Genomic DNA, 56,905 nt, shown 5'->3' with positions numbered 1-56,905 from the left:
GTCTTGCTGCTCATGTCTGTTCCCCGTTTCGAGTGATCCGTGGTCGGATGGTCATATGGCTGCATCGCCATGCGGGCGGGTGGTCGTGTGGCCGGGTTGGGCTGGGGCCGGGTTGGGCTGAGGACGCGCTGCGGTGTGACCGTCGGTACCGGGTGGCGGCCCTCCCGACCCCCGTCGGCGGGAGGGCCGCCCTCGGCCCACCGTCAGTGGAGCCTGTTCACGGCCCTGACGGTCGTCCTCTCGAAGGCCGTCACCGGAGCGCCGTCGAAGCCGCCGAGCTGCGCCCAGTTCACGACCGTGACGGTCCGGCCGTCCCGGCCGACCGCCAGCAGGCGGACGTCGTTCGCGCCCCACGAGGTCTCGGTGTGGACGCCGTAGACATGGGCGCCCTCCTCGACGGGCAGCTCGCCGTAGTCCTCGCCGGTGGCCTCCGTGTCCGGGTCCTGCCGCTCGATGCGGGCCGGGCAGGACGCGAAGTCCCTGTTCAGCCGCGAGGTCAGCTGCTGCGCCGAACGGACGTCGGGCAGGACCACGGTGATCTGCCGGGCGTTCGTGTCCAGGTCGGTCCGGAAGTCGCGGTGCCAGGCGGGCTCTTGGCCGGGCAGCGCCCGCAGACAGGTGTCCTGGGCCGTCCCCTCCGGTACGCCTGCGGTGACCTTGCCGGCGGTCCAGGACGAGGTGGGGTGCGCCGGCAGGTCCGCGGCGTCGAGGAAGCCGGGCGCCCGCGGAGCGGCGGTGGCCGGTGTGGAGAGCGCCACGGTGAGAGCCGTGACGGCGACCGCGAGGACCGCGCCTGCTGGTGTGCACTTGGGCATGGGTGTCCCCCCGTGGGTGAATGCGGTGAACGCATGGAACCGGTTGTGGTCGCGGATGCGGTCCGCGGTGCTTGCGTGTCGGGTGCCGCCCGACGCCGGCCGGCCCGCGCCGGCCGGCCGGTACGAAGCGGCCGTTGCGCCCGGCCGGGTGGGGCCCGGCCGGTGCGACACCACGAGCATCGGCGGTCACCGGCGGCCGGCGCAACGGCCGGCGGCCTCTTGCCGGGGGTGGAACCATCCCAGCTCATCTGACGTGCAGGTATACGAGTGCCTGGGACACGGGGACGCGAGCGGACGACGGGGGAACGGTGTCGACTCGAGACGATGTCGAGGAGTTCGCGGCGCTGCTGCGTCAGTTGAAGGACCGCACGGACCGGAGCTACGGCTCCCTGGCCCGCCGCCTCAACATGAACACCTCCACGCTGCACCGGTACTGCGCGGGCGAGGCGGTGCCGCAGGACTTCGCGCCGGTGGAACGGCTCGCGGCCTTCTGCCGGGCGACACCGCAGGAACGGCTCGAACTGCACCGGCTCTGGCTGTCCGCAGTGGCGGTCCGGCAGCGGGGGCGTACGGCGGGTTCGGCGGAGGCGGCGGCACGGACGGAGGCGAAGTCGGCGGCGGAGGCGAAGTCGGCGGCGGAGGCGGCGATTCCGGCGCCGGACGCGGACAGGGACGGGGCACGCACCGAGGAGAACGGCTCAGCGGACGGAACACCCGCCCGGCGAGGCAGCTCCGCCGACCGGCCCGAGGGCGACGGTCACGCCCGGAGGGCGCCCGCCCCGACCGCCGCTCCCCGCCCCTGGTACCGCCGCCGGCGGGTCCTGGCGTCGGCGGGCGTCGCCTGCGCGCTGCTCGCCACGCTGGGCATCGCCTCCGCCCTCTCGGACGGCCGTTCGTCGCAGGCGGGCGCCGCCCGCTCCACGGGCCCGGGGACGACCGACCCGTACGCACCTCACCGTGCGGCGAAGCCGTCCGCCGCCGACTCCGCCTCCCCTCCGCCGGGCTCCGCCCCAGCCGGCTCCCGGCGGAAGACGCCCGCCCTTCCCTCCACTCTTCCCTCCACCCGCGGCGCCCCCGCCCCGTCCGGGAAGAGCCCGGTCGCCGGCCCGCCCCTCACATGGAGCGCCGACTCCCAGGTGTGGGCCATGGGCTGCGGTCACGACTACGTCATCGACAAGCCGCCCGCGCAGGTGCCTCCGCCACCGTTGCAGCAGGACGCCGGGGTCTGGTCGGCGGCGCAGGGCGCGGTGCACGGGCGGCAGACGATGGTCCGGATCTCGGTGCAGGGGCGGTCGTCGACGGCCGTGGTCCTGGAGGCGCTCCGCGTCCGCGTCGTCAGCCGCGGCGAGCCGGTGGCCGGGAACGCGTACGCCATGGACCAGGGGTGCGGCGGCGAGCTGACGCCCCGTCGCTTCACCGTGGACCTCGATGTCGACCGCCCCATCGCCCGCCCCGAAGACGGCGCCGACAGCCGACGCACCCTCCCGGCCGTGCACTTCCCGTACCGCGTCTCCGCCCAGGATCCGGAGGTGCTGCTGGTCGACGCGTCGACACAGGCCTACGACGCCCGCTGGTACCTGGAACTCGACTGGTCCTGCCAGGGCCGTACCGGGACGATCCGTATCGACGACCACGGCCGCCCCTTCCGCACCACCGGCATCGAGGGGACGCCGCGCTACTGGTACGGCACCGACGACTCGGGCGAACGCGCCTGGGTCCCCTACGGCGGATAGGGCTCGGCACGGCGGACAGGGCTCGGCGCCTCGCCGGCGGCGTGGCCCGGCCGGCCGGCGCGCGCGCACTCGTCAGTCGTGGTTGCCGTCGCGGGCCTGGCGGGCCGCTTCCGCACGCTGCTTCCTGAAGTAGTCGGCCTTCCGCTGTGCCGCACGCCGGCGTCGTGCCTCCTCGTCCTGCTGCCGCCTGGCCGCGTCCTGTCTGCTCCCGGCCGCCGCCGCGGCCGACGGGCTCCTCAGCGCGCCGCTTCTCGTCAGCAGCGCCACTCCCGCGGCCACGGCCGCGCTCGCCAGACCGGCCAGTGTCAACAGCTTCGCGCCCTTCACCCTTGCCCACCCCGCAGTTCGGGACATCGTCCGCTCCTCGCTGTCCGTTCCACGGTAGCCGCGGGGAGGGCCCGCGCAGGAGGATCTCGGTGCGCTCGTCCGCCGTGCCCGCGCTGCGTCAGTCGCTGAGGGCGGATCCCGCCCAGGTGCAGTGGACGGTCGCCGGTCACTCGCCGGCCCTCGGTCTCGTGCTGGTGCCGGGCGGCAGCCTCGGTGACGCCCACGGGCGTCGAGGTCCCTTCGTCGCCGGCTGTCGGCCTTCGTGCTCTTCGGCGCCGTCGCCGCCACCGCCGCACGCCCGGATCTGGTGATCGCCGCACGGCTGGTCCGGGGCCGGGGCGGGGCTGGTCAACGCCCGGGTCATCGGCGCTCTCCAGGACGTCTTCCACGGTCGGGACCGGGCACGGGCGCTGGGGCTGTACGCCGCCACGGGCAGTGCCGCCGCGGCGCCCGGCCCCTCGCTCGGTGGGGCCCCGGGCGCGCGGCCCCCGGTCCCGAACCGGGCCGGCGGCTGGGCAAGCCCCTGACGCCCGCGGACGGAAGCCGTGCGCCATTACGCCGTAATAACGCGGTAGGCCAGCGGCGTTGGGGGGGCGACCGTCCCAACAGGGCGCGCACGGGGCACCGTCGCGGCGCGCCCCGGGCCGTCAGCGCGCGTACCCGCAGCGCTGCCGGGCGCGCCCTCGGCGCCGTTCATGCGGGTGACACCAGGCGTTGCGGCCCGTAACACCGGGCGAGGAGAATCCCCGTCATGGCGCGGCACACCCGGGCCCGGCGGAAGGCCCTCGGGAGCTGGGCTGCGCCGCACCCCGGCCCGCACGTCCCGAACGCCGAGGCCGGACTCGGCCACGGGACGGCCTGTGCCGAAAGTGACGCCGTGCCGCCGCCGAGGCCTGCTTCACGCTGCCGGAGCGGATCAGGCGCGGCACGCACTCGAGAAGGGTCTCGACGCGGGCTGGGAGTACCACCGTCAGGTGCGCCCTTCCCCCGGCCTTCCGGACGAGAAGAAGTCCTACCGGCCCGCCCGCCCGCACATCGCGGGTCTGTGGCCGGACGGGGACGAACTCGCCGGGTTCCGCGCCACTTTGCCGGCGCACGCCGCGCAGCCTCCCGTCGGGGCGCCGGCCCCGGCACGGCGGTCGCGGCCGACGCGCCGCGCCGGAAGCCGTGCCGGAACACAGACCGGGAACGAACGCCCTGAGTTCGCGTCAGTCCTTCACCGCTCCCCCGAGGCCGGAGACGAGTCGCCGTTGTACGAGCACGAAGAAGACCAGCACCGGGACCGTCATCACGGTGGACGCGGCCATCACCCCGCCCCAGTCGGGATCGTCCGGCTTGTAGAAGACCAGCAGCGCCATCGGCAGCGTGGACTGGGAGGTGTCGCTGATGATGAACGACTTCGCGAACAGGAAGTCGTTCCAGGCCGAGATGAAGGAGAACACGCTGGTCGCCACGAGTCCCGGGAAGACCAGGGGGAACAGGATCCGCCACAGGAAACGGGACCGGCTCGCCCCGTCGAGGGCGGCGGCCTCCTCCAGGGCCTCCGGTACGGCCTTGACGAAGCCCCGCAGCATCCAGATCGCGAACGGCAGTGAGAAGGCGATGTGCGGCAGGATCAGCGAACCGAGGGTGTTCAGCTGGCCGAAGTCCCGCATCAGGAAGAACAGCGGGATGGTGAGCGCCTCCACGGGCACCATCTGGGCCACCAGGAACATGATCAGCAAGGTGGTGCGGAACCGGAAGCGGAACCGGGTGACGGCGGTCGCCGCCAGGAACGCGATCAGCCCGGAGACGATCACCACGGCGCCCGCGACGACGAGGCTGTTGAGGAAGTAGCGCCCGAACTCCTGCTGCCCGAAGACCCGTCGGAACGAGTCCAGCGAGGGGGAGGTCGTCCAGGGCCGCGGCTCGGCCGACTCGATCTCCCCGGCGGGTCTGAAGGCGCTCAGCACCATCCAGTACAGCGGGAAGGCGACCACGGCCGCGACCAGCAGCGCCGACGCCTCGGCCGCGAGCCGCCCCGGCCGGCGCACCCGGAGGCGTGCGGGGCTCACAGCTCCTCCCCTCGGCGGCGCAGCAGCCGCAGGTAGACGAGTGTCACGGCGAGCAGGATCAGCAGCATCACGACGCCGATCGCGGAGCCGAGGCCGTACTGCGAGGACGCGAACGCCTTCTGGTAGGCGTAGACGTTGAGGACGAGGTTCTGCCCCGCGATACCGCCGCCGTTGGTCATGACGTAGATCTGGGTGAAGACCTTGAAGTCCCAGATGACCGACTGGACGGTGACGACGACCAGGATGGGCCGCAGCATCGGGGCGAGCACCGAGCGCCAGGTCCGCCACTGGGAGGCGCCGTCCAGCGCGGCGGCCTCCAGCACCTGACCGGGTACGGCGCGGATGCCGGCGTAGACGGTGACCATGACGAACGGGAAGGAGCACCAGACCACTTCGAGCAGGACGAGGAGGAAGGCGCTGTAGCGTCCGTACGTCCAGGAGTGGTCGCCGAGTCCGAGGACCCGGTTGACGGGCCCGAAGTCGGCGTCGAACAGCAGCAGCCAGACCGTGGAGCCGGTGACCGCGGGGGTGGCCCAGGCGCCGAGGGCGGCGAGCATCAGCGCGAGGCGGGGCACGGCGCGCACCCGGGTGAGCAGGACGGCGAGGGCGCAGCCGACGGCGAGCGTACCGAGCACGCAGGCGGTGGCGAACACGACGGTGGCCAGCAGGACGTGCCAGAACTGGTCGTCCCCGAACAGTTCGGCGTAGTTGCCGAGGCCCTGGAAGGTGGTCGGCCGGCCACCGCTGACCTGGGCCTGGGTGTACTTCAGGAGGGAGATCAGGCCGAGTTGGCAGACGGGGTAGACGAGCAGGGCGCCGAGGACGACGAGAGCGGGGGCGAGATACAGCCAGGGGGCGGCGGTGCGCCCGGAGGCGAGGGGGGACGAGCGCGGCCGGCCGCGGACGGCTCGCGGCCGCTCGCGCACCGCGCCGCGCGGGGTCGTGGGCGTCGCGGTCATCCGACGGCGCCGAACGCGTCGTTCATCTTCTTCGCCGCGTCGCGGGCGGCCGCCGTGACGTCCTTCTTGCCGCTGACGATCTCCTGGAACATGGTCGGCAGCACCTGCGCGGAGTCGATCTGGGCCCACGCGGGGGTGGCCGGCACGAACCGGGTGCCGGCCGCGAGGGTGTCGACGAAGGGCTTCTCGAACGGCTCCTTCGCGGCGGTCTCGGCGCGCACGTCGGTGAAGGTCGGCAGGAAGCCCATCGCGTCGAACATCTCGCCCTGGCTCTTCTTCGAGGTGAGCCGTTTCATCAGGTCGACGGCGAGGGTGCGGTGCGCGGTGCTCCTGAGGACGCCGATGTTGTTGCCGCCGGCGAAGGCCGGTGCGACCGAGCCGGGTGTGACGCCGGGCAGCGGCACGACCGCGTACTTGCCCCTGACCTGGCCGGCCTCCACCGCCTGGTGGCTGAAGTCGCCTCCGATGGCCATGGCGGCCTTGCCGGCGGCGAAGGCGGTGACGGTGTCGTTTCCGGTCATCCCGGCGCACTTCGCGGCGGGGCAGTTGTCGTCGCCGAACAGGGACGTGTACGCCTCGATGCCCTTGCGGGCGGCGGGGGTGTCGATCGCGGCGGTGTAGGAGCCGCCCTCGGCGGTGGCGAGTGCGCCGCCGCCGGCCCAGATGAACGGCATGGCGCCGTAGGTGTAGGCGCCGCCGACGGCGAGGCCGTAGAGGCCGGGTTCGGCGGCGCGGATCTTCCGTGCGGCGGCGGCGAGTTCGGTCATGGTCCTCGGCGGTGCGAGGTGCAGTTTCCGGAAGAGGTCGGTGCGGTAGTACAGGGCGCGGACGCCGACGAAGTAGGGGGCGCCGTAGATCTTGCCGGCCACGGTGACCGAGGTGCGGGCGGTGGGGTCGGTGTCCTTGGCCTCGTCCCAGGCGGTGAACTCGGCGGTCACGTCGGCGAGTCCGCCGTCCTCGACATAGCCGGCGGTGTCGGTGTTGCCGTACTCGACGACGTCGGGGGCGCTCTTCGGGTCGTTGAAGGCGGCCTTGATCCGCTGGGCGCGGGTCTCCACGGGGATGTACTCGACGGTGACCCGCACGCCTTCGTGAGCTGCGCGGAAGCCGGCGAGGACCTGGTCGACCACCTGTTCCTTGGGTTTGTTGTCGACCTCCTGAAACAGCCACACACGCAGCGTGCCGGTCCTCTCGTCCTTGCCGGCGGAGGAGTTGTCGGACGTCTGCGGAGCGCAGGCGGTGGCGGTGACGACGGCCGCGGCCAGCATCAGGGCCAGTCGTCGGCCCGGGTGTCTTGCGGAGAGCTTCATGAGCGATCCTCCGGTCAAGGTGTTGCAGCATATGCAATGAAGGTTTTGCCCTGCACAACACCACGGAGGCTAGGTACTCGGCGAACACGCCGACAAGAGGTCTCAACCACTCTGTGACCGTCGCACGCACCCCGTGCAACGCGGTTCGACACAAAGGCGCTTGAAGCACGGCAAACCCGTTGCGGAGCAGCGCGACGGGACGTCGGGGCGCGGGTCGGCGGCCGTCCGTCAGGCCGTGGCCCAGGTTCCGGGCGGGACGACCGCCCCGTGTCGTCACACGTCCCGGGCCGGGCAGGTGCTCCCCCGGATCTCCAGCCGGTGGGGCACCACCACGTCCTGGGGCGGCACCTGGGACGCGGGGCTGTGGATGCGGTCCGCCAGGCACTGCAGGGCGCGTTCGGCGATCTGCTTCTTGTCGGGCACCACCGTGGTCAGCGGCGGGTGGGCGTAGCGGCCGTCCTCGATGCCGTCGAACCCGACGAGGGCCAGGTCCTCGGGGACGCGCAGCCCTCGTTCGCGCGCCACGTGGAGCGCGCCGAGCGCGAGTTCGTCGCTGAAGGCGAAGACGGCGTCGGGCCGCGCGCCGGAGTCGAGCAGCGCGGTCATGGCCTCGGCCCCGTCCCGGCGGTGCAGGGACCGCACCGGCCGCCGCAGCGCCTCCTCCGGCTCCAGTCCGGCGCGCCGCACTGCCCGCAGGTAGCCTTCCAGCCGCTGGTGGGCCGTCCCGTTGTGCAGATGGGGTTGCAGGCCGATCGCCGCGATGCGCCGGCGTCCGGTCCGCAGCAGATGGGTCGTCGCCTCGTCGGCCGCGAGGACGCTGTCGACCGCCACCCGGTCCGCGAGCCCCGGCGCGGGCTGCTCGCCGAGGAGGACCAGCGGCAGGTCGCGGGCGCGGGCGGTCAGCTCCTCCGGGCGCAGCGACCACGGACTGATGACGAGCCCGTCGACCACCCGGCCTCCGGTGCCTTCCAGCAGCCGGCGCTCCGCCTCGCCGTCGCCGTACGTCTGGTCGATGGCCACCGTCCAGGAACGCTGCCGAGCCGCCTCGACGATCAGTCCGGCCAGTTCCCCGAAGTAGGGCGAGTGCAGCTCGGGAATGACGAGGCCGATCAGGCCGGTGCGGCCGGCGCGCAGGTTGCGGGCGGCCAGGTTGGGCCGGTAGCCCAGCTCGTCCAGCGCGGCCTGGACGCGGGCCCGGGTCTCCGCGGCGACCGGCCCGGTGCCGCTGACGACGTTGGAGACGGTGCGGATCGACACCCCGGCCAGGGCCGCGACGTCCTTCAGACGACTGCTCACGGCCGCCATCCTGGCACGGTCGGCGGCAGCGGGACAAAGACCGCGGGAAAGGGGCGGTGACAGGTGTTGCAACGTTGCATGCATCGCTGCGACCATGAGCCGGAGCCATCCCGCCCCACAGCGCAAGGAGGCGCACATGACCCCGCACGCCCATCCCGGCACCGCCACCGACCCGACGACCGTCGACGTGTCGGCCGACGTGGCGGCCCTGTACAGCGACGGCATCACCGCCCGTAAGGGCGCGTTCACCCCCGAATGGGCCGACCTGGTCCGCGAGGACATCGAAAAGGCGTTCGCCGAGGCGCTGGCCCGCCCGGACGGCGCCGTGGGGCGCGGGCCGAACCGCTACTACGTGGAGATCCACCCCGAGCAGCTCCGGGGCTTCGTCGAGCTGGTCGACCACCCCTGGGTACGGTCGCTGTGCGCCGCGGTCCTCGGCCCGGACTACCGCATCGTGGAACTGGGCTTCGACGTCCCGCTGGCCGGCGCCGTCGACCAGCCCTGGCACCGCGACTTCCCGATGCCCGAGGAGACCCGGCGCGAGCGCCGGCTGACCTCGCTCGCCTTCAACGTCACCGGCGTGGACACCGAGGAGGACATGGGACCCTTCGAGATCGCGCCGGGCACCCAGTGGGACGACAGTCCGGAGTTCGGGCACGGCATGTTCCCGCCGAAGTCGCACTACGGCCGGTACGAGGAGCTGGCCGTGCGCAAGTACCCGCGGCGCGGCGACATCTCCTGCCGCACCGCCCTGACCGTCCACCGCGGCACGCGCAACGAGTCCGCGAGGTCCCGGCCCGTCCTGGTCCTCGGCGTCGACGGACCGGAGGCGAACAACGGCGACCGGCACGACACCGCGGTCACCCGGGCCTTCTGGGAGTCGCTGCCGCAGCGCGTGCGCCGGCACCTGGACTGCCCGGTGGTGGACGAGCTGCGGCCCATCACACAGAAACACACCATCGAGGGACTGGTGATGGGCGACGCCTGAGGTCGTCTTCGCCGCGGCGCCCCCGGGTACGGCCCCGGTTCCGGCGGCCGGCGCGGGCAGCACCCGGGGGGCGGGACCGACCGGGGCCGCCGCCGGGTCCCGGCCTGCGCCTAGGATGGCGAGAGTGACGGCAAGAACCACTGACATCGAGACCGACATCGTCAAGGCGGCCGGTGTGCTGCGCGCCGGCGGGCTCGTGGCCCTCCCCACCGAGACCGTCTACGGCCTGGGGGCCAACGCCGAGGACCCCGCGGCCGTCTCGCGCATCTTCCAGGTCAAGGGGCGTCCGCCCTCCCACCCGCTGATCGTCCACCTCGGCGGCGCCGAGCAGCTGGACGACTGGGTCGAGGAGGTGCCGGCCACGGCGCGGCTGCTGGCCGAGCGCTTCTGGCCGGGCCCGCTCACGCTGGTCCTGCGGCGCGGCCGCCGGGTGCCTCTGGAGGCGACCGGCGGTCTGGAGACGGTGGCCGTGCGCGTACCGGACCACCCTGTGGCCCTCGCGCTCCTGGCGGCCTTCGGAGGCGGCGTCACCGCACCCTCCGCCAACCGCTTCGGCGCGGTCAGCCCCACCACCGCGGACGACGTCCGCGCGGAGCTGGGCGACGCCGTCGACTTCGTGCTGGACGGCGGCTCCTGCGAGGTCGGCGTCGAGTCGACCATCGTCGACGTCACAGGCGACACGCCGAGCATCCTGCGGCCCGGCGGGGTGACGCGCGAGGACCTCGAAGCGGCGCTGGGACACCCGCTCGCGGTCCCCTCGACCAGCACCGTCCGGGTGCCGGGCCAGCACCCCTCCCACTACGCGCCGCGCGCGCGGGTCGTCCTCGTCGAACCGGAGAAGGTCGTCCACGAGGCGGAGCGGGCCCGGGAGCCGGGGCATCGGGTGGGCGTCCTCCTTCCGCCCGGCCTGACCGAGGACGCGGTGCCGGCGCACGCCGTGGTGCGGGTCCCGGACTCCCTGGCCGCCTACGCGCGAGGTCTGTACGGGTACCTGCGCGAACTCGACCAGCGGGACTGCGACCTGATCGTCGCCTCGCTGCCGGAGGAGAAGGGGCTGGGACTGGCCATCGCCAACCGACTCCGCCGCGCGGCAGGCCCCCGGCCCACCGCGTGACCCGCACGGCGCGGGGGCGGGGCGGCGAGGCCTGTCGGTCCCGCGCCGCCTGGGACCGCGGTCCCGCGCCGGAACCCGACACGCGGGAGCGCCCGTCGCCCCGGTCGTCGTCGAGCGGTTGATCACGGCGGCGTCCGCTGGCACGCTGCCGGGGTGGATCTGGGACTCGCCGGGAAGACGGCTCTCATCACCGGGGGCAGCAGCGGCATCGGGCTGGCCATCGGCCGGACGCTCCGGGACGAGGGGGCGGTGGTCACCGTCTGCGGACGGGACCCGGGGCGGCTGAGGGAGTCGGGACTGCCCGGCGTCCGGGGGGACGTCACCGACCCGGACGCGCTCACCCGCTCCGTGGACGGCGGGCAGGACCATCCGAGCGCGGGCCGGTTCTTCCCGTAGACGGGGAGGAGGCACGGACGCCGCGGGGCGCCCGTGCCTCACTCACTCGCTCACGCGCTCGCTTCCGCGCACACGCGCCTACTTCACGACTGTGATCCGGTCGGCCGCCGGGGGCGCGATCGGACTGGTCGCCGACGAGTTGGCCGTCAGGTAGTCGTTGAACGCCTTCAGGTCGTCCGCGCCGACCAGCGGGTTCTTCCCCTTGCCCAGCTCGGTGAAGCCGTCGCCGCCGCCCGCGAGGAAGGAGTTCATCGCGACGCGGTAGGTGGCGGCCGGGTCGATCGCCGCCCCGTCCAGCCGGACGGAGTCGGTGACCACGCGGGCCGCGCCCGACTTGGTGAGGTCCAGCCTGTACGTCAGACCCGCGGATATCTGGAGGATCTTCGGCGAAGCCTCGTTCGGGCCGCTGACCTGCTGCTGGAGCGCGGTGATCAACTGCGCTCCGGTGAGGTCCACCAGGTTCACCGTGTTGCTGAAGGGCTGGACCGTGAACGCCTCGCCGTACGTCACGACGCCGTCCCCCTCACCGCCGCTCGCCTTGTGGACCAGGTCGGAGCGGATGCCGCCGGGGTTCATCAGCGCCAGCACGGCCTTGGAGTCCAGGGACTTGGCGTGCGCGAGCTGGGCGTCCGCGATGAGGTCGCCGAGCGGGGACTCGGGAGTGGTAGCGCCGCGCCCGTTGATGTCGCCGGAGATGTAGCCGACGGGCCGGTTGGCCACCGGGGCGGCCAGCGCGTTCCAGCGGGAGATCAGCGCCGTCATGTCGGCGGCCTTCGGCTGGGTGCGGCTGACCACGTGGTTCGCGGACTTCACGCTGGTGCGGACGATGTCGCCGGTCCGGCGGTCGTAGGTCAGCGTGGTGTCGGTGTACAGCTTGCCGTAGGAGGACGCGGAGGTGACCATGCGCGGCCGGCCCGACGGATCGGGGACGGTGCACACGTACGCCTGGTGCGTGTGGCCGGTGACCAGGGCGTCCACCTTGGGCGTGATGTGCTTCGCGATGTCGACGATCGGCCCGGAGATGCCGTCGCCGGCGCCCGGGGAGTCGCAGTCGTAGTCGTACGAGGCGGAGGCGGGCACGCCGCCCTCGTGGATGAGCGCGACGATCGACTTCACGCCCTGCTTGTCGAGGATGTCCGCGTACGTGTTGACGGTCTCGACCTCGTCCCGGAACTTCAGTCCCTTGACGCCCTCGGCGGTGACGATGTCCGGCGTGCCCTCCAGCGTCACGCCGATGAAGCCGATCTTCACGCCGTCGTGCTTCCACACCCAGTACGGCTTGAGGATCGGCTTGCCGGTCTTCTCGTCCGTCACGTTGGCCGCGAGATAGGGGTAGTCGGCGCCCTTGAAGGTGCGGCCGGGCTCGTAACAGCCGTCCTTGGGGTGGCAGCCGCCGTTCTGCATCCGGGCCAGTTCGGTCGCGCCCTCGTCGAACTCGTGGTTGCCGACGCTCGTCACGTCCAGGTCGAGCTTGTTCATCGCCTCGACGGTCGGCTCGTCGTGGAACAGACCCGAGAGCAGGGGGCTCGCACCGATCAGGTCGCCGGCGGCGGCCGTGACGCTGTACGTGTGGCCCTTGCGCGCCGTGCGCAGCGAAGTCGCGAGGTACTCGACGCCGCCCGCGTCGATCTTCTTCGTCGTGCCGTCCGGTGCGGTCTCGGTGACCTGCCCGGAGGAGCCGGCCGGCGGCTCCAGGTTCCCGTGGAAGTCGTTGAACGACAGCAGTTGGACGTCGACCGTGCGACCGCTGTGCCCGCCGTGCCCTCGATGGGCCGCCGACGATCCGCTCGCGGGGGTGGCGGCGGCGGTCAGCGCACCGGCCGTGGCCAAAGCAGCGACGGCCCCGAGGACCCGGTAGGCGCGCCGTCTTGGCTTGGTCGGGTGGGTCATGAGTCTCCCTCTGTGGCTGCGAGGCGGTTGAAGCTGTGAGGAGCCTATGGTCAACGCGCGTAGCGTGACCAGGGGTCAGCGGGTCACGAGCGGATTGCGCTCGGGCGCCGGGCGGCGCGTTCCGCTCTGATGTCCCGCGGTGCGGACGTGGCTTGACGCGGCGTGTCCCCCGCTGGCAGCCTCCCTGGTCATGAGGCTGCCCACCGAACACCGACGTGCGTGCACCGCGCTCGTGGAGCGGCGGCACGTCGATCTGTGCCGGCAGTCCAGCGCCCTCTGTCGCTGAGCCCGCAGAGCCTTTTCGCCCCCTGGGGAACCTCCGCCGGCCGGCCCTCCGAGTGGCCCGGTGTGCTCTTGGTGACCCGACTCCCCGCTCACGGGGGCCGTTCCGCACACCCTCCCCGCATCTCCCGCACGCAGGCAGCCCCTTGGCCCCCGCGCCGTGAGGTGTGCGCGGCGGTGTCCCGTCCGCTGATCCGCGTCCCGTCACGAGGGCCGCCCGAGCAAGGATGTCCCATGCCCGACATATCAGGTGTTTCCCGTCGCGCCTTCGGTGGCCTGGTGGGCGGCGGTGCGCTCACCGCCGTCTCCGGGCAGGAGGAGAACACCGTCGTCGTCTTCGCCAGCGACAACGGCGGCGAACGCTTCTCCTACCAGTGGCCGCTGAGCGGCGGCAAGTCGGAGCTGCTGGAGGGCGGGATCCGGGTGCCGACGGTGCTGCGCTGGCCGGCCGCCGTCGACGGTCACCAGGTCAGCCACACCCCCGTCTACTCCCCCGACTGGACCGCCACTCTGCTGGAGCTGGGCGGGGCCCGGCCGGACCCGGCGTACCCGCTGGACGGGCACAGTCTCGCCGGTCATCTGCTGCGCGGGGAGGTCGTCCCGGAGCGCGATCTGTTCTGGCGGGTGCGCGGCGACCGCGCGCTGCGGCGCGGCGACTGGAAGTACTACCAGGACGCCGACGGCAAGGACCACCTGTACGACCTCGCGGCGGACGCCCGCGAGCAGGCCGGCCTCGCCGCCGACCGGCCCGCGCTGCTGGCCGGGCTGAAGTCGGCCTGGGAGCGGATCGACGGCGGGCTCCTGCCGTACTCGGCGGCCTGAGCGGGCGGTCGCGGGGACGGGGCGCCGCCCGCGGCGCCCCGTCCCGGACAATGAGCACATGGACATCCGACCCCCGCGTGTGAGCGAGCTGCCTCTTCTCCAGGACATCGAGAGGGCCGCCGGCCGGCGCTACCACGACATCGGCATGCCGGAGATCGCCGAGGACGAGCCGCTCCCGCTGGACGAACTCGCCCGGTACCGGCGGGACGGTGCGGCCTGGGTGGCCGTCGACGCGGCCGACGTCCCGGTCGCCTATCTGATCGCCGACCGCGTCGACGGCAACTTCCATGTCGAGCAGGTCTCGGTGCACCCCGGCAGCGCGCGGCGCGGGGTGGGCAGGGCCCTGCTGGAGCATCTGGCCGGCCACGCCAGGAGCCGGCAGGCGCCCGCCCTGACCCTCACCACGTTCGCCGACGTGCCGTGGAACGCCTCCTACTACACGCGCTGCGGCTTCCGCGTGCTGTCCGAGGACGCGCTCACACCCGGTCTGCGGGAGATCCGTCAGCGCGAGGCGGCCCACGGACTGGACCGGTGGCCGCGGGTGTGCATGCGCAGGGATCTGTGACGCCGCGGGCCGTCACGGTGGGCGAGGGTTCCCGCCCGGCCCACCGCACCGCCCCGCGGCCGCCGGCCGTCCGGGAGCCGCTGAAGGGGGCCAGGGTCAGCTCAGGCGGCAGATCGTGTGCGGGTCGGCTCCCTCGGGGCCGGGCGGTGCGGTGAGCGGCGCCTCGCTGCCCGCGAGCCGCCCGCACACGTTCACCGACCGCACCTCGCCGCCGTCGTAGCTCACCCGCACGATCTCGAGTCCGTGGCCTCGCTGGTCGGCGTAGGGCCGGCTGCCGGCGAAGCCGACCGTGCCGACCGGCAGGTTCGGGTTGGGGTGCCAGCGCAGGTCCGCCCAGGTCTCCGCGGCGGTCTGCGGGACGTCCCCGTTGCGCGCGGCCCGGTACAGCACGGCCGTGGCGCTGTAGGACAGCACCGTCTGCCCGCTGGAGAACAGCGCGTCGGTCCAGGGCCGGACGGGGTCGGCGAGCGCCGTCCGCCGGGCTCCGGCCGGCAGCAGGGTCATCAGGACGCGGTGGGCGTCGATGTAGAAGCCGGTCGTCGCCGCGAGGTCCATGGGCGCGAGGGCGAAGTGGTAGAGGGTGACCTCGTCGGGGATGCGCAGGGCCTCGCCCTCCTCGTAGTTGCTCTTGGTGAGGTCGTCGCCGGTGAACACGGTGATGCCGCGGCCCGAACAGCCGGGCGTGGAACCGAGTTGGGCCATCAGGTTGGGCACGTCCTCGACCCGGCCGGCGAAGTACAGGGCCTTCGGCACGGGCCGGCTGCCGCAGATGTCGCCGATGGGGGCGGTGAGTTCGGGTTCGCCCTCCGCGCTGAGCCGGTACGTCCGCGAGGGCGCCGGCGCGAATCCCGCCTCGGCCAGCATCCGCTTGCCCACCCGGGCCTGTTCGGTCGTGTAGAAGTCCTTCTCGCTGCCGACCGACCGGGACAGCACGACGCCCTGGGCGCCCTTCTCGCGGGCGGCCAGCTGACGGGCGACGACCTTCAGGGCGTTCGCCTCCTCCTCGTCCGTGGCGGCCAGCCCGAACCAGTTGGACAGCCTGCGCGCCAGGTGGCTGCCGGAGTTGGTGGTGCTCACCACGGGCAGCCCGGCCCCCTTGAGGATGCGGACGGCCTGCTCGGTCTCGGTGGTGTCGCGTCCCACGCCCACGACGCCGACGACGGAGCGGTCGCGGCGCGCCAGGTCGGCGATCCGGCGGGCCATGGGGAGCACGTGCAGCATGTTCTCGCCGGCGTTGGCGAGCAGGACCTTGATCTTGGTCGGCTGGTCGGTGCTGACGTTGGCGTAGTGCTGGTAGAGGTACACCCCCGTGATCTCCTCCAGCCCCTTGCGGGTGTCGGCCTGCCGGGCGGCGGTGACCGGGCCGGCGTAGACGATCGTCACATGGGCCTCGTGCGGTCCGATGGCCGCGTTCTCGGCCCGGATCGCCCGCTCCACCGCGTCGAAGGTGACGCCCTTGCCGGCGCCGGACAGGCTCAGCGCGTTGCCCTGCGCGAGCCGCACGTTGCCGGTGGCGACGCCCACGCACTCGCCGTCGTAGAGGCCGGAGTCGGTGTTGGAGCCGAGCAGCCGGCCCTCGCAGTAGCGTCCGGCGAGGTACCGGTTGCCGAGGAAGCCCGCGGCCAGGCCGAGGGCGAGGACCACGGCGAGACAGGGCCGGGACCACAGGACCCAGGCGGGCGTCCGGCGGATGCGGTCGGTGGAGTGCTGTGCGGAGTGCCGGTGGCGCAGCTCGTCGGCGGGCATCGGGATGTACAGGATCCACGGCAGGGTGGCGGCCCGGCCGGGGGACTGGCCGGCGTTGAGGTTGGTCACCCAGCGCTGGTACCGGGCGTCCGCCCCGTACGCCCCCTCCTCGTCGTCGGCGTCGGGGCGGTGCGGCGCGGTGTCCGGCTCCGGGTCGGCGGCATCCTGCGGCCGCAGGCGTTCGGCCGCCGGGACCGCGGCCAGCACGAGCAGCGGGTCGACCTCGCTGCGCCGGCTGCGGACGTCGCTGAGGGTGCGCAGCAGGAGCAGCCCGCCGTCCTCCTCGGTGGCCCGGGGCAGGTACACCACGGGCGGCACGGTGCGTTTGCGGCGGCGCAGGTCCAGCGCGCGCGGGCGGAAGTTCTCGCGCAGGTCCTCCAGCAGCGCCAGCACGCGCAGTTCGAGGTGGAACTGTCGTGCCGTCGCATCGCCCGCCTGTGCGGCGACCACCTGCTGGGCGACGGCGAAGGCGCGGCCGCGGATGGTCTCCCAGGACTTCGCGGGCCGCCAGCGCGACCAGTCGGCGGCGGCGGGCCGATCGCTGAGCGGCGCCAGGAAGGTGGTGGTCGCGAACCAGCGGCTGGCCCGACGCAGCCACAGCAGCGGCGGCGCGCTGCGCGCGAGCAGGTGCACCAGGCCGAACACCGTCAGCGCCAGGGCGCCGCCCCACACCGCCGTGCGCCAACCGCCCTCGCCCAGCAGCACGCTGAGGCAGGCGATGAACATCGCGCCCACGAATCCGGAGGGGTTGACGACCGCGCCGACGGTCTCCGCGAGCGCCGGGACGCGGCGCCGGCCCTCCTCGCCGTCGGGGCCGCCGCCGGGACGCCAGCGCAACTCGGCCAGCCGGCGCATCAGGCGCTCGCGGCGCTCCGCCGCCGTCCACACCGTCGTCACCTCGGCGCCGACCTCGGGCGCGGCCTGCTCGATGGCCCGCAGCAGACGTGAGCGCGGAAAGCTGAAGGGCTTGTACTGCGACTGCCGTGCGTTGTCCCAGGAGTGCTCGCACAGTTGGCGCACCATGTCGACGGCCGAGGAGTACGGGTCCGGGCCGCCCCCGCCGTCGAGCCGCTTGGCGATCAGCCCCCGCGGCTGCTGGCTCTGGCGGACGAACTCCACCACCTGGGCGACCAGCCGGTCCAGGGCGCCGGTGTCGTCCTCCTCGGTGGCCTGGAGCACCACCAGCGGGGTCACCGGAGGGTTCGCCCGGAAGCCGTCGATGAGCCGTCTCATCAGCGCGAAGACCGCGTCGGCGGCCTCCACTCCGGCACTGCCGGTCCAGACCTGTCTTCCCATGTGCTCCGCCCCCGTCGCATCGGCCTGATCGGACATCGAGTTCGATGGGGATACCCGGACCGGGCCGCCGCTGCACCCCGGGAGCCCTGTGAATGTGGGGGCCGACGGGAACCGGGCGCGGACGCCGACGGTCCGGTTCGCGCCGTGTGCCGGGGTGATTGCCACGGCGACATGTCGACCTCGTGGCAGCCCCCGGCGAGACCTGGTGCTGTCTCACAGTGCGGACCAGGATGGCGATCACACCCCCACCGGACGCCGCCCGGCGGACCACACGGTCGCGCACGCGGTACCGCACCCGGCGGGAGCGGCCGTCCCCGGCGGGAACAGCCCGGCGGGAGCGGCCGCCACGTGCGGCTTCGCCTGCCGGTCAGTGCTGCGAGGCGATGATCAGGATGACGACCAGGATGCCCAGGGCGAGCAGGCATCCCCCGCCACCGCCGCCGGACGATCCCTTGCGGAACTCGACCATCCCGCCGGGAACGACGGCCGGGTGGTTGTGGCGGTAGTGCTTCTCGATCGCCCTCTGCCCCTCGGACTCGCTCCCCCAGGAAGTGCGGTGCCCGCACTCGCCGCACCGGTACCGGTAGCTGTCGGCCATGACTGTCTCCTTCTGTAGGCGTTCCGCGTTCGTCGTTGTCGGGTGGGTCGGGCGGCAGCCGGTAGAGGGCCCGTGCGTCAGTCGTCGTCCGGCCCGGCGCCCGCCAGGTGTTCGGTGAGGACCTGGAAGACGCAGAGGTTCGGGATGCCGGACCCGGCGGTGGCCCACACCTGCCAGCGGCCGTCGGCGCGGACGGCGACGAGACCGCCCCGGACCTCGATCCGCTGGACCTGGGGCCAGCGCAGGGACGTCCGGGCGGAGCCGACCGCGTCCGCGGTGACCCACAGGGGGCCGAAGGCCAGCCGTGCGCCCTGCCGCAGCGCGGCCAGCGCCCGCGGCGCCTGAGCGGCGACGACCGCCCGGCAGATCCCGGGCCACCACTCCTGCGGGCGGCCGAAGTCGCCGCAGCGCAGGACGACCCGCGCGCCGTTGACGTCGACCAGCACGAGGGCGCCGGTGAGGCCCCGCGAGGTGAGCAGCGTGTGCCGGCGCACCACCGTCACGTCGAAGCGGACGGCGTGGATCCGCCGGCCGACGGCGGCCGTCAGACCGTGCTCGTACAGGTCCAGCCGGGCGCCCGGGCTCGTGGCCGGTCCGCCGTCGGCGCACAGCAGGCGCCGTACCCGCGCGGTGGCGGTCCACCGGCCGGGCTCGGCGGGTGGCGCCCGGTAGGTGACGCGCCGCCTGCCCAGCCGTGCCCGGCCCGCGGTCGCGGAGATCCGCGCCAGCAGCAGTTCCTCGGCGCGCTCACGGTCGTCCGCCGCCCCTTTCACGCCGCACCGGCCCTGCCCCGGCCGTGGCCGGTGTCCTTCCCGAGCAGTGCCGCCCGCCGGGCCCGCAGGAGCAGGTCGCCCGGGTCGACGCCGAGGTCGTCGGCGAGGCGCCGGGCGATGCGGTCGAAGACGGCCAGGGCTTCGGCCCGCCGGCCGTCCCGCCGCAGCGCGTGCATCAGCAGCGCGGCGACCGGTTCGTTCAGCGGCTCCTCCAAGGCCAGAGCGGACAGCCCGGTGATCGCCTCGATGCGCCGGCCCAGCCTCAGCTGCCAGTCCGCCTTCCGCTGCGCCAGGGCGACCCGGCGCTGTGCGAGCCGCAGCCGCTCCGACTCGGCGAGCGGCCCGGGCAGTCCGGCCAGCGGCTCGCCGCGGAACAGCTCCAGCGCCCGGTCGCACAGCCGTACGGCCCCCGGCAGGTCGCCGGCGCGTTCGGCCGCCTCGGCCCGGGTGACCAGGCCGTCCACGCACAGGGCGTCCACCTCGGCGACGCCCTGGACCAGTCCGTATCCGTACCGGTCGCGCCGGATCACCGAGTCCGGGCGGTCCCCGAGCCGCAGGATCTTGCGCAGCCGGTACACGTAGACCGGTACGACGTTGCCGTCCGGCATCTCCCTGCCCCAGACGTCCTCCAGCAGCCGCCCCCGGCTCACGGAACGGCTCGGGCTCAGGGCCAGCGCCGCCAGTACGGCCTGCTGCCGCACGGGACCGACGTCCACGGGCCGGCCCGCGAGCGTCGTCCACAGCGGGCCGAGCACCGACACCCGCAGCCAGGGACCGGCCGCGGCGCCGGTGCGGCGGGTGGTGTGCCCCGGCAGCGGCCGGCGCGGCCCCTGGCCGGGTACGACCAGACCGCAGTCGAAAGCGTGCACGATGGCGGCCGCCCGGTCGCGCAGCCCCAGCTTCCCGAGCACGCGGCCGAGCCGCTCGGCCACCACCTCCTCGGGCAGGACCAGGGCGGCGGCGATCTCGGCGTCCCCCAGGCCGCAGCCGAGCGCGTAAAGCACTTCGCGTTCCTCGGCGGTGAGGCCCGTGACGCCCCGGTCGCACCGGCCCGCGGTCGTCGTCGGCATGGCCACTCCCCGTTGTCCGGACCGGTCGAACTCCTCGCCCCGGTCGTTCACGTCGATGTGGTCGAGGCTGGCCGTCGTGCAGGAAGTGTGGACAGAGCATTCAACCGGTCATATGTGACCGGTGCCCGCGCTAGAGTCCCGACCTGCGGAAACGGACAACTCGAGGGGGAAGGGCCATGACCTGTGGCCGGTGAGTTCGGCGCGGTGCTGCGCCGGCTGCGCGAGAAGGCGGGACTGACCCAGGACGAGCTGGAGCGGCGTTCCGGTGTCAGTGTGAGCACCATCCGCGGCCTGGAGACCGGCAAGCGCGGCAACCCGCGGATGACCACGGTGCGGCAGCTGGCCGACGCGCTCGCCCTGCGCAGCGAGGACCGCGAGGAGTTACTCGGGGCCGCCGTCCCGGGGCGCCGGGGCGCCGGCGCGGGCACGGCGGGTGCCCCGGAAGCGAGCGAGGCGCAGGCGGGGGCTCCGGAAGGGGGCGGGGCGGGGGCGGGCGAGCCGGAGACCGGCGACGGGCGAGGATCAGAGCCCGCCCTGGCGCCGCCTGCCGTGCCGGTGCCGGTACCTCCGCCGGTGTCGCCGGCGCAGGCCGCGTCGGCGGAGGCGGCCGAGCAGCTCGCCAAGGCGGTGGCGGCCCGCTGGCAGCGCGAGGAGGAGCAGCGGCGGATCCAGGACCCGTACCCGCTGCCGGTCCGCTGGAAGGCCGCCGACGAGGCGCTCACCGACCACTGGGCCAACATCCGCCGCCTCCCGCCGGGCGTCCCGGGCGGCCCGCTGGATCTGAGCGGCCGGCTGGAAGGCGTCGCCGAGACCTACCGGAGCATCCCCTCGGGGCGGCTGGTGGTCCTCGGCAGGTCCGGGTCCGGGAAGACGGTCCTGACGCTGCGCTTTGTCCTGGATCATCTGAGGTCGCGGACGCCCGCGGAGCCCGTTCCGGTGATCTTCAGCATCGGCGCCTGGGACCCCACGGCCGTCACCCTGCGCGACTGGCTGACCGAGCGGTTGACGCGGGACCATCCGGGTACGGCGGCGCCGGGGCCGGGGAAGGTCAGCCTGGCCTCCGCGCTGGTCGATTCCGGCCGTGTGCTGCCGGTACTGGACGGCTTCGACGAGATGGCCGACGGCCTGCGCCGCCCGGCGCTGGAGGCCCTGAACGCCACCACGCTGCCGCTCGTGCTCACCAGCCGGCCCGCCGAGTACGCCGCCGCGGTCGAGGAGACGGACGTGCTGACCTCGGCCGCGCCGATCGAACTCACCGATCTCGCCCTGGACGACCTGGTTCACTATCTGCCCCGCACCACCCGCAAGACGGACCGCTCGGACCCGGCGGCGAGCGCCTGGCAGCCGGTGCTGAAGAAGCTGCGCGAGCCCTCGCCGGACGGTTCGCCCGCCCCGCTCGCCACGGTCCTGACGACGCCGCTGATGGTGGCGCTCGCCCGCACCGTCTACAGCGACACCCCGGAGCACGATCCGGCCGAGCTGCTCGACACCGAACGGTTCCCCGGCGTGGAGGAGTTGGAGGAGCACCTGCTCGACAACTTCCTGCCCACCGTCTACCGCCGGGCCCGCCCGGGCGCGCGCGGCTGGGACCCTGAGCGCGTCCAGCGCTGGCTCGGCCATCTCGCGCGCCATCTGACGGAGTTGAGGACTCCGGACCTGGCCTGGTGGCGGCTCGGCCACGGACTGCGCCGTTCCACCCGCACCCTCGTCACCGCCCTGGTCACCGCGCTCGTCATCGGGCTCGTCGACGCCGTCATGTCCGTCGGTTTCAGCGGCTCGTTGGCCGGCGGCCTCCTCGACGGGACGATCGTCGGCCTGCTGGCCGGGCTCCTGTTCGGGCTGGTGCACTGGTTCACGTACACGGTCACGGGCAAGGACGTCCGGCCGTCCGCCGTACGGCTGCGCATCCGCGGCCGGCCGGAGACCACCACGTGGCGGGCCGGCCCCCGGCTGGTGATCGGCACGTCGGGCGGTGCGCTCTTCGGCTGCGCCTACGGGTTCATGGTCGGCCTGCTGCGCGCGCTCAGCTGGCACGCCGGGCTGTCGTCCGCGCTGAGCCTCGGGCTGATCGACGCGATCGTCTTCGGGCTGGTCTACGGCGGCGCCGCCGGGCTCACCTTCTGTCTCCTCGGCCTCCTCGAAACGCCCCTCGACATCGTCTCCGCCGTCAGCCCGGGCAGCGTTCTGCGCACCGACCGCCGCACCGTGCTCACCCAACTGTGCTTCTGGGCTCCCGCGTTCGGCTCGACGGTCGGTCTCGGGGTCGGGGTGGTGGTGGATCTGCTCCAGGGGCATCTGGGCCGGCTGGTCGCCGACCCGAAGGCCAGTCTCATGCTCGGCACCATCAGCGGTCTGGGCGGCGCGCTCGGCTACACGCTGACGCTGACCGCATGGGGCCAGTGGTGTCTGCTCACCCGTGTCTGGCTGCCGTTGACCGGACGCCTTCCCTGGTCCGTCGCCGCCTTCCTGGACGACGCCTATCAGCGCGGCGTCCTGCGCCAGGCGGGTGCGGTGTACCAGTTCCGCCACGCCCGGTTGCAGAGCCGTCTCGCGCAGGGCCGCCGGCGAGGTTGAGCCGGCGGTCCCGGGCCGTGTCCGTCGAGCGGTGTGCCGGTGGTGCGGGTCAGTTGGCGGTGATCCAGGTGCCCTTGTCGGCGCGCCAGTGGACGGTGGCGTTCTGGAAGCGCTGCATCCTGCCGCCGCCGGCCTCGTCCGTCTCGTCCGTCGTCGGATACCCGAGGACGGACTCATGACCGCCCGCGTGGAACGCGTCGTAGATCGCGTCGTGCACGACGTGCGTCCCCGTCGCCGGCGACCACAGGAACAGCCCCCGCTCGAAGAACTGGTACCGCCCCTTCGTCCCGTCCGGCGCCCGCGACGCATCCGCCTCGTCCATCGTCGGGAAACCCCACCGCCGCTCGGCGTCCGTCGCCCAGAACTTGCTCAGGATGTCGCCGTACACCGCGTACGCCACATCCGGGTGCCACAGGATGATCCCGTTCCGGAAGAGCTGGAAGCGCCCGCCCAGGGAGGCCGCCTCCTCCGCCCGGACCGGTGCGCCGAGGACGCCGCCCGCACCGCCCATGCCGCCGTACTTCGCCCCGATCGTGCCGTAGGGCTGGAACGCCTCGTCCCGCAGCGCCACGGCGGTGCCTTCGGCCTGGTCGTAGCGTTCCGGGTAGGCGGAGCGCTGGACGGCCTGCGCGAGCTGCCCGGCGCTGCTGCCCTCCATGCCGGGTTCCATCTGCTCGGCGACCTCGAAGAACTTGGACGCCGCGTAGTCGACGTCCAGGACCTGCTCGGGCGATCCCCAGCCCTGCGAGGGGCGTTGCTGGAAGACGCCGAGGGAGTCCCGGTCCCCGCAGGCCAGGTTGTTCATCCGGGACTCGACCCAGCCGGTCTCGAACCCGGCGAGCATGGCCTTCGGGGACACGTTCATGCGCTGGCCGACCTCGTAGACCTTGCGGGTGACCGCGATGTCGCGCTGCGCGGGGATGTCGCAGAACGCCGCGGCGGGCGCGGGGTGGCCGAGGGGGCCGGGTGTCTTCGGGGGGCTGGTGCCGTCGGCGCTCGCGGGGCCGGCGCCGAGGGCGGTCAGGACCGTGAGGGCGGCGAGCAGGACGGTGCCGCCTGCTCTCGCGCGGCGTAAGCGGACTGCGCTCACTCGTCTCCTCCTGTGGGGGTGGGTGCGGAAGGGCGACTGCGGGGTGCGGCTCACGCGGTGATGCCGTCGTACTGCAGGACGCGGTAGGGCGACTGGTGGGGCTGGCCGTTCCACTGCGAGACGATCAGCGTCAGGGAGGTGGGTCCGGCGCTGCCCGGGTGGATGTAGCCGCCGTAGAGGAAGGGGAGTTGGGGCCTGCCCCAGTGGTTGGGCGGCCAGGTGGCGTTGCCGACGATCTGCGGCTTCGGCGCGCTCCACACGGCGTCGGGCCGGGGGGCGGTACGGGTGCAGATCGAGTAGTCGGTGACGTCGAAGTAGCTCATGCAGTACGTGCCGCCGATGCGCTTGACGGAGAACTCGCCGATGTTGTTCCCGGAGAGGATCACGGACGGCTGGACCGCGCGGGTCCACTGCCATCCGCCGTCCAGGTAGGCCCAGTTCTCCTGCGCTCCGAAGTTGCCGGCCCGGAACTCCTCCGGCCGGATGCGGAAGAGCTGGATCGCGCCGCCGTCGCCGGTGTTGAGGTGGCTGCCGTTCCAGCGCTTGGAGAAGATGTACAGCCAGCCGTCGGGGTCGATGCCCGCGAACGACCACATGCCGTACATGGACTGGTTGACACCCTGCGTGTCGCCGGCCCAGTGGTAGGGGTAGTCGTGCCAGGTGACGCCGTGGTCGTCGGAATAGGCGACGCCCGACATCCGCGAGCCGTCGTAGCCCGCGGGCGGCTGCCAGACCTCAACGGAGGTGTACTGGATGTAGGTGCGGCCGCCGAACTCGATGCAGTCGTTCGGGATGCGGCTGACCTCGAAGCCGTAGCCGTTGTCGGCGTTGTGCCGGTAGTCGAAGAGCTGCCGGGCGCCCCCTCCCGTGGGCATGGCCCAGGTGAACGAGATCGGGGTGGAGCCGGAGGCGTCGAAGGAGGCCTGGTTCAGCATGACCGGGGAGCCCAGGTACTCGCCTCCGAGCGCGGGTTCGCTGAAGGAGTCGCCGAAGACATAGCCCCAGGTGTTGTCGTGCTCCCGGTGGTAGGGGATGGCGAGGTCGCCCGATCCCAGGCCCTGCGCGCGGGCCGAGTCGCCGGGCTGTTCGCACAGCGGCGCGCCGTTCTGCGCCGCGGCGGCGGAGGGCGCCGCGGCGAGGGAGCCGCCGAGCGCGCCGGCGGTCAGGGCGGCGCCCGCTCCGGCCTTGAGCAGGGTCCGGCGGGTGGGCGGACGGCGGTCGGGGTGTGCGGAGTCGGACATGTCGTCCCTTCGGGGTCGGTTCGCCGCAGAGGACTCGGTCGGTCCGTCTCGGCGGACTGGGTGTCGGTCGGGGTCGGTCGGGGACGCGGGCCGCGGGCGCTGTGCCGACCGGGCCTGCGGGTTCGGGCGCCATGGCCGGTGCCGAGGCGGCACGAGGTGATCGCCGCGCCACGGCGGCGGGTACGGACACGGATACGGACCGGACGGGCCGGAAGGCCCGCGGCGGCAGGATCATCCTGGCGAGGGGCGTTGAAAAGACGATGAAATCCCCGTTCAGCGAGGGGATGTCGCGCCACACGGGTCTGCGGGGAGGGACCATCGCGGAGCCGTCACCCGGCGGCCCGCACCGTCGCACACCCACAGCGGCGTCACGGGAATTTCATCGGCCCTCCTTAGCGTGACCGTGTCCGCACAGCCGCCGGTACGGGAGGGACGGCTCGATGACACGCGGGGAGACGCAGATCGAGGCTGCCGATGGCGGTGATGGCCGCGGTCGCCCTGATGAGCACGACGGCGGTCGCCGCCTCGCCCGCCGACGGGGAGGGAAGCGCCGAGGCGACGAACCGCTACACCACGTGCCGCCGGTCTCCATGCTCGACGGCAAGCGCAGCGCGTGCGACTGGCCGGACGACCCGAACGCGGTCGCGCCGGGCCTCATGGACCCGCGCAGACAGCCGCGCCTCATCCGCTCCGACTTCGTCGGCAACGCCAACGACAGCGCCTGGCTGGCCAATCCGGAGCAGCCGCTGTCCTTCCCACGGGTGATGGGCGACACGGCCGCACCCCGGTCGCTGCGCACCCAGGAGCTGATCCTCACGGCGCAACACCGGATCGACGGCACCGACGGCCGGCCCGGCAAGGGCTGCACCCCCGAAACGATGCGGCAGTCGCTGTTCGCCGACCACAGCAGGGCGGCCGACCTGGCGCTCAACAGCACGGTGACGGCGTGCCGGAACACGCCTTTCGGGACGGTCCTGGTGGACGGCAACCTGGTCGACGTGAGCGAAGCCTGCCCGATCGTGGCCGCCTGGAAGAGTCACGCCTACACGTCGGACAGCCGCGGTTCCTGGTTGTTCGCCATCTACTGGTCGTACCTGCTCGGCGGTCAGGCCGTCGAGAAGCTGCCCTGGCGGGTGCCCTTCGACGCGAAGGACCCTGTGCACACGCCGAATTCGCTGGACCCGGGCAGCTCGGCCGTCCGCGACGCGCTCGCCCGCGAGGTGTTCGCCCTGCGCAAGTCCGGCACTCCGCTGAACGCGCGGCTCTCGGACGTCCAGAACATCACCCGGGGCGGTGAGCAGATCCCGGTCCGCGGCTCCATCGGCGAGTTGGGCGTGCTGAACGTCATCACCCCCGGTCAGGTCGACGGCAGGACGGACGTCGTCTTCGGGTCCGGTTTCCTCCAGGAGGTACGCTTCACCGCAAACGGCCCGCCGCAGACCTCCTCCCTGCTGACCTACTCCCAGTCGGCCGAACCGGCCTCGCCGCACTACGCCGACCAGACGAGGCTGTTCTCGGCGGGCCGGTGGGTGACCGAGCGCTGCACCGAGGAACAGATCGCGGACTCACCGCAGTTGGAGGTCGAGGTCCTGAACTGAGACCGCCGTGCGAGCGCGCCGGAACGCCGCTGACGGCACCCGGTGTGCTCCTTCCCCCCGGGGCGTCACCGTGCCCCGGCACATCTCGCCCTGCCCCGCACGAAGGCTCACGAGGAGGCACGCTGTGGCAAGGACATCGAACCGCCGGCGACTGACGGTGACCGGAATGGTCACCGCCGCCGCACTGGCCCTGGCCCTCGCACTGCCGGCCGGTCCGGCACAGGCCGCCGACGGCACCGCACCGCCACCGTTGACGAACGGGTTCGGACTCACCCAGGTCGACACGGCCGTGGGCGGCCCCACGAACTTCACCATCACGGTGACCACGCCGGAGGTCTCGGGCAAGCACCACATCAAGATCATTCTGCCGAGCGGCTACTACGCCGACCCGGACAGGCGCTACCCCGTGCTGTACTTCCTGCACGGCTCGCCCGACGACCCGATCCAGCAGAACTATCCCGCGCTGACCATGTCCGACTCGATGATCACCGTCATCCCGGACGGCGGCGCCCGCGGCTGGTACGCCAACTGGCTGAACCAGAAGACCCAGATCGGCGCCCAGAACTGGGAGAACTTCCACCTCAAGCAGGTGATCCCGTTCATCGACGCGAACCTGCGGACCATCCCCGCCAAGAAGGCCAGGGCCGTCGCCGGCGTCTCCATGGGCGGGTTCGGCGCCCTGCACTACGCCCAGGACCGGCCCGACCTGTTCAGCCAGACGGCATCCCTGTCGGGGGACATCGACCTGTCGGCCAGGTCCATGGACCTGCGGCTGGCCGTCGTCGCCTCGGTCACGGACGCGCTCGGCGCGATCTGCGGCTCGTCGTCCGGAGCCTGTGACCCCGGCAGCTCCCCGTACAGGCCCGGCGTGGACAGCGACGCCCTGTTCGGCTCCCCCTATCCGGTGTTCAACGCCGACTGGCGGTGGAACGAGGTCGATCCCGCAGCGCACATGGACAAGCTCGCCGGGATCGGCGTCTCCGTCTATGTGGGCAACGGCGGCGGCGTCCCCACCGAACCGGAGTTCTGGCTCGAAGGCGCGGCCCAGCACGTCAAGGACAGCATGGACGCGCTCGGCATGCCGTACCACTACGTCGACTACGGCGACGGCTCCGGCTGGGGCACCCAGTGCAACGGCGGCCACAACAGCTACTGCTGGGAACAGGACCTGCGGGACCTGATCCCCCGGCTGGAGCGGGCGTTCGCCTCCTGACCGCGGGCGGGGACGGACCGGGGCCGGCTGCCGCCCGGGAGGCGGCGGCCGGCCCGTCCGGCGCCCCGCGCGCCCGCCTCACGGCGCCGGCACGGTGACCTCCCGCTTGAGGACGTAGGGAGCCTGTCCACCAGCCGCATTCACCGCCGCCGGCTCCGCCGGGGCCGCGGCCCGGACCCTCTTCCTCCATCCCCGCACGGTCCGCTACCGCCTGGGCCGAGTCGAGGAGCTGACGGGGCGGTCCCTCTCCGGTCCACGGGCGACGGCGGACGTCAGGGCGGCGCTCCTGGCGGTCCGTCACCCTTCGAGCGGCCACTCGGGGAGCGGATGACTTAGGGAGCGGTCAGTCCCCGAGCGGTCACTCCCTGTGCGGTCATCGCCGCGAGCGGCCGGCCCCCGAGCGGGGGCGGCCACCGGCACACGCACGGCGGCGCCGGTGGCCCGCCCGGCGCGAGGACCCGTCCGACATGCACATCGGGGACCCGAGCGCCCGGCAGATCCTCCTCGGGAGTCCGGGAACGTTCCCCTCGACCTCGACCCATTCCAGGACCTCCCGACGCGCAGGTACGCGCCGCCGTCCACGCCCTGTTCACCGCCTCCACGGCGATGTCGCGGACGACGGCCGCGTCCGCCTGACGGCGACCTGGGGTCCGGCTCAGCGGTAGGTGAGCTGGTGGCGCCGGTCGCCGGCGAAATGGGCGTGCTCGTTGAAGGTCAGGAGGGTCGTCCCGGACCCGCCCGCCACGAGGGTGGTGACGGAGGCGTTGACGGTCACGCGGTTGAGGGCGACGACTCCCTCGTACGGCAGGGACAGCAGCGTGCCGCACAGCGCGGCCAGGAGGCCGCCCGAGGTGACGACGACGGCGTCCCGGCCCCGGCCGAGCGCGGCGGTCAGGTCGGCCAGCGCGGCCCGCGCCCCCGCGGCGAAGGCGGACCACGTCTGGCCGCCGGGCGCGTCCGGGTCCCGCATCCACGCCAGCAGGGCGCGATCGAGCAGGTCCTGCACGGACCGGCCCGCCAGGCTCCGCACGGAGCCGTCCTCCTGCGACGAGGCGGCGTACCGGGCCAGCAGGGCGAGATGGTCGTACTCGTTCCAACGGGCGTCCTGGTGCAGCGGCCCCCCGAACCCGCCCGCGCCCGCGAGGAGTCGTGCCGTCTCGCGCTGGCGGACGAGGGTGCCCGACACGAGGTGGGGGTCGCGCAGCCCACGGCGGGCGAGTTCCCGTCCGACGACGCCGGCTTGGGCGCGCCCGAGTTCGGACAGGACGTCGTAGTCCTCCGCGGCGGCCGAGGCCTGGCCGTGGCGGACGAGGCAGATGAGCGGCATGGGGGCGTTCCTGTCCGTCCTCTTGGTCGCTCCGTGCGGCGGAAGGCCGAACGGCAGCGGAGGTCACAGTGGTCGTCGGCGATCGGGGCGTCACGGAGGGCCGGTGCCGTGGGCCGACGTACGGCCCGGACGACGATGTCGTCCAGGCCGTGCCGAGGGGGACCGACCGGATCACACGGTACCGAGCGCCGCCCTCAGGGTGGCGACGGCCTGGTCGATGGCGGCTCCGGCCGCCTGGGTCTCGCGCAGGGCGTCGAGCATGACGAAGTCGTGGATGACGCCCTGGTAGCGGACGGCGGTGACGGGGACCCCTGCCTGCCGGAGCTTGTTCGCGTAGGCCTCGCCCTCGTCGCGCAGCACGTCGGCCTCGGCGGTGATGACCAACGCGGGCGGCAGCCCGGTGAGCTGCTCGGTGGTGGCGCGCAGGGGGGAGGCGGTGATCCGGGCGCGTTCGGTCTCGTCGGTCGTGTACTGGTCCCAGAACCACCGCATGCCGTCGCGGCGCAGGAAGTAGCCCTCGGCGAACTGGTGGTAGGAGCCGGTGTCGAAGGCGGCGTCGGTGACCGGGTAGAACAACACCTGCTGCGCCAACGGGACATCGCCGCGTTCCTTGGCCATCAGCGTCAGCGCGATGGCCATGTTGCCGCCCACCGAGTCCCCGGCCACGGCCAGCCGCGTACCGTCCAGGCCCTTGGCCGCGCCCTCGCGCACGATCCACCGCGCCACGGCGTAGTTCTGCTCGACGGCGACCGGGTAACGGGCCTCGGGCGACAGGTCGTACTCGGGGAAGACCACCGCGGCCCGCGCACCCACGGCCAGTTCCCGCACCAGACGGTCATGGGTGTGCGCGTTGCCGAACACCCAGCCCGCGCCGTGGATGTAGAGGATCACCGGCAGGGCGCCGGCGGCGCCGGCGGGCCGCACGACGCGGGCCCGGACCGAACCGGTGGGGCCACCGTCGACGGTTACCCACTCCTCGTCCACGGCCGGCTTGGCGACCTCGCCGGACTGCACCTCGTCCACCGCCTTGCGGCCCTCCGCGGGCGGCAGCTGGAAGAGGTAGGGCGGGTTCGCCGTCGCCTCGGCGAACGCGGCGGCGGCCGGCTCGAGCACCGGGCTGTTGCTGTTCTCGGTCATGAGGTCGCTCCTTCTCGAGCGTGCCGGTGGCCGGGAGGACCACCCGTCAGCACGGAAAGAACAGTACAGCGCGATTAAGTAGTGCACAACTTAATCGAGCACAAACACATCGCGGGAGCGTGAAATGTTAGGATCCGAGACGCCGCCGACGCGAGGAAGCCGAGTCATGGATCACCCCGACGAGCAGGGTTCGCTCCTGCTCCAGGACCAGTTGTGCTTCGCCCTGTACGCGGCCTCCCGATCGGTCACCACGCGCTACCGGCCCCTGCTGGAGGAGCTGGGGCTCACCTATCCCCAGTACCTGGTCATGCTGGCGCTGTGGGAGCAGGACTCGGTGTCCGTGCGCGAGCTGGGAGCCTCCCTGCAACTGGACTCCAGCACGCTCTCCCCGCTGCTCAAGCGCCTGGAGTCCGCGGGTCTCATCAGCCGCCGGCGCCGCCCCGACGACGAACGGTCGGTGGCCGTCACCCTGACCCGGTCCGGCGCGGAACTCCGCGAGCGCGCCCGCTCCGTACCCCTGGCCATCGGCGAGGCGATGGGGCTGACCCCCGAACAGGACGCCACCGCCAAGCAACTGCTGCGCCTGCTCACCGCCAACGTCAACGCCGCCGGCACGGACCGGCCGGAGAGCGGCTGACCCGCACACCGCGGGACGAGGCCGCGTCTGCGACCGTGCGCCGAAACCGTCTCCCGCCGCACATCACTCCTTCGGCGGTGCCGCGTCACCCGAGCGCGTTCACCCGTTGGCCGAGTCGAGAAGTCACCCGGGAGGGTGTGCGCCGGGGGGATGAATTCACTCAAAAGGAGAAGCGCATGCGTGCATTCGACGGGCGAGGCCTCCGCAGGCCCAAGCTGGCCATGGCGGCGGCCGTGGTCGCCGGGACCGTCCTCACCGGCTACAGCGCCGCGCCCGGCGCCGCGGCGTTCGCCCCGGCCGCCGCCGTCACGGGCGGCGGCACCGCCGGCGACGACACCTCCAACGGCAACGTCCCCTGCGGGATGCCGCCCGTCACGCTCGACCGCACCACCCAGTCCTTCCTCAACAAGCTCGCCGCGCAGGACGGCAAACCGCTGTTCGAGCAGACGCCCGCACAGGCCCGCGAGGTCCTGAACAAGCTCCAGGCCGGACCCGTGCCCGAGCTGCCGGCGGACATCAGCGAGAAGACCGTCAAGGGCGGTCCCACCGGCGAGGTCTCCCTGCGCATCGTGCGCCCCGCCGGGGTCAAGGGCACCCTCCCCGGCCTCGTCTTCATCCACGGCGGAGGCTGGGTCCTGGGCAACGAGAAGACCCACGACCGGCTGGTGCGCCAGCTCGCCAACGGCGCCCGCGCGGCGGTCGTCTTCGTCAACTACACACCCTCCCCCGAGGCGCACTTCCCGGTCGCCATCGAGCAGGCGTACACCGCCGCCAAGTGGGTGGCCGAGCACGGCGCCGAGATCGGCGTCGACGGCAAGCGCCTCGCCGTCGCCGGCGACTCCGTCGGCGGCGACATGACGGCCGCGGTCACCATGATGGCCAAGCAGCGCGGCGGCCCGGCGTTCCGCGAGCAGGTCCTGCTCTACCCCGTCACCGACGCGAACTTCGACTCCCCCTCCTACCGGCGGTTCTCGGAGAACTGCTGGCTGACCCGCGCCAACATGAAGTGGTTCTGGGACAAGTACGCGCCCGACGCCGCCGTCCGCAACCAGCCGCTGGCCTCGCCCAACAAGGCCACCACGGAGCAACTGCGCGGGCTGCCCCCGGCGCTCGTCGTCACCGACTCCGACGTCCTGCTCGAGGGGGCCAAGACGTACATCGGCAAGCTGCGGGCGGCCGGTGTCGACGTCCAGCACCTGCACTACGCGCAGACCGTGCACGACTTCATGATGCTCGACGCGCTGCGCGACACGTGGTCGGCCAAGGACGCCGTCGCCCGGACCAGCGCCGCCCTGCGTCAAGCCCTCTACGGCTGACGAGCACCGCACCGGCCGGCCCGAGGTGTCCCCGCACCTCGGCCGGTCGCCCGCCGGGCAACGCCCACTGATACGCCGTACGGGCCCTGTGCTGAACGGCCCTGTGCCGTACGGGTCGGTTCAGCGGGCGGCGTTCATCGCGGTGGGCAGCCAGGCGCGGTAGCGGCGCAGGGACCGCCGCTGGTGGCGTCGCTCGGAGAGCAGGGCGCGCGCCGGGTGGGTGCCGGGCCTGGGCTCGCCGCCCTCGGCGAGGCGGCGCATCTGGTCGCGGACCGCGGCGGGGTCATCGCATACGCTGTGTACAGCGTTCACATCAACCCGACGCTGTGAGCGCTGCAAACGTGGGGATGTGTGACCTGTGCCGCAGGCGAGTGCCTACGACCACGGCGATCTGCGCGCCGTCTGGAACCGAGCGGAGGTCGGGTCATGAAGAGGACGGCAGACGGGGCGGCGGCGCCCGATACGGCGGGAACCGTCGTCCACCGGGTGGCGCGTCCGGAGGACGGCGAGGCCATCGCCGGGATCGACACGTCGTTCACGACGGACTCGGTGTTCGAAGTGACCGTCACGGGCGGGGGGTTCAGGGTCGTCGAGACCCGGGTGGAGCATCCCGTCCACAAGGTGTTCCCCGCCGACGACGGCGGCGAGGACGACCAGGGCGGCCCCGGGCCGGACCGGACCGTGGTCGCCCTCGACGGGGACGAGGTGTGCGGCTTCGTGACGGTCTCCTTCGCCCCGTGGAACAGACGCCTGACCGTCCGCGACATCGCCGTCGCACCGGCGTGGCGGGGCAGGGGCGTCGGACGGACCCTGCTGCGTCACGCCGTCGACTTCGCGAAGGAGTGCGGGGCCGTCCACGTGTGGCTGGAGGTCAGCAACGTCAACGCCCCCGCCGTGCACGCCTATCTGCGGGCGGGCTTCGTCCTGTGCGGGCTGGACACCACGCTCTACGAGGGCACGGAGTCGGCGGGCGAGGTGGCGCTGTTCATGTCCCGCCGGGTCGACTGACCCCGGCCCCGCCCAGCCGCCCGACGGCCCGAACTCCCGTGCAGGTGGCCGGCGGTCCGGGATCCTCACCCGACCACGACCACGGACCGCCCGCGTCAGACGAAGACCGAGACCAGCAGGGCCATCAGCAACCCGCAGACGCTGACGAGGGTCTGGATCGCGGTGTGCGACTTCGTCGCCTGGCCGAGGGTCATGCCGAAGGACTCCTTGACCAGCCAGAAACCGGCGTGGTTCACGTAGTTGAGACCGATCGAGCCCGCGCCGATCGCGACGACCAGCAAGGAGTTCTGCACGCCTGAGTCGCCCGCCATGGGGGCGAGGATGCCGGTCGCGGCGACGATGCCGACCGTCGCCGAACCGGTGGAGAAGGACAGGACCAGGGCGATCAGCCAGCCCAGCAGCAGGAGGTTGAGGTGCGCGCCGGTGGCGGCCGACTCGACGGCCTTGCCGATCCCGGTGTCCTCCAGCACCTGGTTGAACGCGCCGCCGCCCGCGATGATCAGCAGGATTCCGGCCACGGACTTGATGGCCCCGGTCAGCGACTCGCGCACCTTCTCCGGCGCGTGCCCGCTGCGGTAGCCGAGGGCGAACAGCGCGAACAGGAAACCGGCGAACATCGCGATCACCGGCTCGCCCGTGAAGGTGAGCACGTGCCGCACCGGACTCGATCCGGCGAGCGCCAGCTCGGCGACGGTGCGCAGCAGCATCAGCACCACCGGCACCAGCACCGACGCCAGGGCCCAGCCCAGGGCGACACCGCCGGTCCGCCCGGCGCCCGCCGCGCCCGGTCGCGCGTCGCCGTCCGCCGCGGACGACGTGTCCGCGTCCTCGGCCGGCGCCGTGCCGGTGAACTGCGCGACGAGTTCCCGGTCGGGGTGCACGGCCAGGCGCGGCGCGATCCAGCGGCCGTACAGCGGGCCGGAGACCACGATGGTGGGCACCGCGCAGATCAGGCCGACCAGGATGGTGGTGCCGAGGTCGGCGTGCAACCCCCGGACGCCGATGAGCGGCCCGGGGTGCGGCGGCACCATGCCGTGCAGCGTGCACAGCGCCGCGATGGTGGGGGCGGCCAGGTAGACATGGGCCGAGCCCTTGATCCGGCCGTCGGCCTGGAGCCTGCGCGCGACGCTGAAGATCAGCGGCAGCAGCACGATCAGACCGACCTCAAAAAACATCGGGATGCCGATGACGAACGCGGCCCCGGCCATGTACCAGGGCAGCGAGCGCGTTCCGGCGCGGTCCACGATCACGCGCGCGATCCGTTCGGTGGCGCCGGAGTCGGCCAGCAGACGGCCCAGCATCGCGCCGAACGCCAGGGTGATGCCGACGTTGCCGAGGATGTCCCCGGCGCCCTTCTCCACCGAGTCCGCGATCTGTTCGGTGGACAGGCCCGCCACCAGGGCCACGCCGATCGACACCACCATCAGCGCCACGAAGGGGTGGAACCTCAGCCGTGAGTTGATCAGCAGCACCAGGACGCCGATCGCCGCCGCGAGGGTGGCCAGCAGCAGCCACGCGTGCCCCGTCACGGCCGCCGCCCGGCGGCCACGGCGGTACGGTGCACGAGGTGTGCGGGGCGTACCGGACGTAGGGAGGCTGTGCCCGTCGGGAGGGGGCGGCGATGGGGGGCGGTGCCGGTGCGTGCGGTGCCGACGCGCCACGCTGCGCGCGGTATGAGCATGTGTTCTCCTGCGGTTGCGGCTCGTGCCGCGACGCCGCCGGCGACCCGGCGGGCGCCGGACCGGTTCGGCCCGGCCGCGCCCCGTGGGGGCGTCCCGGTCGCGTCGCGTGTGTCCCAGCGGGGAAGCTATGCGCCGGACCCGGCGGCTTTGAAGCATGCGCGCGTTACCCGCGAAACCGCCTTTCCGCGAGTTGTGCGCATTGTGCTCAGCGCTCGGCGGGGGAGCTACCGTAGGGCCGGTGAGACCCGCCCCGCCCCCGTCCGCCGCCGGCCGTCCTCAAGGACCGCCGGCGCGTCGGCGGCGCCGAGTCTGGCGGCGGCCGCGGCTGCGCACCCGTACGGTGCTGTTGCAGTGCGCGGTGGTCACCCTGGTGGTGAGCACCGCCTTCGGCGCCTTCGCGTACGACAGCGAGCAGCGCCTCACCCGCGAGTACCAGCAGCGGGCCCTCGCCGTCGCCCGGACCGTGGCCGGCGAGCCCGCCGTGCGCGCGGACGCGGACCGGTGGTCGGCCGCCGCCCAGCGGCCCGGCGGCGGCGCCGCGCACGTGTCCCGCACCGTTCTGGCGGGCAGCCCGCTCAACGCGCGCGCCGAGGAGGTGCGGCGCGCGGCCGGCGCGCTGTTCGTCGTCGTCACCGACGACCGCGGCACCCGGCTGACCCACCCCGACCCCGCGCAGCTGGGCCGCCCGGTGAGCACCGACCCGTCGGTCGCGCTCTCCGGGCACGAGGAGCTGGCCCGCCACCACGCCCACCTCGGCGAGGAGGTGGTCGCCAAGGTCCCGGTGCGCGCCCCGGGCTCCCGCGAGGTGGTCGGCGAGGCGAACGTGGGCGTGTCCGCCGCGGCCGTGCAGGCCGCACAGACGCGGGTCCTGCTCAGCGGCGTGGGCTGGCTCGTCGCGGCGCTGCTGGTCGGTCTCGCCGCGTCCGTGCTGCTGGCCCAGCGCTGGAAGCGGCTCACTCTCGGTCTCGAACCGGAGGAGCTGGCCACGCTGGTGCAGGAGCACGAGGCCGTGCTGCACGGCATCGGCGAAGGCGTCCTCGCGCTGGACGCCGGGGACCGGGTGACGGTCGCCAACGACGAGGTGCGCAGACTGCTCGGCGTGGACGCGGCGCCCGGCACACCCGTCGCCGAGCTGGGTCTGACCCCGCGGGTGCGCGCGGTGCTGCGCAGGCCTGCCGCCGGGCGCGCGGTGATGGCCGTCGTCCGCGAGCGGGTCCTGGTGGTGTCGGCGCGGACCGTGCGGCGCGAGGGACGCCGGCTGGGCACACTGCTCACCGTCCAGGACCGAACGGCGGTGGAGTCGCTGACCCGGCAGCTCGACGCCGTACGGACCATGAGCGGTGCGCTGCGGGCGCAGCGGCACGAGTTCGCCAACCGGCTGCACGTGCTCTTCGGGCTGCTGCGCTCCGGGCAGCCGGCCGAGGCCACCGGCTACCTGGAGGCCCTGCTCGGCTCGGGGCCGCTGGGCGAGACCCTGCCGGACTTCGACGACAAGGCCCTGCGGGACTCCTCGCTGCGCGCCTTCCTGTCCGCCAAGGCGGCCGCGGCACGGGAGCGCGAGGTGACGCTGGTGCTGGGCGGCGGCACCTGGGTGCGCCGGACCGTCACCTCGCCCGTCGACGTGACCACGGTCCTCGGCAACCTGGTGGACAACGCCGTCGACGCCGCGCGGTCGGGACGCCGCGTTCCGCGCCGGGTGGAGGTCGAACTCATCGGTTTGGAGGGGGAGATGCTGATCACGGTGGCCGACAGCGGGGACGGGGTGGACCCGGTGCGGTGCGCGGACCTGTTCGACGAGGGGGTCTCCACGAAGGAGCCGGACTCCGCCGCCGGGACCGGGCGCGGCATCGGGCTTCCGCTGGCCCGCCAGGTCGCCCGCGCCCGCGGCGGCGACCTCCGGCTGACGGACCCGGGCGCGCCGCCGCAGGCCGGGACGGGCGACGCGGCGACGGCTGACGGCCCTGGCACGATCGGCGGCGCGGCCGGTGAAGCGGCCGGCGAACCGGACGACCGGGTCACCGGCGGGGCCGTCTTCGTGGCGCGTCTGCCCGGCGTGCTCGCGGACGACGAGGACGCTCCCGGGACCGGGGACGGCCCCGACGTGTCGCCCTCCCGTGCGGGCAGCGGTTCGGGGACGCCCGACGGAACCGCGCCGATCCCCCACCCCGGCCCCAGCACCAATACCGCGACCGGAACCAGGAGCGGCACCGGAGCCGGCACCGGGACCCGTGCGGGGGCGGGCGCCCCCCGGATCCCCTCCCCCGCCCGTCCCGACGTCCCTCCGGGGTGCGCCACGTGAGCACCAGTCCTGCGTCCACGTCCGCCGGTCCGGGGCGGCCGCTCTCCGTCCTGGTCGTCGACGACGACTTCCGGGTCGCCGGTCTGCACGCCGACGTCGTGGCGCAGACGTCGGGCTGCGCGGTCGCCGGCACGGCGCACTCGGCCGGTGCGGCGCTCGCGCTCCTCGAGCGGGCCGAGTCCCCGATCGACCTCGCGCTCGTGGACCTGTACCTGCCGGACCGGCCGGGGCTGGAGCTGCTGCGCGCGCTGCCCTGCGACACGTTCGTGCTCAGCGCGGCGGCCGAGGGGCGTACGGTGCGTTCGGCTCTGGCGGCGGGCGCGCTGGCGTATCTGATCAAGCCGTTCCCGCCGGACGAGCTGGTCCGGCGGCTGCGCGGCTATGTGCGCTACCGGCAGCTGACCGACGCGGACACCGTGGACCAGCGGACTCTGGACGACGCGCTCGCCGCCCTGCGCGAGAGCGGGGACGGCGGTCGCCGGACCACCACCGCCGCGCACACCGTGACCCGGGAACTGGTGCTCCGCGCGGTCCGGGAGGCCGCCGGGCCGCTGTCCGCCGGTGAGGTCGCCGCGATGGTCGGCGTCTCCCGCGCCACCGCGCAGCGGTATCTGGCCGACATGGTCGGCCGCGGCGCGCTGCGGATGCGCCTGCGCTACGGGGTGGCGGGGCGGCCGGAGCAGGAGTACCGCGAGCCCTGAGGCGCCGACGGGGCCGAGCGGTTGCCGTCGGTACGGGCCGACGGCGGAGGGTGGCCGTCACCGCGTACCGCCCGGGTCCGGGCCGTCACCGCGTTCCGCCGGTCGGGCTGACTCCTTTCGCCCACGAGAACCTCCCCTGGCTGTGCGACCAGGACTTCCCGCGCATCACCGCTCCCTGGCTCGTCGTCGCGGGGGACGAGGACGAACTCCCGCTCTGCACCCGGGGACCGGCCTGGACGACCGATCCGTACGCCCTCGGCGGCGACCGGAGCCTGCTGACGGTCCACGGCGGCCGGTACCTCCTCGGCGGGATCTCCGGCCACGGCGCGGCGGAGACCACCGACGAGAGCCCCGGGCGCGTGGCCCTGGTCCAGTGGGGCACCCTCGCGTATCTGCGCCATGTCACCGGCGTCGACCAGGGCGACTGGGAGGGGGTCCGGGCCGCGCTCGCCGGTGGCTGCCACCCGTTGGGCCTACTGGAGTCGAAGTGACCGCTGTGCCACCGTCCCGGCGCGCCGCCACGTCAGCAGTGCTGCGCACGCGACCCGGCGAAGCCCGTGGGCACCGGATCGTTCCGGGAGGGCGGAACGGGAGTCACCGTGTCATCGGCTCTTCCGTTCGGGCTGTTCCGGCGCCCGCCGCGACGGGGGCGCGGACGAGCCGTCGGCGCGCCCGACGCCCCGTCAGCGCACCGGCGCACCGGCACGCGTCAGTCACGCGGCAGCAGGCAGCGGGTGAGCGCCGCGGTGGCCAGCACGACGCCGGCGACGGCGAGGAGGCCGATCCGCATCCCCGGCAGCGAGAACCCGCCGTCGCCGCCGACCAGCAGGCTTCCGAACAGGGCGACGGCGAGCGCGCCGCCGGTCTGCCGCAGGGCGTTGAGCAGCCCCGACGCCGTGCCCGCGCGCTCCGCCGGAACGGCGTCCATCAGCAGCGCGGTCACCGCCGGAACCGCGAGCGCCCCGCCCGTGCTCAGCGGCAGCAGCAGGAGCAGTACCAGCCACACCGGGGTGTGCGCGGTCAGCGGCAGCATCGACGCCATCGCCACGGTGAAGACCAGCTGCCCGATGACGATGACCTGCCGGCGTCCGATCCGCTCCGCCAGCCGGGGCGAGACCAGGTTCGTCGCCGTCACGACGGCCGACATCGGAACGAACATCAGCCCCGCCTCGATCCCCGACATCCCGCGCAACTGCTGGTAGTACAGACCGAGAAGGAAGATCCCGCCGTAGAAGGCCGCGTTGACGGCGAAGCCGACGGCGAGCGGGACGGCCACCCGGCGGTCCGTCAGCATGCCGAGCGGCACCATCGGCCGGGCCTGCCGCGCCTCGGCCGCGTAGAAGGCCCAGCCGGAGACGACGGCGAGCGCGCCGGCGGCCAGCACCGGGGTCGCGGTCCAGCCCAGATGGCCGCCCTCGATCACCGCGAACGCCAGTCCGGCCAGCGCCAGTACGGCGGTGAGCTGACCGGCGGCGTCCAGTGCCGCGGGCCGGCGCGGCGAGCGCTCCACCCGGACCAGCAGGCCCAGGATGACCGCACCCACCGGGAGGTTGAGCAGGAAGACCGACCGCCAGCCGGCCACGTCGGTGAGCAGTCCGCCCAGCACCGGACCCGCGGCCATCGCCACCGAGCCGCCCACGGTCCACAGCGCGATCGCGCGGGCCCGGGCACGGGCGTCCTCGTAGGCCTGCCGGACCAGCGCCAGCGAGGCCGGCATCACGACAGCGGCCGCGCCGCCCTGCGCCACCCGTGCCGCCACCAGGACGCCGATGCCGGGCGCGAGCGCGCAGGCGAGGGAGGCCAGGGTGAACAGAGCGACTCCCCAGGCGTAGGCGCGGCGCGCTCCGGCCCGGTCGGCGAGGGCGCCGGCGGACAGCATCAGGGCCGCGAACATCAGGGTGTACGCGTCCACCACCCACTGGAGACCGGTCATCCCGCCGCTGAGGGAGTCGCGGATCGCGGGCAGTGCGATGTTCACCGCCGAGACGTCGATGGTGATCACCGTGAACCCCAGCAGCGCGGCGATCAGTTCGACGCCTCTGCGCCGGGGGGGCGAAGGCGTGCGGGCGGGCGGCGCGTCCGGTCGTGTCCGGTCCGGGCGCCGCGCGAGCGGAGCCGGCTGTCGCGGCAGGGGCTCCGGCGTCGCGGTGCCGCGCCCGCGGGCCGGCGCGGCGGGCGGCGGGGAGAGCGGGCGACGGGTGGCGGTCATGATGAACTCCCTTGTCATGAAACCCGGTCCGGGCGAGTTGGCGAGGCAGTGGGCGGTGAAGTGGCGGGCGGCCTCGGTGACGTCGGGCCGCGGTCCGGTGTCTCGCACCCCCTGGGTCCCGGCGTCCGGGCCGCCCGCTCCGGGGACGACTCTCCCGCATACGTCCGCCGCACGGCAGACCGCGCTGTTCCCGGGGTGCCGCGTTCCAGGCCCTGACACACCCCCTCAGACGTGCCGTGTGCCTGTCACAATGGCCGGATGGCAGCAGCAGAGGCGCGCGGTACCGAACTCGGCAGATACCTCAAGGCCCGTAGGGCACAGGTGCGTCCGGAGGACGTGGGCCTGCCCGCCGGGGCGGGGCTGCGCCGTACCCCCGGGCTGCGCCGGGAGGAGCTGGCCGCGCTGGCCGGGGTGAGCGTCGACTACTACATCCGCCTGGAGCGCGGGCGGGAGACCAATCCCTCCCCCGCCGTCGTGGACGCCCTCGGCCGCGCCCTGCGGCTGCGCGGCGACGGCTACGAGCGCCTGCACGAGCTGGCCGAACTCGCCTCCGGGCGGGTCTCGGAACTGCCGGCCTGCGCCGACCGGACGGTCCGCGACTCGGTGCTGCGGATGCTGGAGTCGATACGCCCGCTGCCCGCCTACGTGGCGAGCCGCCACAACCGCGTCCTGGCCGCGAACCCGCCCGGCCGGCGGTTGCTGCCCGGTCTGTGGGACTGGCCGGAGGAACAGCGCAACCTCACCCGGTACCTCTTCCTCCATCCGGTGGGCCGGACGCTGTACGAGCCGTGGGAGGAGACGGTCGCCCACTCGGTGGCCCATCTGCGCGCGGTCGCCGGCGCCGACCCGGACGACCCCGAGCTGACCTCGCTGGTGGGCGAGCTGCTGCTGAAGTCACCAGAGTTCACACGGATCTGGGAGCGGTACGAGGTGTGCGAGCGCGGGGGCGGGCAGAAGACCTTCCGCCATCCGCACGTCGGCCCGATGACCCTGACGTACGAGGTGATGCGGCTGGCCCGCACGGGAGGTCAGCGGGTGGTGGTCTACCAGGCGCCGTGCGGCAGCCCGGACGAGCGGGCCATGCTGCGGCTCGACGCCGCGCACCCCCGGCGCGGGGAACCGGCCTCCGAGCACCCGGGGCCGGACGCCGACCGCCCCGCCACCCTGCCGCAGCAGCGTCCCCGCCCGCTGTTCCCCTCCGCACCGCTCGCCTGAGACCACCGGGGGCGGGTACGGCGGAGTCGCCACGGCCCGGATGCGGCCTCCGCCGTCACCGGCCGGACGGGGCGCTGGACTGTCACCGGCCGGGCAGGACAGGGTGGGTGTCACCCACCGGGCAGGACGCATGGTGTCACCGGATTCAACAGCGGTGCGCATCCTGTTGAAAACGCACCGCTGAACGAGCCTTGAACAACCTCCTTCCGCTGGGCCAGAGTTCGGGTCGACGGCGCACCCCCATACGCCGCCGGACCGGCATCCCACGTCCCGCCGACGGCCGTCTCCGTCCCCAGGAGGCCGTCCGTCGTCCCCTAGACGTGACATGCCCATGACGAAAGGAATGCTGTGCGCGTTTCCCGGATATCCCTGGTGGCCACCGCGGCCGGCACGCTGCTCGCGGCGGCCGTCGCCACGGGCGCCGCCCAGGCCGCCCCCTCCCCCACCGCGCCCCGCTACCAGCCGGCCATGGTCGCCGCGCTGGCCCGGTCCCTCGGCGTCAGCGAGGACGCCGCCGTGGCCCGGCTCGACCACCAGGCCGCCCAGCAGAGCGAGTTGGCGGACCTCAGCCGCTCGGGCACGGCGACGGACGGCGCCTACTTCACCGCCGACGGCAAGCTCACGGTGAACGTGTCCTCCGCCGCCGCGGCCGCGCAGGCGAGACAGCACGGCCTGGCGGCGCGCGTCCCGGAGCACGGCGAGCACGCCCTGGACCGGATCAAGGCGGCGCTCGACGCGCAGGCCCTGCGGGCCGCCCCGGACGGCGTCGCCTCGTGGTCGGTGGACCTGCCGAGCGACACCGTCACCGTGCACGTCACTCCCGGCCGTGCGTCGGCCGCGGCGAAGTCGTTCCTCGACGCCGCGGCCGCGCACGGCAGCGCGGTGCGGGTCGTCCGCGACGGGGAGCGCCTCTCGCCCCAGACGACGGTCTACCCGGGCAGCCGCATGTCCTGGACGAACAGCCAGGGCAGCTGGTTGTGTTCCGTCGGCTACGGCGCCCATGACTCCTCGGGACGCCAGTACCTCGTGAGCGCGGGCCACTGCGTCGCCGACCTCACCGACCTCTACTACAACAACGCCCACTTCGCCAAGGGCGTCCACAGCCGCTACGCCCTGGGCCGCCGGAGCGTGGACATGGGCATCGCGCAGGTCGACTCGGACGACTCCGTCGCCACCCAGGTCGGCACCTGGGGCAACGGGTCCAACATCGCCGTCAAGGGCAGCAAGCGCGCCCCCTCCGGCGCCTCGCTGTGCAAGTCGGGGCAGACCACGGGCTGGACCTGCGGCGCGGTGAAGTCGTACAACGTCTCCGTCACGTACGTGGACGAGCACGGCGGTCCCGACACGGTGGTCACCGGGCTGGCCAGCTCGTCGGTGTGCACGGAGGGCGGTGACAGCGGCGGCGCCTACGTCTCCGGCAACCAGGCGCAGGGGATGACCTCGGGCGGTCCCACCGGTCAGCAGTGCTCGGGCACCGACTCCTCCGGCTCGTCGTACTTCCAGCCCCTCGACGACGCCCTGTCGTACTACGGTCTGACGCTCAACACCAACTGACCCCGCAACGCGGGGCGGAAGGGCGGGTCCGCCGAGGGCGGGCCCGCTCCGCCGGGCGTATGATCCCGCACCACAGCACGCGCACCACAGCACGCGCACCACGGCATGCGGGCACCACAGCATGCGGCACAGCACGCGCACCAGCGACGCGGAGGCGCCATGAGCAGGCCGTACCGGGCCGGACCCGCCGACGAGTCCTCCGCCTGCGCCCGGCGGGCCGCGGCCGCGGATCCGGCCGGGACCTTCGCCGCCGTCTTCCGGGACGCCGTCCGGCGCCGCGGACTCGCCCTCGACCGGGTGCGCGAGCGGCTCGCCGCGCAGGGCATCAGCGTCAGCCTCGCCACCCTGAGCTACTGGCAGCGCGGGCGCAGCCAGCCGGAACAGGCGCACTCCCTGCGCGCCGTGGACGCCCTGGAGGACATCCTCGATCTCCCGCCGGGCGCCCTGCGCTCCCTGATCGGGCCGAGCCGGCCGCGCGGCCGTATCACCGGCGAGGGTCCCGGACCGGACGTCTCGCGCCGGGTCTTCGGGGAGAAGTCCCGCGTCGAACTCGCCCTGGGCGCAGGGTTCCACCGGTTCAACCGCGACCTGGTCGCGCTCAGCATCCACGAGACGGTGCGCGTCGACGCGCACCGCCGGTGCCGGTCGATCACCGTGAAGCAGGTCCTGCGGGCCACGCGGGACGGGGCGCGCCGTATCACCGTCGTGCACGACGAGATACCCGCCGAGGACGCGACCGTCACCGCCCACCACGGCCGGCTCGGCACGGTACGCCGGCTGCCGGAGCTTCAGGCCGTCGTCGCCGAAGTGGACTTCGGCCGGCCGCTGGCCCGCGACGAGACCGCGCTGATCGCCTACACCCTGCGCTACGGCTCCGAGCCGACGCAGTCGCTGCACCACGAGCGGCGCATCCGCACCAGCCCGCACGAGTACCTGCTGCAGATCTGCTTCCACCCGGACGCGCAGCCGGTCAGCTGTCACCGTTTCTTCAAGGAGCGGATCGACACACCCAGGCGCTACGAGCGCCGTATCGCCCTGGACGTGTCGCACTCCTCGCACATGCTGCTCCACAAGTGCCCGCCCGGCGTGCACGGCATCTCCTGGACCTGGCCCCGCTGACCGGTCGGCGGGGCGGGATCACCGGCACGGCAGCCGAGGCGGCGGCGGGGGCGAAGGGGCGGCAGGGACGGCGGCGGGTCGCGGGTCAGGTCCGTGGGCCGTCGACGGCGGGGCCCCGGGCCACGGTCCGCCGCACCGCGAAGATCGTCGTGTCGTCGCCCAGCCGCCCGCCGCAGTGCCGCAGCGTGCCCCGGCGGACGTAGTCGACCAGGCGGTCCGGCTCGGCGGTGCGCGGGTCCACGGCGACGGCGCGGGCCAGTTCGGCGGCGAGCGGGTAGAACGCCCCGGTACCGTCCCGGGCCTCGGTCACCCCGTCCGTGCACAGCAGCAGTGTCTCGCCGGGGACGATCCGCGCCCGCCGCACCGGCGGCAGACCGGGACCGGCGAGGTCGCCGAGGCCGAGGGGCAGACCGTCGCCGTCCGGCAACTGCCGGACACCCGCCGGGCCGACGACGAGGGGCGGTTCATGGCCGAAGTTGACGACCTTGACGATGTCCGGCTCGTCGTCCGGGAAGCCGAGCAGCAGCGCAGTGGCGAAGCGGTCGCTCTCTTTCCTGCCGAGGGCCCTGGCGTGCTCGCGGTGCCGGAGCATGCGCAGTTCGAGGCACTCGGCGACCGTCGCCAGGTCCGCCTCGCGGTAACCGGCCTCCCGGAACGTGCCGAGCAGCGCGGCGGCCGCCTCGACCGCGCCGAGCCCCTTGCCCTGGACGTCGCCGACCAGGACCCGCGGGCCGGCGGGGCTCGGCTGGATGTCGTAGAAGTCGCCGCCGATCCGGGCGGCGGCGTCGGCGGCGAGGTACACGGCCGCATGGTCCAGGCCGCCCCAGCCCGTCGGCACCTGCCGCAGCACGGTACGGCGCGTGGTCTCGGCCACGTCCTCCATGTGCCGCCGCTGCCGTTCCCCGCGCTGGCGGACCGCGCAGGCCAGCACGGCCAGCGCACTGCCCACGGCGACGAGGATGAAGTCGGGCAGGCCGCTGCGGTACTGGTGCGGCCAGGCGCTGTCGAACAGGACGTACGCGCCGATCGCCAGCCCGGCGAAGACGGCCGTCCCCCACACCCCGCAGACGGCGGCGGCGAATCCCGGCACCAGCACGGTCCACGACAACACCCGGAACGCTCCGCTGGTGTTCCAGTCCAGCAGCACGATGGCGACCAGCAGCACGAAGGGCGGCACCCAGGCGTAGCTGCGCCCGCGCACCGACAGCGGCCCGCGCCGGCGCGCGACGTCGCGGCCGCCCCCGCGCAGGACGGTGCCGGGCAGGTCGGCACCGCCCGAGAACCCGCGCGGCCGGATCCCGTACCGCCGGCCCCGGCCGTCTCGGTGCGCTCCGCCGTCCTCCCTCACAGCCCTCAGCGAACCACGGGCGGCGGCGGGCCGCATCCGGGCTGTGACGAAGAACCGCCTGACGGACGCCGGCGTGATCGGCGACGCCGAGGTGCTCGGCGCGCACGGAGCACGGAGAGGCGGCACGGTGCGACGGGGAGCCCTGAGCGCGGACCGGTACGAGCCGACCGATCTGCTCGGCCGAGGAGGCCCGGGTGAGGCCCGGGCGGGCCGTGACCGTGACCGGGTACCGCACCGCGATGTCGCGGTCCCGTGGGCTCCGTCGTCGATCCGGGCATCGTCTGTGCGACCGCCGCCGCGGCGGTCGTCTCCGCCGTCCTGTCCCTGCTCCCGGCCACCGGCCCCCGCAGCCGAAGCCGACCGGCGTCGGCGGAGCCGCGCCCCGGCCGGTGAGGAGACGCACCGGGGAGCCTCGGTGCGTGTCACCGCGCGCGTACCGCGGCACGTTCCGGGGAGCGCGCTGAGTCCCGCCGGCTCCCGGGACCCACGCCGTGGCCCTGCCCCGGGAGCCTCGTACGTCCACGGTCGTGTCCCCGTCCACGTCCACGGCCGCCCCCGGCCGCGGGTCAGGGCAGCAGGCGGGGTGCGGCGTTGTGGACCAGTTCCAGGGCCTGTTGCGGGAACCACTTGCCGGCCGCCGGGTCCGGGTAGCCGCGCTCGGGGTCGTCGGGGCCCGCCGTGCCGCGGGTGCACTGGCCGTCCGACTCGCCGGGGATCTTCACCCACAGCCGCGCGTCGGCGAGCGGGTCTCCGGTGTCGAGGGTGGGGCGGGCGCCGAGGCCGCGGCCGGGCGGGTTGCACCAGTCCTGCGGGTCGGAGTAGACGCCGGCCGGCGGGGTCCACGGGCCCTGGCCGTTGCGGCTGGTGTCGGTGACGAAGTGCTTCATGGCGGACGGCGCCGCGTGCACATGCGCGTCGAACCATGTCTGCGCGTCGTTCACCGGCCACCACTGGTTCGGGCAGTCGGCCGCCGCGCCGCCCGCCGACACGTAGCTCAGACAGGACGACACCAGCTTGCCGTACCAGGCCAGTTCGCTGTCGGAGCGGTAGTTGGAGATGTTCAGGAAGAAGCCGGTGGCGTCGGCCACGCCGCCGGAGACCAGGCGGGGCACGATGTCGTTGACGCTGTGCCAGCCGCTGTGCCCGGCGTCCAGGTAGACCTTGGTCCCGGCGAGCGGTTCCAGGGCGTCCACCGCGTAGTGGATCTCGGTGTAGCGGGCGGCGGTCCGGCTGCCCTGCGCGTCGTCCTGGCCGCAGTCGGAGGGCAGCAGCGACAGGGAGTCCGGCTCCAGGACCACGGTGGCGGGCAGGTTCCCGATGCCCGCGCGCACGGCGTCGATCCACGCCTCGTACTGCGGGGTGTCGGCGGCGCCGCCGGCCGAGTACTGGGCGCAGTCCCGGCCCGGGATGTTGTAGAGCGCCAGCACCGGCAGCGCGTGGCGGCGGGCCGCGTCCGCGACCGTCCGGCGCACCGACGCCCGTACCTCGTCGGGTGTGCCGTCGCCGAACCAGACGGCCTGCGGGGTCAGCGTCATCGCCAGCACACCGGCCGCGTCCTTGATCTCGCCGTGCCGGGCCAGGTCCAGGATCTGCCGCTGGGCGTCCGGGTTCGCGGGCGGGGTGTACAGGGCGGCGGGCCGTGCCGGGTGCGCCGGCGCCGCCTCGGCGGGAGCGGCGGCGAACGCGGTGGCGGCCAGCGCGGCGGCGGCCGCGGTGAGGGCGAGCGGGCGGAGGGCTCCGGCGGTCCGTGCGGTCATGCGGATGGGCTCCTCGGCTGGGTAGGGGGGCCGTGCGCGTCCACGAAGCGTTTGGGAGCGCTCCCATGCACGGCACGAAGGAATTAACCCCTTCTACGGCGGCGGCGTCAATCCCTCGGACAGGCTCCAAGAAGTGAAGACGCGGAGGCTGTCACGAGGCGACGGGGCCGGGCGCGGCCAGGCCGGGTTCACAGGTGGACGGGCATGTTGCCGGAGCAGCTGAAGTACCCAGCCCCCGTGGTGGCGCCGGTGGCCGAGGTCAGCGCGCACAGGTACGAGGCCGCCTTGCCGCCGACGGCGGTGAGGTCACCGCCGTCGGCGGCGCCGTTGTCTCCGCTGTCCGCGTGCGCGGGCCCGGCCAGGGCTGCCGCGGCGAGGACCAGTACCGCCGTGGTGATCGTCTTTCGCATACTCCCTTCAACGATCCCGGGGGACGCAGGGCACGCGGTCCACGAGCGCACGGAGGCGCTGCCCGCGAACCCCCGCGGCCCCGGCTCGGCGACCGCGGCCGCCCCGCACCGCGCGTCCTGCCGGCCAGGGACGGCGGGTACGGGATGGAGGGAGTGGACGACGGTCGGACGGAACTCCCCGTGCCGCGCCACCGGTTCGTACGGAGCGCTGTCCCAGAGGCTCCAGTCGGTCATGGGGCCACCGTGGCGGCCCGGCCCCCCGCCCCGGCCGGTCGTCCGCCCCCGGCTGCCAGGGACGTGGCCGGGTTCCCGGGAGGGCTCCGGGCTGCCGGGAGGGCTCCGGGCTGCCGAGGGGACGCCGGGTTGCCGAGGGAGCGGCCTGGCCTCGGGACGACATGCGTCCGCCCGCGGCGCCGCGGACGCCCCGGGGTACGGGACGGCCGCGGCGCCGCGGGCGGACGGTTCGACGTGTCGCCGCGCCGGCGTTCAGCCGGTGCGGCGGCAGACGTCAGAGGATGGTGTTGTAGGTGTTCCAGCCGCCGCCCACGCTGGACTTGGTGGCGAACGGTGCGACGGCGCTGGACTGGCCCTTGTAGAACCAGAGCCCTCCGGAGCTGTCCCGGCCGACGAGGTCGGGCTTGCCGTCCTTGTCCAGGTCACCCGGCCCGACCAGCACGTTGTACGTGTTCCAGCCGGGGCCGACGCGGGTCTTGGTGGCGTAGGGAGCGGAGGCGTTGCCGGTGCCCTGGTAGAGCCACAGCACGCCCGAGCCGTCCCGGGCGATCAGGTCGGCCTTGCCGTCACCGGTCACGTCACCGACGGCGGTCAGGTTGTTGTACGTGTTCCAGCCGGGTCCGATCCGGGTCCGCGCCGCGAACGGCGCGGAGGTTCCGGTGCCCTGGTACAGCCACAGCACGCCCGAGGTGTCGCGCCCGATCAGGTCCGGCTTCCCGTCACCGGTGAGGTCACCGGCGCCGGTCAGGTTGTTGTAGGTGTTCCAGCCCGAACCGACCTTCGTGCGCGCCAGGAACGGCGCCGACGGCTTGCCGCTGCCCTTGTAGTACCAGAGCACCCCGCTCTTGTCGCGGGCGACCATGTCACCGGTGCCGTCCGCGCGCAGCGCCGTCAACGGCGTCAGCACGTCGTACGTGTCCCAGCCGCCGCCCACGCGGTAGCGCAGCAGGAACGGCCCGGAGGCGCTGCCGCTGCCCTGGTACTGCCACAGCACACCCGAGGCGTCCCGGCCGAGGATGTTGTTGCGGTCGGTGGCCGGGTCCGGCGCCGTGCCCTTGACCAGGTCCACGTCCTCGGCGCGCACCCAGGCGAGCCGGTGGTTGTAGCGGATCGGGTAGAAGGTGTTGCTGCCCACGACCATCACGCGCGACCCGGTGCCGGTGCCGTCGATCAGACCGCTGTTGTAGTACGAGCCCTTCACGGCCGCACCGGCCAGCACGTACTTCTGGCCCGCCGGGATGCTGTACTTGGTCAGCGAGGCGCTGTTCTGGCTCTGGACCGAGACGCCGGTGCCGTCGTAGTCCGTGTCCTTCGGGTACGTGCGCCCGTACACGGGGACCGACGTGGTGCCCGCCTTCGGCACCACCGTGTCCGGTGTGCCGACCGCGGTGGCGAACTGGCCGCCCTGGTCGTAGAACCAGGCCTTCTGCCCGCCGTACCAGATCGCGGTCCAGTCCCGCTGCGCCTCCGCTACGACGTACTCGCCGCCGGCCACCACCTTGTTGGCCCAGTTCGGGCCCTCGGTGGCGGTCTGGCTGCCCAGGTACGGGTCCGAGAGGGCCGGCGAACTGGTGGACGGCTGGGTGTACAGGTAGCCGAAGTTCGCCGGCTGCTTGTCGACGGCCGAGCCGCCGTAGGTGACCGTCGGCTGGTTCGCCGTGGTGAACGGCGGCACGACCCGGATCACCTGGCCGGCCTTGTACAGGCCGCCCGCACCGCCGGCGCCGGTCGGGGCGCCGAGCAGCTGCATGTAGTGGTTCCAGTCCCAGAACGGGCCCGGGTCCCAGTGCTGCGACTTCACGTTGGTGTCCAGGACGCCCGGCACCTCGTCGTGACCGATGATGTGCTCACGGTCCAGCGGGATGCCGTACTTGGCGGCCAGGTACTTCACCAGGGTCGCGGAGGACTCGTACTCGGGCTCGGTGTACCAACTGCCCTTCTTGATCGCGTAGCCCTCGTGCTCGACCCCGATCGAGTGCATGTTGACACTCTTGTTGCCCGCGTGCCACGCCTCGTTCTTGTTCTCGACGACCTGGGTGACCTGGCCGTCCGAGGCACGGACGATGTAGTTGGTGCTGGCGTAGGACGCCGGGTTCTGGAAGACGTTCAGCGAGGCGTCGTAGGTGCCCTCGGTGTCGTGGATGACGATGGAGTTGATCTCACCGCCGGCCACGGGCCGGTTGGCGATGTTGTAGTTGCCCCAGTCGTCCGGCCCGCTGTTCTGCTGGTACGCGGCCGGCTTGAAGTCACACTTCAGCGTCGACGGGCAGTCCGCGGTCGCCGCGGTGGCGACGGTGGCGACCGTCGCCTTGGCAAGCTTGAGGTCCGCCTGCTGCGCGGGCTGCACCCCAGGATCGGCCGCGAGCGTCACGTACTCGCCGTCCGCGGTGACGCGCTGCTCACCGGTGCGGATCGAGTCGTACACGCGGTTCGCGAAGAGCCGCGCGCCCTTGGTGTCGGTCGCCTGGCTGGCGCGGGCCACGGCCGGGTACCAGGCACCCGGGTCCTTCGGCAGCGAACCGGCCGCGTCCTTCTGGTACTCGGCGAGCAGAGCGGCACCCGCCCGGATGCTCTGCCGGGCGTCGCCGCGCACCTGCTGCGACGGGACGCCGATGAGGCCGGCCGCCTCGTCCAGCGTGTGCAGCCGGGGGTCGCTCGTGTCGACGGCCCGCTTGCCCGCGCCCTTGAGCGCCTTCGCCGCGTCGAAGTGCTTCTCCACGGCCGGGTCGCCGCTGCGGTTCATGCGGTCGAGCTGCCGCGCGCTCGACGCGGCGTCGTCCTCCAGGCTGCCGGGATCGACGTCCGTGAGAGCCATGACGTTGTACGCGCCCGTGGTGCTCGGCAGCCCGTCGTGGTCCTCCCAGAGCGTCTGCCGGTACGAGACCGCCATCAGGACGCTCAGCGGGACGTCGAACTCCTGTGCGGCCTTCTCGAACTCGGCCTGCAGCCGGGCGCCGGGACGGGCGGCCTCGGAGCCGTCCGAGCCGGTGAGCCCGGGCGAGGCCACGGCCAGTGTGCCGGCCGTGGCGGCCACGGCCACGGCCGAGGCCGCGGCGTAGACGAGCAGTCTCTTCTTCTTGCGGCCTCTGCGATGGTCCGCGCTCAAATTCCACCCCTGGTCTGTGCTGGATGCGCAACGTGAGGTCGTTGCAGTTCACCCTTCAACGGGGTGGACGGTACCAACGCCGTCCGCGTCCCTGGCACGGGGGCGGTGCCCACGCGGCTTGCGGGGGCGCAATCGCCCGATAAGCCCTTGACGTGCCGTCAGCCTGCCGGGCCCCGCAGGCAGGAGGCCCCGTCCGACCGTCCACCGCCGCCACCGCCGTGGAGGCCCTGCTCGGCAGCGGGCGGGCGCACCGGCTGGTCGCCGACTTCACGCCCGGGACCGAGCTGTGACGCGCCGACCGCGCGGGCGGCGCTGACGGCGTGCCGGGCGCCGCTCACCGGGGCCGAGGAGGGGCCTGCCGAGGCGGTCGGTTCACTCGCGGACGCGGAGGAGCGCCGGCGGCGACCGGGGCGGCCCTACGGGCTCGGCCGCCCCGGGGGGCCGTAGGCAGGGCCGGGGGCGCCGGAGGCGCCCTTGCGGCGGCGCCGCCCGGGGGCCGGGACGCGGGCGGGCGATCCGGTCGCGGGCCGGTCGTACGTAGGGTGGCCCCCGCTCCGGCTCGGGGTACGCGGAGCGGAGGCCAGGTGTCTCCATCTTGCGGGGCGGTTGGCCGCCCGCGCACGTCGGGTGTGGCGAACGTGGCGGGCGGCCGCGCCGTACGGGCCTCAGGCCCGCGGGACTCCCCGGGTCCGCGTCCATTCCGTGCCCCGCGACCACAGGCCCGGGGCGTCGGCGGGGCCCGATCCGCCGCCGTGGCCGCCGGGGGTCCCCGCGGGGCCGCCGCCGGTCGCGGTCGGGCGGTGGTCGTGGTCCGTGCGCTGGAACGCGACCGTGTACGTCCGGGTGACCTCGGCGTTGGGCGAGGTCACCTTGACGGTGCGGGTGATGGGCCGGGACGCGGCCGAGGTCAGGACGGTACCGCCGTCCGTCGCCGCCACCCCCGCGCCGGACTGGGCCGGTACGGCGGTGACAGCCGGGATCGGCCGGTTCCTCGGCCAGTCGACGACGTACGTGGACACGTCCGGGTCGAACCCGTCGATCGCGGCGCCGCCCACCGTGATCGCCCGGGCGTCGGCGACGCTCGCCCGGGTGGCGTCCGGGTGGTTCGTGGACGGGTGGACGAGGCGGATGGCAGAGGCAGGCGTACGCCGGCCGCCTCAGGGACGGTTCAGCAGCGCCCGGGTCTCCCGGGCGACCTGCTGCGCCTCTCCCGTGGGGACGACGAGGACCGGGACCTTCGCGTCCGGCCGGGAGACGATCTCGGGGCGTTCGGCGACCAGGGGCCGCAGACCGCCGGCGAGGCCCAGCGCGGGCAGCCGGACGCAGATCTCCTCGCGCACCTCGGGTTGGTCCTCGCCGATCTCGCCGGTGAACACCAGGGCGTCGAGCCGGTCGAGGGAGGCGGCCATGGCGGCGACGCCCCGCCGGCAGTGGTGGGTGAAGACGTCCAGGGCGAGCGCGGCGGCCTCGTCGCCCGCCGTCCGGGCGCGGACGAGGTCGCGCGTGTCGTCCGAGGTGCCGGAGAGGGCGAGCAGCCCCGAGTCGCGGTTCAGCGCGTCCTCGATCTCGGCCGCGGTCAGCCCGTACCGGGTCTGGAGCCAGGTCAGCGCGCCGGGGTCGACACTGCCGCTGCGGTGGCTCATCACCAGGCCCTCCAGCGGGGTGAACCCCATCGTCGTGTCGGCGCTGCGCCCGGCGCGCACGGCGCACGCGGAGCAGCCCCCGCCCAGATGGCAGAGCACCAGGTGGAGCCGTTCGGCCGGGCGGCCGAGGAGTTCGGCGGCGCGGTCGAGCGTCCAGGCGTAGGACAGTCCGTGGAAGCCGTAGCGCCGCAGCCCGTACTCGTCGCGCCATGCGGCGGGGACAGCGTACTCCCGTGCGGCGACGGGAAGTCGGGCGTGGAAGACGGTGTCGAAGCAGGCGACGTGCGGGACGCCGGGCAGCAGCAGCCGGGCCGCGTCCAGGACGGTGAGGGCCGGCGGGACGTGCAGCGGCGCGAGGTCGGCCACCCGGTCCAGCCGGGCGCGGACGGCGTCGTCCACCAGCGTGTGGGCGCGCAGGTCCGGCCCGCCGTGGACGATGCGATGGCCTGCGGCGACCGGTGCGGGCGCCTCGTCCAGGAGCCGCCGCAGCGGGCTCGAGGCGTCGTCGCCGGGCGCCGATTCGCTGTGGTGCTCGGCGAGTACCTCGCCGCCGTCCCCGAACACGGTCAGGCGCAGGCTCGACGAGCCCGCGTCGGCCACCAGGACCGGGCAGTCGCTCTCCACCGGCACACGTCACCCCTCTCCGGCGATCCGGGAAGCACCGCGCGGCACACGTGTGCCGCGGCACCGAGGTACCCGGCCCGTCACGGTGGAAACGGATGCCCGGCCACGGGCCGCCGCCGACGCGCACCTGGCATCGGTGTGACCCGGCGTCGGACACGAGGTCAGGAATCCGCGGGCGGCCCTGATCGCCCGTCGACGGCGTCGAGGGCCGGTGCGATCACGGCGAACGCCCGGTCGGTCAGCGCCCGCGGGTCCTCGGCGCCGTCGCTGTCGCTCCACCGCTGGAGCACCGTGCCGAAGGCGGTCAGGGCGATGCCGGCGGCCAGCTGCGGATACAGGTCGGTTCGCGGGTCCAGCGCCAGCCGGGCGGCCAGCTCCTCGGCCAGGTCGTCGCGCCACTGGGCCTGCCGCTCCAGGAAGCGGGCGAGGAGAGCGGGCGTGCCGAGGATCAGCCGGACCACGCTCAACGCCTGCCGGGAGTGGCCGGCGCACGCGTGGACGGAGCACAGGACGGCGTGGCGCAGCGCCTCGGACGGCGGCTCGTCGGCGGGACGGCCCGCCAGTTCGGCGCGCATGCCGGTGCCCATCTCGGCCAGGAACTGGATCACCACGTCCTCTTTGGACGCGAAGTACCGGAAGAACGTCCGCTTGGAGACGCCCGCGACGGCCGCGATCTCGTCGACCGTGACCGCGTCGAACCCCGTCCGCGCCAGCAGTTGCAGCGCGGCTCGGGAGAGCTCGTCGGAGACGAGCCGACGCTTGCGTTGGGCCAGGCTCATGCCGGGGTCGGTGCTCACCGCAGCAGACTACACTCCATGCCGATCGCGACGTTCAGTATCCTTCTTGACACCGAGTGACAGCGCGGGCATCGTGTGCCATATGAGCAGACAGCGCGGCTGGACCGCCGAGCACATCCCGGACCTGAGCGAGCGCGTCTTCGTCGTCACCGGAGCCAACAGCGGCCTCGGCCTGGCGACCACCCGGGCGTTGTCCCGCAGGGGCGCGCACGTGATCCTCGCCGTGCGGGACGAGACCAAGGGGCGCGAGACGGCCGCGCGGCTCACCGCCGAGATCCCCGGCGCCCGGCTCGACGTGCGCCGGATCGACCTGGCGGACCTGGACTCGGTCCGCGCCTTCTCCGACGCGCTGCACGCCGAGCACACGCGCCTCGACGTCCTGGTCAACAACGCGGGCCTGATGGCCCCGCCCCGCCGGACACCGAGCGCACAGGGTCACGAGGTGCAGTTCGCGGTCAACCACCTCGGCCACTTCGCGCTCACCGGTCTGCTCCTCGACCTGCTGGAGGGCGGCGAGGACCCGCGCGTCGTCACGGTCACCTCGGCCAACCACCGTCTGGGCAGGCTCTTCTTCGACGATCTCGGCGGTGAGCGCCGCCGGTACTCGCCCATGGGCTGCTACAACCGGTCGAAGCTGGCCAACGCCGCGTTCGGCCACCAGCTCCAGCAGCGGCTCACCGCGGCCGGCAGCCCGGTCCGCAGCCTGCTCGCCCACCCCGGGTACACCGCGACCAACCTCCAGACGAGTGCCCCGGCGGGCGCGGTCGCCTTCCTCTTCGGCCGTCTGCTGCAACCGCTCGCCCAGAGCCCGGACCACGGCGCGCTGCCCACGCTGTACGCGGCGACCGCCCCGGACGTGCGGGGCGGGCAGTTCATCGGCCCGGACGGCCTGGGCGAGCTGCGCGGTGCGCCGACGACGGTACGGCTGGCGCCGCGGGCCGCGGACGCCGAGAGCGGCCGCCGGCTGTGGGAGCTCTCGGAGGAACTCACCTCCGTGCGGTTCGCCATCCCGGCCGCCGGCTGAGCGCTCGGGGCGGCGTGCGGGTCGCCGTCGCACCGTGCGGTGAGGGCGGCGCGCGACGCCGTCACCGTGCCGGTGCCTCACCCTGGACGGGCGCCGGCACGAACGATCGGCGCCACGCGACCCCTCACCGCGCGACCCCCTCACCGCTCGGTGCCGTCACCGTGCCGGGGCTCGGCGCCCGGCGGCTGCCGCCCGTCACGTCCGTCCCGCCGGCGCGCCCTGCGGACGGCGAACGCGAACGAGACCGCGGAGGCGCCGAACAGCACGCCGGTGACCGCCAGCCATCGCCCCAGGTAGACACCCTCCGACAGCCCCGTCGCACCGGTGTAGGGCGTGGACAGGGTGAAGATCAGGGGGAACCAGACGAGCAGGAGCACACCGGAGAGGAAGGCGGGGACGCGCACGTGGTTGATCCACGGCAGCCGTGGCACGCGGGCGGCGCGGTGCCGCAGCACGGCGAGGACCGTCAGGTCGGCGAGCGAGTACAGCGGGAGCAGGATCAGGTCGTGGGCGACGGCCGCGCCGACGAACCAGAGGGCCACGGCGAGGGGCCGGACGGCGAACAGTCGCACCATGGCGTAGCCGGTGAGGGCGAAGGAACTGACCAGGGCCAGCAGGTGCAGGGGGTTGGCGCCGTACCAGCGCGCGAAGCGGGCCATGATCACGCCCTGAAGGTGAGGCGGCGCACCCATTTGGTGTTGTTCACTCCGGGGTTGGCCGGGACGATGACGCGGGCGGGAAAGCCGTGGTCGAGGGAGAGGTCGGCGCCGTTGACCCGCAGGGCCAGCAGCGAGCGGGGGTCGTGGATCTGGTTGTCCCGCAGCAGCACCGAGCTGTAGGGGCCGGGCGGTTGGACGGATTCCACCAGGACGCTGCCGGCGTGGGGCAGTCCGGCCAGGGCCGCCAGATCGGTCAGGCGCAGGCCGCTCCAGTGCTGGTCGGCGGTGGACCAGCCCTCCACGCAGGCGATCGGCAGCGCGGCGGTGTGCTGGGGCAGGGCGAGGAGCCGGTCGCGGGTGAGGACCAGGGCGGGCCCGTGGCCGTGGAGTTCCAGCCGCCAGTCGGGTCCCACGTGTGCGGGGGTGACGCCGACCGCGGCGGCCGTCTTGTTGATCTGGAAGCCGTTGGGTCCGCTGCCCGGTTCGCGGTTGTGGGGCGCGAGCAGGGCGCTCGCACGCAGTCGGCCGCCGATGCTCTGCCCGGCCGTGACCACCAGCAGGAGCAGTGAGCCCGCCCCGACCATGCCCACCGCGCCGCGGCGGGTCATGCTCGGCGCGCGGGGTGCGGCCGGGACCAGGTGGTCGGGGTCGGGCGGTTCGGGGCGGGTGTGGGCGAGGTCGGTGCGCAGTTCGGCCGCCGGGTCGCGGGAGCGCAGGGAACGGGTCATCCGGCCGAGCCGGAGGGCGACATGGACGGCGAAGGCGGCGGCGAGGACCCAGGCGCCGTAGAAGTGCAGGGTGTAGAAGGAGCCGGGGAAGACGTAGAAGAGCTGGATGTTGAGGATGCCGGTGGCGAACTCGAAGATCGCCCCGCCCACGAGTGCGAGCAGGGACAGTCGTTCGAGTGCGTGGGCGGGGGTGCGCACCGGCGGCCACTCGAAGAGCTTGGGCAGCACGGACCACAGCTTGGCCAGCAGGACGGGCACGAGGGTGACGCCGAGGGTGACGTGCACGCCCTGGGTCAGCCGGTAGAGCCAGTACGGGTGCGTGGGCCAGTCGAAGAGGTAGAAGCCGAGGACGCCCTTGTCCGGGGTCTGGTCGTTGGGCGGGCCGAGCCCCGGGTTGTAGGCGGCGTACGAGAGCAGTCCGGTGACGAGGAGGAGGGGGATGCCGGCCAGCAGGACCAGACCGAACACGGAGGTGAGCCAGGGGCCGCGCAGGGGGCTGCGCCAGAACCCGGGGCGGAACGGGCCCGGCGGCGGTGGCGCCTGCCCGGCCCGCCGTGCGACGGCCCGAAGCCGTGCGGCGGTTCGGGACGTGCGGCGGGTGATGGCCGCGCGGGTTCGTGC

At 73.7% G+C, this 56,905-nt stretch carries 47 protein-coding genes and 3 pseudogenes (2 of these 50 cut by a window edge); 22 read left to right on the top strand and 28 right to left on the bottom strand.

Annotated features, from left to right (window positions below; translation table 11 throughout):
* Positions 1-14 carry the start of a hypothetical protein gene (locus AB0N63_RS19935; protein WP_365530301.1) on the bottom strand. The gene continues 454 nt to the left of window position 1, outside the view, so the window shows 14 of its 468 coding nt (coding positions 1-14); it begins with the start codon at positions 12-14; its stop codon lies off the left edge, out of view.
* A gap of 189 nt (positions 15-203) precedes the next feature.
* On the bottom strand, positions 204-815 hold the full coding sequence (locus AB0N63_RS19930) for a hypothetical protein (RefSeq protein WP_365530300.1): 612 nt from the start codon (positions 813-815) through the stop codon (positions 204-206).
* Positions 816-1,123: 308 nt separating this feature from the next.
* On the opposite strand from AB0N63_RS19930, the gene AB0N63_RS19925 reads away from it, so the two are divergent.
* Positions 1,124-2,548 carry a helix-turn-helix domain-containing protein gene (locus AB0N63_RS19925; protein WP_365530299.1) on the top strand — a complete coding sequence of 475 codons (1,425 nt, stop codon included), beginning with the start codon at positions 1,124-1,126 and terminating at the stop codon, positions 2,546-2,548.
* A gap of 72 nt (positions 2,549-2,620) precedes the next feature.
* On the opposite strand, the gene AB0N63_RS19920 is transcribed toward AB0N63_RS19925, so the two are convergent.
* The 5 genes from AB0N63_RS19920 to AB0N63_RS19900 form a co-directional block, all read right to left on the bottom strand.
* Complete coding sequence (locus tag AB0N63_RS19920) at positions 2,621-2,902, bottom strand: hypothetical protein (RefSeq protein ID WP_365530298.1); 282 nt, start codon at positions 2,900-2,902, stop codon at positions 2,621-2,623.
* Positions 2,903-4,083: 1,181 nt separating this feature from the next.
* Entirely contained in the window at positions 4,084-4,929 is an 846-nt protein-coding gene (locus AB0N63_RS19915; protein WP_365530297.1) for a carbohydrate ABC transporter permease, read from the bottom strand.
* Positions 4,926-5,888 (bottom strand): sugar ABC transporter permease, encoded by a 963-nt coding sequence (locus AB0N63_RS19910; protein ID WP_365530296.1) that lies wholly within the window; start codon positions 5,886-5,888, stop codon positions 4,926-4,928. The genes AB0N63_RS19915 and AB0N63_RS19910 overlap by 4 nt, the downstream gene beginning before the upstream one ends.
* Complete coding sequence (locus AB0N63_RS19905) at positions 5,885-7,198, bottom strand: extracellular solute-binding protein (RefSeq protein WP_365530295.1); 1,314 nt, start codon at positions 7,196-7,198, stop codon at positions 5,885-5,887. The genes AB0N63_RS19910 and AB0N63_RS19905 overlap by 4 nt, the downstream gene beginning before the upstream one ends.
* 273 nt (positions 7,199-7,471) lie before the next feature.
* The gene (locus AB0N63_RS19900; protein ID WP_365530294.1) at positions 7,472-8,494 is read right to left on the bottom strand and encodes a LacI family DNA-binding transcriptional regulator; all 1,023 of its coding nucleotides are present in this window, start codon (positions 8,492-8,494) and stop codon (positions 7,472-7,474) included.
* A gap of 136 nt (positions 8,495-8,630) precedes the next feature.
* Between AB0N63_RS19900 and AB0N63_RS19895 the strand changes: the two genes are divergently transcribed.
* The 3 genes from AB0N63_RS19895 (at position 8,631) to AB0N63_RS19885 (ending at position 10,992) form a co-directional block, all read left to right on the top strand.
* On the top strand, positions 8,631-9,482 hold the full coding sequence (locus tag AB0N63_RS19895) for a phytanoyl-CoA dioxygenase family protein (RefSeq protein WP_365530293.1): 852 nt from the start codon (positions 8,631-8,633) through the stop codon (positions 9,480-9,482).
* Between the two features lie 115 nt (positions 9,483-9,597).
* Entirely contained in the window at positions 9,598-10,596 is a 999-nt protein-coding gene (locus AB0N63_RS19890; protein ID WP_365530292.1) for an L-threonylcarbamoyladenylate synthase, read from the top strand.
* A gap of 153 nt (positions 10,597-10,749) precedes the next feature.
* Entirely contained in the window at positions 10,750-10,992 is a 243-nt protein-coding gene (locus AB0N63_RS19885) for an SDR family NAD(P)-dependent oxidoreductase (protein ID WP_365530291.1), read from the top strand.
* 78 nt (positions 10,993-11,070) lie between these two features.
* Here AB0N63_RS19885 and AB0N63_RS19880 read toward each other — a convergent pair whose 3' ends face one another.
* Complete coding sequence (locus tag AB0N63_RS19880) at positions 11,071-12,882, bottom strand: bifunctional metallophosphatase/5'-nucleotidase (protein WP_365530290.1); 1,812 nt, start codon at positions 12,880-12,882, stop codon at positions 11,071-11,073.
* A gap of 190 nt (positions 12,883-13,072) precedes the next feature.
* On the opposite strand from AB0N63_RS19880, the gene AB0N63_RS19875 reads away from it, so the two are divergent.
* The 3 genes and pseudogenes from AB0N63_RS19875 to AB0N63_RS19865 all read left to right on the top strand — a co-directional run bounded on the left by AB0N63_RS19875 (position 13,073) and on the right by AB0N63_RS19865 (position 14,551).
* Positions 13,073-13,168, top strand: coding sequence for a putative leader peptide (locus AB0N63_RS19875; protein WP_365530289.1), 96 nt, complete (start codon positions 13,073-13,075; stop codon positions 13,166-13,168).
* 290 nt (positions 13,169-13,458) lie between these two features.
* A pseudogene (locus AB0N63_RS19870) lies at positions 13,459-13,986 on the top strand (sulfatase-like hydrolase/transferase); the annotation flags it as partial.
* 58 nt (positions 13,987-14,044) lie between these two features.
* Positions 14,045-14,551 carry a GNAT family N-acetyltransferase gene (locus AB0N63_RS19865; protein ID WP_365530288.1) on the top strand — a complete coding sequence of 169 codons (507 nt, stop codon included), beginning with the start codon at positions 14,045-14,047 and terminating at the stop codon, positions 14,549-14,551.
* Between the two features lie 96 nt (positions 14,552-14,647).
* Here AB0N63_RS19865 and AB0N63_RS19860 read toward each other — a convergent pair whose 3' ends face one another.
* The 4 genes from AB0N63_RS19860 to AB0N63_RS19845 form a co-directional block, all read right to left on the bottom strand.
* On the bottom strand, positions 14,648-17,593 hold the full coding sequence (locus AB0N63_RS19860) for a hypothetical protein (RefSeq protein ID WP_365530287.1): 2,946 nt from the start codon (positions 17,591-17,593) through the stop codon (positions 14,648-14,650).
* A 367-nt stretch (positions 17,594-17,960) separates the two neighbouring features.
* Positions 17,961-18,191: a hypothetical protein gene (locus tag AB0N63_RS19855; protein ID WP_365530286.1), complete on the bottom strand. Its 231-nt coding sequence runs from the start codon at positions 18,189-18,191 to the stop codon at positions 17,961-17,963.
* A gap of 77 nt (positions 18,192-18,268) precedes the next feature.
* Positions 18,269-18,964: a DUF6585 family protein gene (locus AB0N63_RS19850; protein WP_365530285.1), complete on the bottom strand. Its 696-nt coding sequence runs from the start codon at positions 18,962-18,964 to the stop codon at positions 18,269-18,271.
* Entirely contained in the window at positions 18,961-20,034 is a 1,074-nt protein-coding gene (locus AB0N63_RS19845; RefSeq protein ID WP_365530284.1) for a BTAD domain-containing putative transcriptional regulator, read from the bottom strand. Before AB0N63_RS19845 ends, AB0N63_RS19850 begins: the two co-directional genes overlap by 4 nt.
* Before the next feature lie 183 nt (positions 20,035-20,217).
* Here AB0N63_RS19845 and AB0N63_RS19840 point away from each other — a divergent pair, with 183 nt between their 5' ends.
* Positions 20,218-22,608 (top strand): helix-turn-helix domain-containing protein, encoded by a 2,391-nt coding sequence (locus tag AB0N63_RS19840; protein WP_365530283.1) that lies wholly within the window; start codon positions 20,218-20,220, stop codon positions 22,606-22,608.
* Positions 22,609-22,657: 49 nt separating this feature from the next.
* On the opposite strand, the gene AB0N63_RS19835 is transcribed toward AB0N63_RS19840, so the two are convergent.
* Positions 22,658-23,698: a hypothetical protein gene (locus AB0N63_RS19835; RefSeq protein ID WP_365530282.1), complete on the bottom strand. Its 1,041-nt coding sequence runs from the start codon at positions 23,696-23,698 to the stop codon at positions 22,658-22,660.
* A gap of 50 nt (positions 23,699-23,748) precedes the next feature.
* On the bottom strand, positions 23,749-24,939 hold the full coding sequence (locus tag AB0N63_RS19830; protein WP_365530281.1) for a DUF4185 domain-containing protein: 1,191 nt from the start codon (positions 24,937-24,939) through the stop codon (positions 23,749-23,751).
* Positions 24,940-25,514: 575 nt separating this feature from the next.
* On the opposite strand from AB0N63_RS19830, the gene AB0N63_RS19825 reads away from it, so the two are divergent.
* The 3 genes and pseudogenes from AB0N63_RS19825 to AB0N63_RS19815 form a co-directional block, all read left to right on the top strand.
* Positions 25,515-26,537 (top strand): penicillin acylase family protein, encoded by a 1,023-nt coding sequence (locus tag AB0N63_RS19825; RefSeq protein WP_365530280.1) that lies wholly within the window; start codon positions 25,515-25,517, stop codon positions 26,535-26,537.
* Positions 26,538-26,703: 166 nt separating this feature from the next.
* A complete protein-coding gene (locus AB0N63_RS19820) occupies positions 26,704-27,750 on the top strand; it encodes an alpha/beta hydrolase-fold protein (RefSeq protein WP_365530353.1) in 1,047 nt (348 codons plus the stop codon).
* A 139-nt stretch (positions 27,751-27,889) separates the two neighbouring features.
* Positions 27,890-28,081: pseudogene (locus AB0N63_RS19815) on the top strand (helix-turn-helix domain-containing protein); the annotation flags it as partial.
* Positions 28,082-28,405: 324 nt separating this feature from the next.
* On the opposite strand, the gene AB0N63_RS19810 reads toward AB0N63_RS19815, so the two are convergent.
* Together AB0N63_RS19810 and AB0N63_RS19805 are read right to left on the bottom strand one after the other, a co-directional pair.
* Positions 28,406-29,077, bottom strand: coding sequence for a histidine phosphatase family protein (locus AB0N63_RS19810; RefSeq protein ID WP_365530279.1), 672 nt, complete (start codon positions 29,075-29,077; stop codon positions 28,406-28,408).
* Between the two features lie 171 nt (positions 29,078-29,248).
* Positions 29,249-30,214, bottom strand: a complete 966-nt coding sequence (locus tag AB0N63_RS19805; protein ID WP_365530278.1) for an alpha/beta hydrolase — start codon at positions 30,212-30,214, stop codon at positions 29,249-29,251.
* Positions 30,215-30,380: 166 nt separating this feature from the next.
* Here AB0N63_RS19805 and AB0N63_RS19800 point away from each other — a divergent pair, with 166 nt between their 5' ends.
* Together AB0N63_RS19800 and AB0N63_RS19795 are read left to right on the top strand one after the other, a co-directional pair.
* Complete coding sequence (locus AB0N63_RS19800) at positions 30,381-30,851, top strand: MarR family transcriptional regulator (protein ID WP_365530277.1); 471 nt, start codon at positions 30,381-30,383, stop codon at positions 30,849-30,851.
* A gap of 176 nt (positions 30,852-31,027) precedes the next feature.
* Positions 31,028-32,167: an alpha/beta hydrolase gene (locus tag AB0N63_RS19795; RefSeq protein WP_365530276.1), complete on the top strand. Its 1,140-nt coding sequence runs from the start codon at positions 31,028-31,030 to the stop codon at positions 32,165-32,167.
* Between the two features lie 120 nt (positions 32,168-32,287).
* Here AB0N63_RS19795 and AB0N63_RS19790 read toward each other — a convergent pair whose 3' ends face one another.
* Positions 32,288-32,479 (bottom strand): hypothetical protein, encoded by a 192-nt coding sequence (locus AB0N63_RS19790; RefSeq protein WP_365530275.1) that lies wholly within the window; start codon positions 32,477-32,479, stop codon positions 32,288-32,290.
* A 114-nt stretch (positions 32,480-32,593) separates the two neighbouring features.
* Here AB0N63_RS19790 and AB0N63_RS19785 point away from each other — a divergent pair, with 114 nt between their 5' ends.
* Complete coding sequence (locus tag AB0N63_RS19785; protein ID WP_365530274.1) at positions 32,594-33,175, top strand: GNAT family N-acetyltransferase; 582 nt, start codon at positions 32,594-32,596, stop codon at positions 33,173-33,175.
* Between the two features lie 95 nt (positions 33,176-33,270).
* On the opposite strand, the gene AB0N63_RS19780 is transcribed toward AB0N63_RS19785, so the two are convergent.
* Positions 33,271-34,704, bottom strand: coding sequence for a gluconate:H+ symporter (locus AB0N63_RS19780; RefSeq protein WP_365530273.1), 1,434 nt, complete (start codon positions 34,702-34,704; stop codon positions 33,271-33,273).
* A gap of 391 nt (positions 34,705-35,095) precedes the next feature.
* On the opposite strand from AB0N63_RS19780, the gene AB0N63_RS19775 reads away from it, so the two are divergent.
* The 3 genes and pseudogenes from AB0N63_RS19775 to AB0N63_RS19765 form a co-directional block, all read left to right on the top strand.
* Positions 35,096-37,156, top strand: coding sequence for an ATP-binding protein (locus AB0N63_RS19775; RefSeq protein WP_365530272.1), 2,061 nt, complete (start codon positions 35,096-35,098; stop codon positions 37,154-37,156).
* On the top strand, positions 37,153-37,857 hold the full coding sequence (locus AB0N63_RS19770) for a response regulator (RefSeq protein ID WP_365530271.1): 705 nt from the start codon (positions 37,153-37,155) through the stop codon (positions 37,855-37,857). The genes AB0N63_RS19775 and AB0N63_RS19770 overlap by 4 nt, the downstream gene beginning before the upstream one ends.
* Before the next feature lie 107 nt (positions 37,858-37,964).
* Positions 37,965-38,348: pseudogene (locus AB0N63_RS19765) on the top strand (chlorophyllase); the annotation flags it as partial.
* Positions 38,349-38,566: 218 nt separating this feature from the next.
* Here the strand turns inward: AB0N63_RS19765 and AB0N63_RS19760 are convergent.
* Entirely contained in the window at positions 38,567-40,066 is a 1,500-nt protein-coding gene (locus tag AB0N63_RS19760) for an MFS transporter (RefSeq protein ID WP_365530270.1), read from the bottom strand.
* 258 nt (positions 40,067-40,324) lie between these two features.
* Here AB0N63_RS19760 and AB0N63_RS19755 point away from each other — a divergent pair, with 258 nt between their 5' ends.
* From AB0N63_RS19755 to AB0N63_RS19745, 3 genes are all read left to right on the top strand, one after another.
* Positions 40,325-41,281 (top strand): helix-turn-helix domain-containing protein, encoded by a 957-nt coding sequence (locus AB0N63_RS19755; protein ID WP_365530269.1) that lies wholly within the window; start codon positions 40,325-40,327, stop codon positions 41,279-41,281.
* Between the two features lie 348 nt (positions 41,282-41,629).
* Positions 41,630-42,835: a S1 family peptidase gene (locus tag AB0N63_RS19750; protein ID WP_365530268.1), complete on the top strand. Its 1,206-nt coding sequence runs from the start codon at positions 41,630-41,632 to the stop codon at positions 42,833-42,835.
* 159 nt (positions 42,836-42,994) lie between these two features.
* Positions 42,995-43,954, top strand: a complete 960-nt coding sequence (locus AB0N63_RS19745) for an XRE family transcriptional regulator (RefSeq protein WP_365530267.1) — start codon at positions 42,995-42,997, stop codon at positions 43,952-43,954.
* Positions 43,955-44,039: 85 nt separating this feature from the next.
* Here AB0N63_RS19745 and AB0N63_RS19740 read toward each other — a convergent pair whose 3' ends face one another.
* The 4 genes from AB0N63_RS19740 to AB0N63_RS19725 all read right to left on the bottom strand — a co-directional run bounded on the left by AB0N63_RS19740 (position 44,040) and on the right by AB0N63_RS19725 (position 50,809).
* On the bottom strand, positions 44,040-45,218 hold the full coding sequence (locus tag AB0N63_RS19740) for a PP2C family protein-serine/threonine phosphatase (protein WP_365530352.1): 1,179 nt from the start codon (positions 45,216-45,218) through the stop codon (positions 44,040-44,042).
* Positions 45,219-45,868: 650 nt separating this feature from the next.
* Complete coding sequence (locus tag AB0N63_RS19735) at positions 45,869-47,059, bottom strand: glycoside hydrolase family 6 protein (protein WP_365530266.1); 1,191 nt, start codon at positions 47,057-47,059, stop codon at positions 45,869-45,871.
* Between the two features lie 188 nt (positions 47,060-47,247).
* Positions 47,248-47,469, bottom strand: coding sequence for a hypothetical protein (locus tag AB0N63_RS19730; RefSeq protein ID WP_365530265.1), 222 nt, complete (start codon positions 47,467-47,469; stop codon positions 47,248-47,250).
* A gap of 508 nt (positions 47,470-47,977) precedes the next feature.
* Positions 47,978-50,809 (bottom strand): N-acetylmuramoyl-L-alanine amidase, encoded by a 2,832-nt coding sequence (locus tag AB0N63_RS19725; RefSeq protein WP_365530264.1) that lies wholly within the window; start codon positions 50,807-50,809, stop codon positions 47,978-47,980.
* A 152-nt stretch (positions 50,810-50,961) separates the two neighbouring features.
* Between AB0N63_RS19725 and AB0N63_RS19720 the strand changes: the two genes are divergently transcribed.
* Positions 50,962-51,099 (top strand): hypothetical protein, encoded by a 138-nt coding sequence (locus AB0N63_RS19720; protein WP_365530263.1) that lies wholly within the window; start codon positions 50,962-50,964, stop codon positions 51,097-51,099.
* A 375-nt stretch (positions 51,100-51,474) separates the two neighbouring features.
* Here the strand turns inward: AB0N63_RS19720 and AB0N63_RS19715 are convergent, their stop codons facing one another.
* The 3 genes from AB0N63_RS19715 to AB0N63_RS19705 form a co-directional block, all read right to left on the bottom strand.
* Positions 51,475-51,864: a hypothetical protein gene (locus tag AB0N63_RS19715; protein ID WP_365530262.1), complete on the bottom strand. Its 390-nt coding sequence runs from the start codon at positions 51,862-51,864 to the stop codon at positions 51,475-51,477.
* Between the two features lie 102 nt (positions 51,865-51,966).
* Positions 51,967-53,082: an acetate/propionate family kinase gene (locus AB0N63_RS19710; RefSeq protein WP_365530261.1), complete on the bottom strand. Its 1,116-nt coding sequence runs from the start codon at positions 53,080-53,082 to the stop codon at positions 51,967-51,969.
* 155 nt (positions 53,083-53,237) lie between these two features.
* Positions 53,238-53,855: a TetR family transcriptional regulator gene (locus tag AB0N63_RS19705; protein ID WP_365530351.1), complete on the bottom strand. Its 618-nt coding sequence runs from the start codon at positions 53,853-53,855 to the stop codon at positions 53,238-53,240.
* Positions 53,856-53,955: 100 nt separating this feature from the next.
* Between AB0N63_RS19705 and AB0N63_RS19700 the strand changes: the two genes are divergently transcribed.
* Positions 53,956-54,897, top strand: coding sequence for an oxidoreductase (locus AB0N63_RS19700; protein ID WP_365530260.1), 942 nt, complete (start codon positions 53,956-53,958; stop codon positions 54,895-54,897).
* 140 nt (positions 54,898-55,037) lie between these two features.
* Here AB0N63_RS19700 and AB0N63_RS19695 read toward each other — a convergent pair whose 3' ends face one another.
* Both AB0N63_RS19695 and AB0N63_RS19690 read right to left on the bottom strand, forming a co-directional pair.
* The gene (locus AB0N63_RS19695) at positions 55,038-55,556 is read right to left on the bottom strand and encodes a hypothetical protein (protein WP_365530350.1); all 519 of its coding nucleotides are present in this window, start codon (positions 55,554-55,556) and stop codon (positions 55,038-55,040) included.
* A gap of 2 nt (positions 55,557-55,558) precedes the next feature.
* Positions 55,559-56,905, bottom strand: partial view of a molybdopterin-dependent oxidoreductase gene (locus AB0N63_RS19690; protein ID WP_365530259.1) — the 3' portion only. Its footprint extends 102 nt past the window's final position; 1,347 of the gene's 1,449 nt are visible here — the last part of the coding sequence; the start codon falls outside the window, past its right edge; its stop codon occupies positions 55,559-55,561.

Source organism: Streptomyces sp. NPDC093260 (assembly GCF_040683715.1).
Classification (GTDB): Bacteria; Actinomycetota; Actinomycetes; order Streptomycetales; family Streptomycetaceae; genus Streptomyces; species Streptomyces sennicomposti.
This window is presented reverse-complemented; position numbering and strand designations above follow the sequence as displayed.

Bases quoted from the DNA above. Each gene is read 5' to 3' on its own strand.
- AB0N63_RS19895 (WP_365530293.1), top strand. From the start codon at position 8,631: ATGACCCCGCACGCCCATCCCGGCACCGCCACCGACCCGACGACCGTC.
- AB0N63_RS19735 (WP_365530266.1), bottom strand. From the start codon at position 47,059: ATGACCGCACGGACCGCCGGAGCCCTCCGCCCGCTCGCCCTCACCGCG.
- AB0N63_RS19830 (WP_365530281.1), bottom strand. From the start codon at position 24,939: ATGTCCGACTCCGCACACCCCGACCGCCGTCCGCCCACCCGCCGGACC.
- AB0N63_RS19800 (WP_365530277.1), top strand. From the start codon at position 30,381: ATGGATCACCCCGACGAGCAGGGTTCGCTCCTGCTCCAGGACCAGTTG.
- AB0N63_RS19760 (WP_365530270.1), bottom strand. From the start codon at position 40,066: ATGACCGCCACCCGTCGCCCGCTCTCCCCGCCGCCCGCCGCGCCGGCC.
- AB0N63_RS19785 (WP_365530274.1), top strand. From the start codon at position 32,594: ATGAAGAGGACGGCAGACGGGGCGGCGGCGCCCGATACGGCGGGAACC.
- AB0N63_RS19805 (WP_365530278.1), bottom strand. From the start codon at position 30,214: ATGACCGAGAACAGCAACAGCCCGGTGCTCGAGCCGGCCGCCGCCGCG.
- AB0N63_RS19905 (WP_365530295.1), bottom strand. From the start codon at position 7,198: ATGAAGCTCTCCGCAAGACACCCGGGCCGACGACTGGCCCTGATGCTG.
- AB0N63_RS19880 (WP_365530290.1), bottom strand. From the start codon at position 12,882: ATGACCCACCCGACCAAGCCAAGACGGCGCGCCTACCGGGTCCTCGGG.
- AB0N63_RS19705 (WP_365530351.1), bottom strand. From the start codon at position 53,855: ATGAGCCTGGCCCAACGCAAGCGTCGGCTCGTCTCCGACGAGCTCTCC.
- AB0N63_RS19930 (WP_365530300.1), bottom strand. From the start codon at position 815: ATGCCCAAGTGCACACCAGCAGGCGCGGTCCTCGCGGTCGCCGTCACG.
- AB0N63_RS19890 (WP_365530292.1), top strand. From the start codon at position 9,598: ATGGCGAGAGTGACGGCAAGAACCACTGACATCGAGACCGACATCGTC.
- AB0N63_RS19855 (WP_365530286.1), bottom strand. From the start codon at position 18,191: ATGGCCGACAGCTACCGGTACCGGTGCGGCGAGTGCGGGCACCGCACT.
- AB0N63_RS19695 (WP_365530350.1), bottom strand. From the start codon at position 55,556: ATGGCCCGCTTCGCGCGCTGGTACGGCGCCAACCCCCTGCACCTGCTG.
- AB0N63_RS19910 (WP_365530296.1), bottom strand. From the start codon at position 5,888: ATGACCGCGACGCCCACGACCCCGCGCGGCGCGGTGCGCGAGCGGCCG.
- AB0N63_RS19845 (WP_365530284.1), bottom strand. From the start codon at position 20,034: ATGCCGACGACGACCGCGGGCCGGTGCGACCGGGGCGTCACGGGCCTC.
- AB0N63_RS19820 (WP_365530353.1), top strand. From the start codon at position 26,704: ATGGTCACCGCCGCCGCACTGGCCCTGGCCCTCGCACTGCCGGCCGGT.
- AB0N63_RS19810 (WP_365530279.1), bottom strand. From the start codon at position 29,077: ATGCCGCTCATCTGCCTCGTCCGCCACGGCCAGGCCTCGGCCGCCGCG.
- AB0N63_RS19920 (WP_365530298.1), bottom strand. From the start codon at position 2,902: ATGTCCCGAACTGCGGGGTGGGCAAGGGTGAAGGGCGCGAAGCTGTTG.
- AB0N63_RS19700 (WP_365530260.1), top strand. From the start codon at position 53,956: ATGAGCAGACAGCGCGGCTGGACCGCCGAGCACATCCCGGACCTGAGC.
- AB0N63_RS19745 (WP_365530267.1), top strand. From the start codon at position 42,995: ATGAGCAGGCCGTACCGGGCCGGACCCGCCGACGAGTCCTCCGCCTGC.
- AB0N63_RS19795 (WP_365530276.1), top strand. From the start codon at position 31,028: ATGCGTGCATTCGACGGGCGAGGCCTCCGCAGGCCCAAGCTGGCCATG.
- AB0N63_RS19860 (WP_365530287.1), bottom strand. From the start codon at position 17,593: ATGGGAAGACAGGTCTGGACCGGCAGTGCCGGAGTGGAGGCCGCCGAC.
- AB0N63_RS19875 (WP_365530289.1), top strand. From the start codon at position 13,073: ATGAGGCTGCCCACCGAACACCGACGTGCGTGCACCGCGCTCGTGGAG.
- AB0N63_RS19730 (WP_365530265.1), bottom strand. From the start codon at position 47,469: ATGCGAAAGACGATCACCACGGCGGTACTGGTCCTCGCCGCGGCAGCC.
- AB0N63_RS19865 (WP_365530288.1), top strand. From the start codon at position 14,045: ATGGACATCCGACCCCCGCGTGTGAGCGAGCTGCCTCTTCTCCAGGAC.
- AB0N63_RS19755 (WP_365530269.1), top strand. From the start codon at position 40,325: ATGGCAGCAGCAGAGGCGCGCGGTACCGAACTCGGCAGATACCTCAAG.